The sequence below is a fragment of the Aeromonas bestiarum genome (assembly GCF_028751155.1).
Lineage (GTDB): Bacteria > Pseudomonadota > Gammaproteobacteria > Enterobacterales > Aeromonadaceae > Aeromonas > Aeromonas bestiarum.
In genome coordinates this window covers 3,723,822-3,781,492 of the sequence record NZ_CP064746.1, presented here as the reverse complement: position 1 = coordinate 3,781,492, position 57,671 = coordinate 3,723,822, and the positions used below count along the sequence as shown (strand labels likewise).

At 62.4% G+C, this 57,671-nt stretch carries 32 protein-coding genes, 2 tRNA genes and 4 pseudogenes (2 of these 38 cut by a window edge); 23 read left to right on the top strand and 15 right to left on the bottom strand.

The window, feature by feature from the left end:
- The 7 genes and pseudogenes from IU367_RS17390 to IU367_RS17365 form a co-directional block, all read left to right on the top strand.
- On the top strand, positions 1–7,943 hold the 3' portion of the coding sequence (locus IU367_RS17390) for a Calx-beta domain-containing protein (RefSeq protein WP_274452564.1). Its footprint begins 2,905 nt before the window's first position; 7,943 of the gene's 10,848 nt are visible here — the last part of the coding sequence; its start codon lies beyond the left edge, outside the window; its stop codon occupies positions 7,941–7,943.
- A 449-nt stretch (positions 7,944–8,392) separates the two neighbouring features.
- Complete coding sequence (locus IU367_RS17385) at positions 8,393–10,852, top strand: Calx-beta domain-containing protein (RefSeq protein ID WP_274452563.1); 2,460 nt, start codon at positions 8,393–8,395, stop codon at positions 10,850–10,852.
- On the top strand, positions 10,849–11,103 hold the full coding sequence (locus tag IU367_RS17380) for a hypothetical protein (RefSeq protein WP_274452562.1): 255 nt from the start codon (positions 10,849–10,851) through the stop codon (positions 11,101–11,103). The genes IU367_RS17385 and IU367_RS17380 overlap by 4 nt, the downstream gene beginning before the upstream one ends.
- Complete coding sequence (locus IU367_RS17375; protein ID WP_274452561.1) at positions 11,087–11,797, top strand: hypothetical protein; 711 nt, start codon at positions 11,087–11,089, stop codon at positions 11,795–11,797. Before IU367_RS17380 ends, IU367_RS17375 begins: the two co-directional genes overlap by 17 nt.
- 1,186 nt (positions 11,798–12,983) lie before the next feature.
- Positions 12,984–15,152 (top strand): annotated as a pseudogene (locus tag IU367_RS22115) (vWA domain-containing protein); the annotation flags it as partial.
- 189 nt (positions 15,153–15,341) lie between these two features.
- Positions 15,342–15,908: pseudogene (locus tag IU367_RS22110) on the top strand (calcium-binding protein); the annotation flags it as partial.
- Between the two features lie 306 nt (positions 15,909–16,214).
- Positions 16,215–17,159 carry a chemotaxis protein CheV gene (locus IU367_RS17365; protein WP_042870959.1) on the top strand — a complete coding sequence of 315 codons (945 nt, stop codon included), beginning with the start codon at positions 16,215–16,217 and terminating at the stop codon, positions 17,157–17,159.
- A gap of 84 nt (positions 17,160–17,243) precedes the next feature.
- Here the strand turns inward: IU367_RS17365 and IU367_RS17360 are convergent, their stop codons facing one another.
- Positions 17,244–17,843, bottom strand: coding sequence for an arylesterase (locus IU367_RS17360; RefSeq protein WP_043138031.1), 600 nt, complete (start codon positions 17,841–17,843; stop codon positions 17,244–17,246).
- Between the two features lie 163 nt (positions 17,844–18,006).
- On the opposite strand from IU367_RS17360, the gene IU367_RS17355 reads away from it, so the two are divergent.
- Positions 18,007–18,726 (top strand): ABC transporter ATP-binding protein, encoded by a 720-nt coding sequence (locus IU367_RS17355; protein ID WP_274452559.1) that lies wholly within the window; start codon positions 18,007–18,009, stop codon positions 18,724–18,726.
- Positions 18,723–21,170 (top strand): ABC transporter permease, encoded by a 2,448-nt coding sequence (locus IU367_RS17350; RefSeq protein ID WP_274452558.1) that lies wholly within the window; start codon positions 18,723–18,725, stop codon positions 21,168–21,170. The genes IU367_RS17355 and IU367_RS17350 overlap by 4 nt, the downstream gene beginning before the upstream one ends.
- Before the next feature lie 99 nt (positions 21,171–21,269).
- On the opposite strand, the gene IU367_RS17345 is transcribed toward IU367_RS17350, so the two are convergent.
- Positions 21,270–22,175, bottom strand: coding sequence for a TIGR01777 family oxidoreductase (locus IU367_RS17345; RefSeq protein WP_241326763.1), 906 nt, complete (start codon positions 22,173–22,175; stop codon positions 21,270–21,272).
- A gap of 301 nt (positions 22,176–22,476) precedes the next feature.
- On the opposite strand from IU367_RS17345, the gene IU367_RS17340 reads away from it, so the two are divergent.
- Positions 22,477–24,006: an EAL domain-containing protein gene (locus tag IU367_RS17340; protein ID WP_241278647.1), complete on the top strand. Its 1,530-nt coding sequence runs from the start codon at positions 22,477–22,479 to the stop codon at positions 24,004–24,006.
- Between the two features lie 77 nt (positions 24,007–24,083).
- Here IU367_RS17340 and IU367_RS17335 read toward each other — a convergent pair whose 3' ends face one another.
- Together IU367_RS17335 and IU367_RS17330 are read right to left on the bottom strand one after the other, a co-directional pair.
- Positions 24,084–25,265, bottom strand: a complete 1,182-nt coding sequence (locus IU367_RS17335) for an aminotransferase-like domain-containing protein (protein ID WP_274452557.1) — start codon at positions 25,263–25,265, stop codon at positions 24,084–24,086.
- A gap of 216 nt (positions 25,266–25,481) precedes the next feature.
- Positions 25,482–26,549 (bottom strand): M28 family metallopeptidase, encoded by a 1,068-nt coding sequence (locus IU367_RS17330; protein ID WP_241326760.1) that lies wholly within the window; start codon positions 26,547–26,549, stop codon positions 25,482–25,484.
- 350 nt (positions 26,550–26,899) lie between these two features.
- On the opposite strand from IU367_RS17330, the gene trmB reads away from it, so the two are divergent.
- The 6 genes from trmB to IU367_RS17300 all read left to right on the top strand — a co-directional run bounded on the left by trmB (position 26,900) and on the right by IU367_RS17300 (position 31,956).
- Entirely contained in the window at positions 26,900–27,613 is a 714-nt protein-coding gene (gene trmB / locus IU367_RS17325) for a tRNA (guanosine(46)-N7)-methyltransferase TrmB (protein WP_241326759.1), read from the top strand.
- 31 nt (positions 27,614–27,644) lie between these two features.
- The gene (locus tag IU367_RS17320) at positions 27,645–27,977 is read left to right on the top strand and encodes a YggL family protein (protein WP_042037566.1); all 333 of its coding nucleotides are present in this window, start codon (positions 27,645–27,647) and stop codon (positions 27,975–27,977) included.
- 117 nt (positions 27,978–28,094) lie between these two features.
- A complete protein-coding gene (glsB, locus tag IU367_RS17315) occupies positions 28,095–29,015 on the top strand; it encodes a glutaminase B (RefSeq protein ID WP_172955285.1) in 921 nt (306 codons plus the stop codon).
- 29 nt (positions 29,016–29,044) lie between these two features.
- Complete coding sequence (locus tag IU367_RS17310) at positions 29,045–30,340, top strand: sulfurtransferase (protein WP_274452556.1); 1,296 nt, start codon at positions 29,045–29,047, stop codon at positions 30,338–30,340.
- 116 nt (positions 30,341–30,456) lie between these two features.
- A complete protein-coding gene (locus tag IU367_RS17305) occupies positions 30,457–31,632 on the top strand; it encodes a S8 family peptidase (RefSeq protein WP_274452555.1) in 1,176 nt (391 codons plus the stop codon).
- A 114-nt stretch (positions 31,633–31,746) separates the two neighbouring features.
- The gene (locus IU367_RS17300) at positions 31,747–31,956 is read left to right on the top strand and encodes a YgdI/YgdR family lipoprotein (RefSeq protein ID WP_042870938.1); all 210 of its coding nucleotides are present in this window, start codon (positions 31,747–31,749) and stop codon (positions 31,954–31,956) included.
- Between the two features lie 53 nt (positions 31,957–32,009).
- Here the strand turns inward: IU367_RS17300 and IU367_RS17295 are convergent, their stop codons facing one another.
- The 5 genes from IU367_RS17295 to IU367_RS17275 form a co-directional block, all read right to left on the bottom strand.
- Complete coding sequence (locus tag IU367_RS17295) at positions 32,010–35,570, bottom strand: ATP-binding cassette domain-containing protein (RefSeq protein WP_274452554.1); 3,561 nt, start codon at positions 35,568–35,570, stop codon at positions 32,010–32,012.
- A 101-nt stretch (positions 35,571–35,671) separates the two neighbouring features.
- Positions 35,672–36,949: an alpha/beta hydrolase gene (locus tag IU367_RS17290; protein WP_274452553.1), complete on the bottom strand. Its 1,278-nt coding sequence runs from the start codon at positions 36,947–36,949 to the stop codon at positions 35,672–35,674.
- 409 nt (positions 36,950–37,358) lie between these two features.
- Positions 37,359–37,434, bottom strand: a tRNA-Asn gene (locus IU367_RS17285).
- A 5-nt stretch (positions 37,435–37,439) separates the two neighbouring features.
- Positions 37,440–37,515: transfer RNA gene (locus tag IU367_RS17280), tRNA-Phe, on the bottom strand.
- A gap of 196 nt (positions 37,516–37,711) precedes the next feature.
- Positions 37,712–39,958, bottom strand: coding sequence for an immune inhibitor A domain-containing protein (locus IU367_RS17275; RefSeq protein ID WP_274452552.1), 2,247 nt, complete (start codon positions 39,956–39,958; stop codon positions 37,712–37,714).
- A 452-nt stretch (positions 39,959–40,410) separates the two neighbouring features.
- Here IU367_RS17275 and rraB point away from each other — a divergent pair, with 452 nt between their 5' ends.
- The gene (gene rraB / locus IU367_RS17270; RefSeq protein ID WP_080741122.1) at positions 40,411–40,758 is read left to right on the top strand and encodes a ribonuclease E inhibitor RraB; all 348 of its coding nucleotides are present in this window, start codon (positions 40,411–40,413) and stop codon (positions 40,756–40,758) included.
- 70 nt (positions 40,759–40,828) lie between these two features.
- Here rraB and IU367_RS17265 read toward each other — a convergent pair.
- From IU367_RS17265 to IU367_RS17255, 3 genes and pseudogenes are all read right to left on the bottom strand, one after another.
- Positions 40,829–41,640 (bottom strand): annotated as a pseudogene (locus IU367_RS17265) (transposase); the annotation flags it as partial.
- A gap of 27 nt (positions 41,641–41,667) precedes the next feature.
- Positions 41,668–42,597: pseudogene (locus tag IU367_RS17260) on the bottom strand (IS1595 family transposase).
- Positions 42,598–42,776: 179 nt separating this feature from the next.
- Entirely contained in the window at positions 42,777–43,775 is a 999-nt protein-coding gene (locus tag IU367_RS17255; RefSeq protein WP_274452551.1) for a DUF2860 family protein, read from the bottom strand.
- 207 nt (positions 43,776–43,982) lie between these two features.
- Here IU367_RS17255 and arcB point away from each other — a divergent pair, with 207 nt between their 5' ends.
- From arcB to IU367_RS17225, 6 genes are all read left to right on the top strand, one after another.
- Positions 43,983–46,295, top strand: coding sequence for an aerobic respiration two-component sensor histidine kinase ArcB (gene arcB / locus IU367_RS17250; RefSeq protein WP_043554868.1), 2,313 nt, complete (start codon positions 43,983–43,985; stop codon positions 46,293–46,295).
- 27 nt (positions 46,296–46,322) lie between these two features.
- Positions 46,323–47,678 (top strand): dGTPase, encoded by a 1,356-nt coding sequence (dgt, locus tag IU367_RS17245; protein WP_274452550.1) that lies wholly within the window; start codon positions 46,323–46,325, stop codon positions 47,676–47,678.
- A gap of 368 nt (positions 47,679–48,046) precedes the next feature.
- Positions 48,047–48,250, top strand: a complete 204-nt coding sequence (locus IU367_RS17240; RefSeq protein ID WP_042039391.1) for a hypothetical protein — start codon at positions 48,047–48,049, stop codon at positions 48,248–48,250.
- Positions 48,251–48,398: 148 nt separating this feature from the next.
- Positions 48,399–52,679: an ATP-binding protein gene (locus IU367_RS17235; protein ID WP_274452549.1), complete on the top strand. Its 4,281-nt coding sequence runs from the start codon at positions 48,399–48,401 to the stop codon at positions 52,677–52,679.
- The gene (locus tag IU367_RS17230; RefSeq protein WP_043141807.1) at positions 52,660–53,871 is read left to right on the top strand and encodes an EAL domain-containing response regulator; all 1,212 of its coding nucleotides are present in this window, start codon (positions 52,660–52,662) and stop codon (positions 53,869–53,871) included. Before IU367_RS17235 ends, IU367_RS17230 begins: the two co-directional genes overlap by 20 nt.
- A gap of 38 nt (positions 53,872–53,909) precedes the next feature.
- Positions 53,910–55,886, top strand: coding sequence for a methyl-accepting chemotaxis protein (locus IU367_RS17225; protein WP_274452548.1), 1,977 nt, complete (start codon positions 53,910–53,912; stop codon positions 55,884–55,886).
- 163 nt (positions 55,887–56,049) lie between these two features.
- On the opposite strand, the gene rfaH is transcribed toward IU367_RS17225, so the two are convergent.
- From rfaH to IU367_RS17205, 3 genes are all read right to left on the bottom strand, one after another.
- On the bottom strand, positions 56,050–56,550 hold the full coding sequence (rfaH, locus tag IU367_RS17215) for a transcription/translation regulatory transformer protein RfaH (RefSeq protein ID WP_043141811.1): 501 nt from the start codon (positions 56,548–56,550) through the stop codon (positions 56,050–56,052).
- A gap of 95 nt (positions 56,551–56,645) precedes the next feature.
- A complete protein-coding gene (gene metQ / locus IU367_RS17210) occupies positions 56,646–57,446 on the bottom strand; it encodes a methionine ABC transporter substrate-binding lipoprotein MetQ (protein WP_043141813.1) in 801 nt (266 codons plus the stop codon).
- A gap of 26 nt (positions 57,447–57,472) precedes the next feature.
- Positions 57,473–57,671, bottom strand: the 3' portion of a protein-coding gene (locus IU367_RS17205; RefSeq protein WP_042865698.1) for a methionine ABC transporter permease. 455 nt of this gene lie beyond the right edge of the window; only the last 199 of its 654 coding nucleotides appear in the window; its start codon lies off the right edge, out of view — the gene reads right to left on this strand; it ends in the stop codon at positions 57,473–57,475.

The following is a 57,671-nucleotide window of genomic DNA, read 5'->3' as shown; positions in this document are numbered from 1 at the left end:
GTCAGGACCTGACCTTCCAGGTGACCTTGAGCAACGGCAGCGACCGCGCGACCAGCTACGACTTCAAACTGGAGGGCATCAGCGCGGCTGAGGGTGACTTCAACCGTGCGGGCGTGACCTTCAGCGACGGGGTGACCTACGACGCGGCCACCGGCAAGATCACCGTGCCGGCGGGCGTTACCGGCTTCACCGTGACCGTGCCGACCGTGAACGACACCGTTGACGAGCTGGACGAGACCCTGAAAGTGACCGTGGGTGGCAAAGATGCCACCGGCACCATCGTCGACAATGACGCGGTGCCGACCATCAAGGATGTGGCGGTGAGCAACGCCGACGCGAAAGCCGACGAGGGTCAGGACCTGACCTTCCAGGTGACCTTGAGCAACGGCAGCGACCGCGCGACCAGCTACGACTTCAAACTGGAGGGCATCAGCGCGGCTGAGGGTGACTTCAACCGTGCGGGCGTGACCTTCAGCGACGGGGTGACCTACGACGCGGCCACCGGCAAGATCACCGTGCCGGCGGGCGTCACCGGCTTCACCGTGACCGTGCCGACTGTGAACGACACCGTTGACGAGCTGGACGAGACCCTGAAAGTGACCGTGGGTGGCAAAGATGCCACCGGCACCATCGTCGACAATGACGCGGTGCCGACCATCAAGGATGTGGCGGTGAGCAACGCCGACGCGAAAGCCGACGAGGGTCAGGACCTGACCTTCCAGGTGACCTTGAGCAACGGCAGCGACCGCGCGACCAGCTACGACTTCAAACTGGAGGGCATCAGCGCGGCTGAGGGTGACTTCAACCGTGCGGGCGTGACCTTCAGCGACGGGGTGACCTACGACGCGGCCACCGGCAAGATCACCGTGCCGGCGGGCGTCACCGGCTTCACCGTGACCGTGCCGACCGTGAACGACACCGTTGACGAGCTGGACGAGACCCTGAAAGTGACCGTGGGTGGCAAAGATGCCACCGGCACCATCGTCGACAATGACGCGGTGCCGACCATCAAGGATGTGGCGGTGAGCAACGCCGACGCGAAAGCCGACGAGGGTCAGGACCTGACCTTCCAGGTGACCTTGAGCAACGGCAGCGACCGCGCGACCAGCTACGACTTCAAACTGGAGGGCATCAGCGCGGCTGAGGGTGACTTCAACCGTGCGGGCGTGACCTTCAGCGACGGGGTGACCTACGACGCGGCCACCGGCAAGATCACCGTGCCGGCGGGCGTCACCGGCTTCACCGTGACCGTGCCGACCGTGAACGACACCGTTGACGAGCTGGACGAGACCCTGAAAGTGACCGTGGGTGGCAAAGATGCCACCGGCACCATCGTCGACAATGACGCGGTGCCGACCATCAAGGATGTGGCGGTGAGCAACGCCGACGCGAAAGCCGACGAGGGTCAGGACCTGACCTTCCAGGTGACCTTGAGCAACGGCAGCGACCGCGCGACCAGCTACGACTTCAAACTGGAGGGCATCAGCGCGGCTGAGGGTGACTTCAACCGTGCGGGCGTGACCTTCAGCGACGGGGTGACCTACGACGCGGCCACCGGCAAGATCACCGTGCCGGCGGGCGTCACCGGCTTCACCGTGACCGTGCCGACCGTGAACGACACCGTTGACGAGCTGGACGAGACCCTGAAAGTGACCGTGGGTGGCAAAGATGCCACCGGCACCATCGTCGACAATGACGCGGTGCCGACCATCAAGGATGTGGCGGTGAGCAACGCCGACGCGAAAGCCGACGAGGGTCAGGACCTGACCTTCCAGGTGACCTTGAGCAACGGCAGCGACCGCGCGACCAGCTACGACTTCAAACTGGAGGGCATCAGCGCGGCTGAGGGTGACTTCAACCGTGCGGGCGTGACCTTCAGCGACGGGGTGACCTACGACGCGGCCACCGGCAAGATCACCGTGCCGGCGGGCGTCACCGGCTTCACCGTGACCGTGCCGACCGTGAACGACACCGTTGACGAGCTGGACGAGACCCTGAAAGTGACCGTGGGTGGCAAAGATGCCACCGGCACCATCGTCGACAATGACGCGGTGCCGACCATCAAGGATGTGGCGGTGAGCAACGCCGACGCGAAAGCCGACGAGGGTCAGGACCTGACCTTCCAGGTGACCTTGAGCAACGGCAGCGACCGCGCGACCAGCTACGACTTCAAACTGGAGGGCATCAGCGCGGCTGAGGGTGACTTCAACCGTGCGGGCGTGACCTTCAGCGACGGGGTGACCTACGACGCGGCCACCGGCAAGATCACCGTGCCGGCGGGCGTTACCGGCTTCACCGTGACCGTGCCGACCGTGAACGACACCGTTGACGAGCTGGACGAGACCCTGAAAGTGACCGTGGGTGGCAAAGATGCCACCGGCACCATCGTCGACAATGACGCGGTGCCGACCATCAAGGATGTGGCGGTGAGCAACGCCGACGCGAAAGCCGACGAGGGTCAGGACCTGACCTTCCAGGTGACCTTGAGCAACGGCAGCGACCGCGCGACCAGCTACGACTTCAAACTGGAGGGCATCAGCGCGGCTGAGGGTGACTTCAACCGTGCGGGCGTGACCTTCAGCGACGGGGTGACCTACGACGCGGCCACCGGCAAGATCACCGTGCCGGCGGGCGTCACCGGCTTCACCGTGACCGTGCCGACCGTGAACGACACCGTTGACGAGCTGGACGAGACCCTGAAAGTGACCGTGGGTGGCAAAGATGCCACCGGCACCATCGTCGACAATGACGCGGTGCCGACCATCAAGGATGTGGCGGTGAGCAACGCCGACGCGAAAGCCGACGAGGGTCAGGACCTGACCTTCCAGGTGACCTTGAGCAACGGCAGCGACCGCGCGACCAGCTACGACTTCAAACTGGAGGGCATCAGCGCGGCTGAGGGTGACTTCAACCGTGCGGGCGTGACCTTCAGCGACGGGGTGACCTACGACGCGGCCACCGGCAAGATCACCGTGCCGGCGGGCGTTACCGGCTTCACCGTGACCGTGCCGACCGTGAACGACACCGTTGACGAGCTGGACGAGACCCTGAAAGTGACCGTGGGTGGCAAAGATGCCACCGGCACCATCGTCGACAATGACGCGGTGCCGACCATCAAGGATGTGGCGGTGAGCAACGCCGACGCGAAAGCCGACGAGGGTCAGGACCTGACCTTCCAGGTGACCTTGAGCAACGGCAGCGACCGCGCGACCAGCTACGACTTCAAACTGGAGGGCATCAGCGCGGCTGAGGGTGACTTCAACCGTGCGGGCGTGACCTTCAGCGACGGGGTGACCTACGACGCGGCCACCGGCAAGATCACCGTGCCGGCGGGCGTTACCGGCTTCACCGTGACCGTGCCGACTGTGAACGACACCGTTGACGAGCTGGACGAGACCCTGAAAGTGACCGTGGGTGGCAAAGATGCCACCGGCACCATCGTCGACAATGACGCGGTGCCGACCATCAAGGATGTGGCGGTGAGCAACGCCGACGCGAAAGCCGACGAGGGTCAGGACCTGACCTTCCAGGTGACCTTGAGCAACGGCAGCGACCGCGCGACCAGCTACGACTTCAAACTGGAGGGCATCAGCGCGGCTGAGGGTGACTTCAACCGTGCGGGCGTGACCTTCAGCGACGGGGTGACCTACGACGCGGCCACCGGCAAGATCACCGTGCCGGCGGGCGTCACCGGCTTCACCGTGACCGTGCCGACTGTGAACGACACCGTTGACGAGCTGGACGAGACCCTGAAAGTGACCGTGGGTGGCAAAGATGCCACCGGCACCATCGTCGACAATGACGCGGTGCCGACCATCAAGGATGTGGCGGTGAGCAACGCCGACGCGAAAGCCGACGAGGGTCAGGACCTGACCTTCCAGGTGACCTTGAGCAACGGCAGCGACCGCGCGACCAGCTACGACTTCAAACTGGAGGGCATCAGCGCGGCTGAGGGTGACTTCAACCGTGCGGGCGTGACCTTCAGCGACGGGGTGACCTACGACGCGGCCACCGGCAAGATCACCGTGCCGGCGGGCGTCACCGGCTTCACCGTGACCGTGCCGACCGTGAACGACACCGTTGACGAGCTGGACGAGACCCTGAAAGTGACCGTGGGTGGCAAAGATGCCACCGGCACCATCGTCGACAATGACGCGGTGCCGACCATCAAGGATGTGGCGGTGAGCAACGCCGACGCGAAAGCCGACGAGGGTCAGGACCTGACCTTCCAGGTGACCTTGAGCAACGGCAGCGACCGCGCGACCAGCTACGACTTCAAACTGGAGGGCATCAGCGCGGCTGAGGGTGACTTCAACCGTGCGGGCGTGACCTTCAGCGACGGGGTGACCTACGACGCGGCCACCGGCAAGATCACCGTGCCGGCGGGCGTCACCGGCTTCACCGTGACCGTGCCGACCGTGAACGACACCGTTGACGAGCTGGACGAGACCCTGAAAGTGACCGTGGGTGGCAAAGATGCCACCGGCACCATCGTCGACAATGACGCGGTGCCGACCATCAAGGATGTGGCGGTGAGCAACGCCGACGCGAAAGCCGACGAGGGTCAGGACCTGACCTTCCAGGTGACCTTGAGCAACGGCAGCGACCGCGCGACCAGCTACGACTTCAAACTGGAGGGCATCAGCGCGGCTGAGGGTGACTTCAACCGTGCGGGCGTGACCTTCAGCGACGGGGTGACCTACGACGCGGCCACCGGCAAGATCACCGTGCCGGCGGGCGTCACCGGCTTCACCGTGACCGTGCCGACCGTGAACGACACCGTTGACGAGCTGGACGAGACCCTGAAAGTGACCGTGGGTGGCAAAGATGCCACCGGCACCATCGTCGACAATGACGCGGTGCCGACCATCAAGGATGTGGCGGTGAGCAACGCCGACGCGAAAGCCGACGAGGGTCAGGACCTGACCTTCCAGGTGACCTTGAGCAACGGCAGCGACCGCGCGACCAGCTACGACTTCAAACTGGAGGGCATCAGCGCGGCTGAGGGTGACTTCAACCGTGCGGGCGTGACCTTCAGCGACGGGGTGACCTACGACGCGGCCACCGGCAAGATCACCGTGCCGGCGGGCGTCACCGGCTTCACCGTGACCGTGCCGACCGTGAACGACACCGTTGACGAGCTGGACGAGACCCTGAAAGTGACCGTGGGTGGCAAAGATGCCACCGGCACCATCGTCGACAATGACGCGGTGCCGACCATCAAGGATGTGGCGGTGAGCAACGCCGACGCGAAAGCCGACGAGGGTCAGGACCTGACCTTCCAGGTGACCTTGAGCAACGGCAGCGACCGCGCGACCAGCTACGACTTCAAACTGGAGGGCATCAGCGCGGCTGAGGGTGACTTCAACCGTGCGGGCGTGACCTTCAGCGACGGGGTGACCTACGACGCGGCCACCGGCAAGATCACCGTGCCGGCGGGCGTTACCGGCTTCACCGTGACCGTGCCGACCGTGAACGACACCGTTGACGAGCTGGACGAGACCCTGAAAGTGACCGTGGGTGGCAAAGATGCCACCGGCACCATCGTCGACAATGACGCGGTGCCGACCATCAAGGATGTGGCGGTGAGCAACGCCGACGCGAAAGCCGACGAGGGTCAGGACCTGACCTTCCAGGTGACCTTGAGCAACGGCAGCGACCGCGCGACCAGCTACGACTTCAAACTGGAGGGCATCAGCGCGGCTGAGGGTGACTTCAACCGTGCGGGCGTGACCTTCAGCGACGGGGTGACCTACGACGCGGCCACCGGCAAGATCACCGTGCCGGCGGGCGTCACCGGCTTCACCGTGACCGTGCCGACCGTGAACGACACCGTTGACGAGCTGGACGAGACCCTGAAAGTGACCGTGGGTGGCAAAGATGCCACCGGCACCATCGTCGACAATGACGCGGTGCCGACCATCAAGGATGTGGCGGTGAGCAACGCCGACGCGAAAGCCGACGAGGGTCAGGACCTGACCTTCCAGGTGACCTTGAGCAACGGCAGCGACCGCGCGACCAGCTACGACTTCAAACTGGAGGGCATCAGCGCGGCTGAGGGTGACTTCAACCGTGCGGGCGTGACCTTCAGCGACGGGGTGACCTACGACGCGGCCACCGGCAAGATCACCGTGCCGGCGGGCGTTACCGGCTTCACCGTGACCGTGCCGACCGTGAACGACACCGTTGACGAGCTGGACGAGACCCTGAAAGTGACCGTGGGTGGCAAAGATGCCACCGGCACCATCGTCGACAATGACGCGGTGCCGACCATCAAGGATGTGGCGGTGAGCAACGCCGACGCGAAAGCCGACGAGGGTCAGGACCTGACCTTCCAGGTGACCTTGAGCAACGGCAGCGACCGCGCGACCAGCTACGACTTCAAACTGGAGGGCATCAGCGCGGCTGAGGGTGACTTCAACCGTGCGGGCGTGACCTTCAGCGACGGGGTGACCTACGACGCGGCCACCGGCAAGATCACCGTGCCGGCGGGCGTTACCGGCTTCACCGTGACCGTGCCGACCGTGAACGACACCGTTGACGAGCTGGACGAGACCCTGAAAGTGACCGTGGGTGGCAAAGATGCCACCGGCACCATCGTCGACAATGACGCGGTGCCGACCATCAAGGATGTGGCGGTGAGCAACGCCGACGCGAAAGCCGACGAGGGTCAGGACCTGACCTTCCAGGTGACCTTGAGCAACGGCAGCGACCGCGCGACCAGCTACGACTTCAAACTGGAGGGCATCAGCGCGGCTGAGGGTGACTTCAACCGTGCGGGCGTGACCTTCAGCGACGGGGTGACCTACGACGCGGCCACCGGCAAGATCACCGTGCCGGCGGGCGTCACCGGCTTCACCGTGACCGTGCCGACCGTGAACGACACCGTTGACGAGCTGGACGAGACCCTGAAAGTGACCGTGGGTGGCAAAGATGCCACCGGCACCATCGTCGACAATGACGCGGTGCCGACCATCAAGGATGTGGCGGTGAGCAACGCCGACGCGAAAGCCGACGAGGGTCAGGACCTGACCTTCCAGGTGACCTTGAGCAACGGCAGCGACCGCGCGACCAGCTACGACTTCAAACTGGAGGGCATCAGCGCGGCTGAGGGTGACTTCAACCGTGCGGGCGTGACCTTCAGCGACGGGGTGACCTACGACGCGGCCACCGGCAAGATCACCGTGCCGGCGGGCGTCACCGGCTTCACCGTGACCGTGCCGACCGTGAACGACACCGTTGACGAGCTGGACGAGACCCTGAAAGTGACCGTGGGTGGCAAAGATGCCACCGGCACCATCGTCGACAATGACGCGGTGCCGACCATCAAGGATGTGGCGGTGAGCAACGCCGACGCGAAAGCCGACGAGGGTCAGGACCTGACCTTCCAGGTGACCTTGAGCAACGGCAGCGACCGCGCGACCAGCTACGACTTCAAACTGGAGGGCATCAGCGCGGCTGAGGGTGACTTCAACCGTGCGGGCGTGACCTTCAGCGACGGGGTGACCTACGACGCGGCCACCGGCAAGATCACCGTGCCGGCGGGCGTCACCGGCTTCACCGTGACCGTGCCGACCGTGAACGACACCGTTGACGAGCTGGACGAGACCCTGAAAGTGACCGTGGGTGGCAAAGATGCCACCGGCACACATCGACGACACGCGGTGCCGACCATCAAGGATGTGGCGGTGAGCAACGCCGACGCGAAAGCCGACGAGGGTCAGGACCTGACCTTCCAGGTGACCTTGAGCAACGGCAGCGACCGCGCGACCAGCTACGACTTCAAACTGGAGGGCATCAGCGCGGCTGAGGGTGACTTCAACCGTGCGGGCGTGACCTTCAGCGACGGGGTGACCTACGACGCGGCCACCGGCAAGATCACCGTGCCGGCGGGGCGTTACCGGCTTCACCGTGACCGTGCCGACCGTGAACGACACCGTTGACGAGCTGGACGAGACCCTGAAAGTGACCGTGGGTGGCAAAGATGCCACCGGCACCATCGTCGACAATGACGCGGTGCCGACCATCAAGGATGTGGCGGTGAGCAACGCCGACGCGAAAGCCGACGAGGGTCAGGACCTGACCTTCCAGGTGACCTTGAGCAACGGCAGCGACCGCGCGACCAGCTACGACTTCAAACTGGAGGGCATCAGCGCGGCTGAGGGTGACTTCAACCGTGCGGGCGTGACCTTCAGCGACGGGGTGACCTACGACGCGGCCACCGGCAAGATCACCGTGCCGGCGGGCGTTACCGGCTTCACCGTGACCGTGCCGACCGTGAACGACACCGTTGACGAGCTGGACGAGACCCTGAAAGTGACCGTGGGTGGCAAAGATGCCACCGGCACCATCGTCGACAATGACGCGGTGCCGACCATCAAGGATGGTGGCGGTGAGCAACGCCGACGCGAAAGCCGACGAGGGTCAGGACCTGACCTTCCAGGTGACCTTGAGCAACGGCAGCGACCGCGCGACCAGCTACGACTTCAAACTGGAGGGCATCAGCGCGGCTGAGGGTGACTTCAACCGTGCGGGCGTGACCTTCAGCGACGGGGTGACCTACGACGCGGCCACCGGCAAGATCACCGTGCCGGCGGGCGTTACCGGCTTCACCGTGACCGTGCCGACTGTGAACGACACCGTTGACGAGCTGGACGAGACCCTGAAAGTGACCGTGGGTGGCAAAGATGCCACCGGCACCATCGTCGACAATGACGCGGTGCCGACCATCAAGGATGTGGCGGTGAGCAACGCCGACGCGAAAGCCGACGAGGGTCAGGACCTGACCTTCCAGGTGACCTTGAGCAACGGCAGCGACCGCGCGACCAGCTACGACTTCAAACTGGAGGGCATCAGCGCGGCTGAGGGTGACTTCAACCGTGCGGGCGTGACCTTCAGCGACGGGGTGACCTACGACGCGGCCACCGGCAAGATCACCGTGCCGGCGGGCGTCACCGGCTTCACCGTGACCGTGCCGACCGTGAACGACACCGTTGACGAGCTGGACGAGACCCTGAAAGTGACCGTGGGTGGCAAAGATGCCACCGGCACCATCGTCGACAATGACGCGGTGCCGACCATCAAGGATGTGGCGGTGAGCAACGCCGACGCGAAAGCCGACGAGGGTCAGGACCTGACCTTCCAGGTGACCTTGAGCAACGGCAGCGACCGCGCGACCAGCTACGACTTCAAACTGGAGGGCATCAGCGCGGCTGAGGGTGACTTCAACCGTGCGGGCGTGACCTTCAGCGACGGGGTGACCTACGACGCGGCCACCGGCAAGATCACCGTGCCGGCGGGCGTCACCGGCTTCACCGTGACCGTGCCGACCGTGAACGACACCGTTGACGAGCTGGACGAGACCCTGAAAGTGACCGTGGGTGGCAAAGATGCCACCGGCACCATCGTCGACAATGACGCGGTGCCGACCATCAAGGATGTGGCGGTGAGCAACGCCGACGCGAAAGCCGACGAGGGTCAGGACCTGACCTTCCAGGTGACCTTGAGCAACGGCAGCGACCGCGCGACCAGCTACGACTTCAAACTGGAGGGCATCAGCGCGGCTGAGGGTGACTTCAACCGTGCGGGCGTGACCTTCAGCGACGGGGTGACCTACGACGCGGCCACCGGCAAGATCACCGTGCCGGCGGGCGTTACCGGCTTCACCGTGACCGTGCCGACCGTGAACGACACCGTTGACGAGCTGGACGAGACCCTGAAAGTGACCGTGGGTGGCAAAGATGCCACCGGCACCATCGTCGACAATGACGCGGTGCCGACCATCAAGGATGTGGCGGTGAGCAACGCCGACGCGAAAGCCGACGAGGGTCAGGACCTGACCTTCCAGGTGACCTTGAGCAACGGCAGCGACCGCGCGACCAGCTACGACTTCAAACTGGAGGGCATCAGCGCGGCTGAGGGTGACTTCAACCGTGCGGGCGTGACCTTCAGCGACGGGGTGACCTACGACGCGGCCACCGGCAAGATCACCGTGCCGGCGGGCGTCACCGGCTTCACCGTGACCGTGCCGACCGTGAACGACACCGTTGACGAGCTGGACGAGACCCTGAAAGTGACCGTGGGTGGCAAAGATGCCACCGGCACCATCGTCGACAATGACGCGGTGCCGACCATCAAGGATGTGGCGGTGAGCAACGCCGACGCGAAAGCCGACGAGGGTCAGGACCTGACCTTCCAGGTGACCTTGAGCAACGGCAGCGACCGCGCGACCAGCTACGACTTCAAACTGGAGGGCATCAGCGCGGCTGAGGGTGACTTCAACCGTGCGGGCGTGACCTTCAGCGACGGGGTGACCTACGACGCGGCCACCGGCAAGATCACCGTGCCGGCGGGCGTTACCGGCTTCACCGTGACCGTGCCGACCGTGAACGACACCGTTGACGAGCTGGACGAGACCCTGAAAGTGACCGTGGGTGGCAAAGATGCCACCGGCACCATCGTCGACAATGACGCGGTGCCGACCATCAAGGATGTGGCGGTGAGCAACGCCGACGCGAAAGCCGACGAGGGTCAGGACCTGACCTTCCAGGTGACCTTGAGCAACGGCAGCGACCGCGCGACCAGCTACGACTTCAAACTGGAGGGCATCAGCGCGGCTGAGGGTGACTTCAACCGTGCGGGCGTGACCTTCAGCGACGGGGTGACCTACGACGCGGCCACCGGCAAGATCACCGTGCCGGCGGGCGTCACCGGCTTCACCGTGACCGTGCCGACCGTGAACGACACCGTTGACGAGCTGGACGAGACCCTGAAAGTGACCGTGGTGGCAAAGATGCCACCGGCACCATCGTCGACAATGACGCGGTGCCGACCATCAAGGATGTGGCGGTGAGCAACGCCGACGCGAAAGCCGACGAGGGTCAGGACCTGACCTTCCAGGTGACCTTGAGCAACGGCAGCGACCGCGCGACCAGCTACGACTTCAAACTGGAGGGCATCAGCGCGGCTGAGGGTGACTTCAACCGTGCGGGCGTGACCTTCAGCGACGGGGTGACCTACGACGCGGCCCACCGGCAAGATCACCGTGCCGGCGGGCGTTACCGGCTTCACCGTGACCGTGCCGACCGTGAACGACACCGTTGACGAGCTGGACGAGACCCTGAAAGTGACCGTGGGTGGCAAAGATGCCACCGGCACCATCGTCGACAATGACGCGGTGCCGACCATCAAGGATGTGGCGGTGAGCAACGCCGACGCGAAAGCCGACGAGGGTCAGGACCTGACCTTCCAGGTGACCTTGAGCAACGGCAGCGACCGCGCGACCAGCTACGACTTCAAACTGGAGGGCATCAGCGCGGCTGAGGGTGACTTCAACCGTGCGGGCGTGACCTTCAGCGACGGGGTGACCTACGACGCGGCCACCGGCAAGATCACCGTGCCGGCGGGCGTTACCGGCTTCACCGTGACCGTGCCGACTGTGAACGACACCGTTGACGAGCTGGACGAGACCCTGAAAGTGACCCGTGGGTGGCAAAGATGCCACCGGCCACCATCGTCGACAATGACGCGGTGCCGACCATCAAGGATGTGGCGCGTGAAGCAACGCCGACGCGAAAGCCGACGGAGAGGTCAGGACCTGACCTTCCAGGTGACCTTGAGCAACGGCAGCGACCGCGCGACCAGCTACGACTTCAAACTGGAGGGCTCAGCGCGGCGGCTCTCTCGCGGGCGTGACCTTCAGCGACGGGGTGACCTACGACGCGGCCACCGGCAAGATCACCGTGCCGGCGGGCGTTACCGCTTCACCGTGACGTGCGACCGTGAACGACACCGTTGACGAGCTGGACGAGACCCTGAAAGTGACCGTGGGTGGCAAAGATGCCACCGGCACCATCGTCGACATGACGCGGTGCCGACCATCAAGGATGTGGCGGTGAGCAACAACCCGCGACGCGAAAGCCGACGAGGGTCAGGACCTGACCTTCCAGGTGACCTTGAGCAACGGCAGCGACCGCGCGACCAGCTACGACTTCAAACTGGAGGGCATCAGCGCGGCTGAGGGTGACTTCAACCGTGCGGGCGTGACCTTCAGCGACGGGGTGACCTACGACGCGGCCACCGGCAAGATCACCGTGCCGGCGGGCGTCACCGGCTTCACCGTGACCGTGCCGACCGTGAACGACACCGTTGACGAGCTGGACGAGACCCTGAAAGTGACCGTGGGTGGCAAAGATGCCACCGGCACCATCGTCGACAATGACGCGGTGCCGACCATCAAGGATGTGGCGGTGAGCAACGCCGACGCGAAAGCCGACGAGGGTCAGGACCTGACCTTCCAGGTGACCTTGAGCAACGGCAGCGACCGCGCGACCAGCTACGACTTCAAACTGGAGGGCATCAGCGCGGCTGAGGGTGACTTCAACCGTGCGGGCGTGACCTTCAGCGACGGGGTGACCTACGACGCGGCCACCGGCAAGATCACCGTGCCGGCGGGCGTCACCGGCTTCACCGTGACCGTGCCGACCGTGAACGACACCGTTGACGAGCTGGACGAGACCCTGAAAGTGACCGTGGGTGGCAAAGATGCCACCGGCACCATCGTCGACAACGATGATGCTCCTATCACCTCTGGTGGTTATACCTATGGTGAAGAAGACACGCCGTTTACCCTAAAGTGGAGCGACTTCAACGCCAGTGATGCTGATACACCTGCGGCTCAGTTGTCGATCAAGATCACCTTGTTGCCGGCTGATGGGGTGCTGCAGTACAAGGATGCCAACGGTAACTGGCAGTCAGTGGTGAAAGATCAGGTATTTAGCAAGGTCGATATTGATGCCGGTCGTTTGCAGTTCCTGCCTGATCTGCATGAAGCCAGCGGTTCTGCTGGCAGTGGTGTGAACGCCGGTGCTGATGGCAACAAGCTGGGGGATTATGCGTCGTTCGGCTATCAGATCAGCGATGGGGTAAACAGTAGTGGCAATGCCACCTTCGTGGTTGATATCAAACCGGTTGTTGACGGTGTGATGCTGAAGGTCGAGTTGATCAGTGGCGGCTTTATACCGGGAGAAATGAAGGTTGAGCAGATTATTGCCGCGTTGCAAGGCAAGACGCCTGCTAGGTTGCCGACTGGCGGAGATGATTATCTGGTTTCCAGTAATGGTAACTGGGTTCAAGGCGGTGGCGGCAATGACACTATCAAATATGGTAGTGGCGGTAGCTTCTTAGCTGATGGTGGGGTTGATAATGACATTTTGATTGGTGGGGCGAGTGATGTTGATTATCTGATTGGTGGTGATGGAAATGACATCTTGATCGGCGGTAAGAATGCTGTTTCATCGGTCACACTACATGGCGATGCGGGTAACGATACGCTGATATCCCAAAGCCTGAAGGCCACAACCTCTTATTATGGTGGTGATGGTCTGGATGTGGCTTATATGCCGGGTTCGATGAAGGAGCTGAAGCTGGTGATGATTGGCTTACCACAGGGCTGTAATTACCGACTGGTGTATCAAGATCCGAGTAGCGGTGCTTTGACAAACCACGATTTTTACAGTGTCGAGACCCTATATCTGCAAGATGGCAAGTATGAGTTCAAGGATGGCAACTTGGCTAAAGTGGCTGATCTGGCGACCTTGAAGGTTGATGTCGATCTGATCGATACCGATAGCAGCGAACATTTTACCGATTTGACTATCAAGGGATTGCCTCAGAGCGCGGTGCTTTCAGGTGGTACTCTGCAGGCCGACGGCAGTTGGACGGTGCCAGCCAGCATGCTGGATCAGGATGGCAAGTTGTCACTGCAGATTGAGCTGCCGGTTGGTAGCCAGAATATCAAGGTTACCGTGGTTGCAGGTTCGCAAGAGTATGACATGAATGGTCAGCCGATAACGGGTGAAGCTAAATATGCCGAAGCGGATACCGGTTTTATGGTCAAGCCCACCAACCCGAATGGAGATAATACCGTTGAGGGGGGCCGCGGTGATGATGTATTGCTGGGGGATATCGGTGGCATCAAGACCTCGGTTGAACCGGGTAAAAACTACAATATCGCGCTGATCGTTGATACGTCGGGTAGCATGCAATGGGGATTGGATGGCAGCCAATCCCCTGCTACGGGTAAAGACAGAATGACGTTGACGATTGCAGCGCTGAAAGTGCTTGCCAATCAGCTTGCAGATCATGATGGTGTCGTTAACGTGACGCTAATAGGCTTTCATGAGTGGGCAAGTTCACTGTTGACGATTAACGATCTGTCCAAGAGTAATGTGCAGTCATTTATCGACAAGGTCAGCTCGTTGTCTGCTGGCGGTGCGACTAACTATGAGGATGCCTTTATCAAGGCGACAGCATGGTTTAACAGCAAGCCCGGTAGCAGTTCTGGATTGACGTTTGAGAATCTAACCTATTTCCTGACCGATGGTGATCCGACAGCTTATAACGGGAACAGAAATGCATCTGAATCAGATGCGATGCAAAAGGCTATCGATGCATTTTGGCCTTTGTCTGGACAGAGCGAGGTCAAGGCGATTGGCATCGGCAATGGTGTGACGAAGGAGAATCTGGAGTATTTTGACAATACCAAGGTGATTGGCTCAGGCAGTCAATATGAGGCCCTTCAGTTGCTAAATGATTTTTCCGACAATACGGGGCCGCTGAGTGCAAAATGGAGTAAGTCTGGCGATCAACTTGGTTCTGTTGTTATTGACAGTGGCTGGCTGAGGCTGATGGATATTGATGGTAGTGTTGCATCGGTATTTACAAGCGAAACGCTTAAGATGGCGGCGGGTACCGGCCTTCGCTTCGACTTGGTTAAGGGGAATGATCTCGATAGGGGTGACACCTTCTCGGTGCAACTGCAACGTTTGAACGGCACAACCTGGGTGAATGTCGGTACTGCGGTGAACTCGGCGGGCATCGTCAACAGCGGTTCGCTGGCGGAAGGGGATTATCGCTACGTATTCACCATCACTGATGTAGACCAAGGAAGGTGGGATGACTCGACCGCTACGCTGTGGATCGACAATCTGAGCGAGGTGACCTATCCGCCAGTTGGCCAGCCAGACATTATCACGACGGCAGATCAGTTGAAGGCCGTGCTGGTTGGCGGTTCGACCACCAATACACCTGCTGAAGTGGGGGCCGACGTACTTCATGGCGGAGCGGGTAACGATATCCTGTTCGGTGATGCCATCAACACCGATCATCTGCCTTGGGGGAGTGTGGGTAATCCTGCCAAACCGGCAGATTGGGTCGATGGTAAGGGACTTGATGGTCTGACCCAGTTCCTGACCTTGAAAAACGGTTATGCACCCAGCTCGCTTGAGCTTTACGAATACATCAAGGGGAATGCCAAGTCATTTGATGTGGCGAGCGATATCCGAGGGGGGAACGACAAGCTGCACGGTGGTCTTGGGGACGACATCTTGTTCGGCCAAGGTGGTAACGATGAGCTCTATGGTGATGACGGCAAAGATATCCTTTATGGCGGAACTGGCAGCGACAAGCTGGATGGCGGTGCCGGCAACGACACCCTGAGCGGCGGTCTGGGCAACGACATCCTGGTCGGTGGTCTGGGCAACGACATCCTCAAGGGGGATGCGGGGGCCGATACCTTCACCTGGCTGCAGGGGGATACAGCTACGGGCAGCGTCGCCAAGGATTACGTGGTCGACTTCTCCAAGGCGGAGGGTGACAAGCTGGATCTGAGCGATCTGCTGGATCACGATGGTTCTCGCAACCAGACCGATCTGAAGAGCCTGCTCTCTGTGTTCCAGGACAGCGAGGGTGTGCACCTGCAGGTCAAGGAGACCAGCACGGCCCCTGTGACTCAGGAGATAGTGCTGATGAACCACACGTTCGACAGCCTCACCGGCAGCGCGGCGTCCACCTCTTCCCAGGTGATCGACTACATGCTGAGCAACAATCTGCTGGATATCGACAAGTAATCCCGTCAGGGCAGCGCAACAAGCGGCAGAGCAATCTGCCGCTTTTTTTATGTCTGGTCATGGGGGAATGGTTGCTGATGGCCACGGATATCAAGGATGTGCCCCACACAGGCCGCCCTGGGCTCGATCGAGCGGCCAGTTTGCTATTGATAAGTGTGAAGAGAGTCCGGCCTTGAGCCGAATCTCGCTTTTTTTCATCAAGTTCCGTCATCATCTTGCCGACATAGGATAAGAATACGGGTCGTGTTGGGATTCTGACCCTTCTATACTATGGCGAGACTCGGGAAACGGACGTAAGGGCTTTATATGGCGAGCATATTGGATTCAGTGGATCAACGTACCCAGCTGGTAGGGGAGAACCGTCTGGAGTTGTTGATGTTCCGTTTGGGATCCCGACAGCTGTTTGCTATCAACGTGTTCAAGGTGCGGGAAGTGGTCAAGCTGCCCCATCTCAACAAGATGCCGGGGGCGCACCACAACATCAGCGGGGTGGCCAACATCCGTGGCACCTCGATCCCGGTGATCAATCTGCGCAGCGCCATCGGCATGCGCGCCATGCCCATCGACAGCGAGTCCAACCTCATCATCACCGAGTACAACCGCACCATTCAGGGCTTCCTGGTGGGGCAGGTGGCCCATATCGTCAACATGACCTGGAAGGACATACTGCCGCCGCCGCGCTCCGCCGGGCGGGCCAACTACCTGACCGCCATCACCCGCATTCCCGAGGACGGCGTCGACCAGATCGTCGAGATTATCGACGTGGAGAAGGTGCTGGCCGAGATCATCACCTACGACATCCGCATCTCGGAAGAGGTGCTGGATCGGGAGATACTGCCCGAGATGCATGGCCGCAAGGTGCTCATCGTCGATGACTCCAGCACGGCCCGCAATCTGGTGCGGGAAACTCTGGGTCAGCTGGGTCTGGAAGTGATCGAGTGCCAGGATGGCCTGCAGGCGCTCAATCTGCTCAAAGGCTGGTGCGATGCGGGCAAGAAGGTGACCGACGAGATCCTGCTGATGATCACGGATGCGGAGATGCCGGAGATGGACGGTTACCGGCTGACCCACGAGATCCGCAGCGATGCCCGCATGTCCGATCTCTTCATCACCCTCAATACCTCCCTGAGCGGCAACTTCAACGAGGCCATGGTCAAGAAGGTGGGGTGTGACCGCTTCATCTCCAAATTCCAGCCAGACCTGCTGGTCGGGGTGGCCCAGGAGCGGTTGCGCCAGATACTGGAACGCTGATGCTCATGCAAACAAAGATCCCGCCTCGGCGGGATCTTTGTTTTGGGCCGACAGGGCCTTTTCCTGCGTATGGTTATTGGGGTGTTATTGGGTCAGCAGGGGCTCGATAAAGCTGGCCACCCGGTCGCGGATCTGCGGCTGGGCCGCGGCCGTGGGGTGGATACCATCGTTCATCATGAGTTCAGGGCGCAGCGCAATATCATCCATGAAGAAGGGCATCAGCGGCAGCTGGTTGGCGGCCGCCAGCTCGGGGAAGATCTGCTCGAACTGGCGCAGGTAGCGGGCCCCGTAATTGCGGGGCAGCTGGATCTGGGTCAGCACGGTTTTCACCTGCTGCGCCTTGGTCAAGGCCACCATCTTGGTCAGATTGTCACGGGTGATGGCGGGTGCGAACCCGCGCAGCCCGTCGTTGCCACCCAGTTCGATCAGCACCCAGTCCGGTTGATGCTCCTTGAGCAGGGCAGGCAGGCGGGCCAGGGCTCCCTGCGTGGTCTCACCGCTGATGCTGGCGTTGACCAGCTGATGCTCGCCGCCCTGCTGCTGCCATTTCTGATTGAGCAGGGCAGGCCAGCTCTGCTCCGCCGGCATCTGATAGCCAGCGCTCAGGCTGTCGCCCAGCACCAGCAGGGTCTGGGCCTGCACCGATGAAACCAGGCAACACAAGGCGAACAGGAAACGTGTCATGCATTCAACTCCCATCATTCATTGTCATCAAGGATCCGGGCAAAGGGGATACGTGTGATGATGCCAACACCCGGCATGCATTGTCATTCAATGCCGGGGTGAGCAGGATAGACATCACGGGTTCACTCCCCACTTTTTGGCCCGGGCAAACAGGAAACGCATCATGAGTTCAACTCCCATCATTGTCGTCAAGGGTCTGGGCAAAACCGTTCGCCTGGGCCAGGAAAGTCTCACCATCCTTGAAGGGATCGACCTGCAAGTCAATACCGGCGAGACCCTGGCGCTGGTCGGTGCCTCCGGCTCCGGCAAATCCACCCTGCTGGGGCTGCTGGCCGGGCTGGATCTGCCGAGCCAGGGGGATATAGAGATCCTCGGTCAGTCGCTGGTGCAGCTGGACGAGGAGGGCCGTGCCCGCCTGCGTGCCGAGCAGGTGGGCTTCATCTTCCAGTCCTTCCTGCTGCTGCCCACCCTGAGCGCACTGGAGAACGTCATGCTGCCCGCCGAGCTGCGTGGCGAGACCCGTTGCGAGCCGAGGGCGCGCGAGTTGCTGGCGGCTGTGGGGCTCAGCGAGCGGCTGCACCATCTGCCGCCGCGCCTCTCCGGCGGCGAGCAGCAGCGGGTCGCCATCGCCCGCGCCTTCATGACAAGGCCCAGCCTGCTGCTGGCCGATGAGCCGACCGGCAACCTGGACAGCAAGACGGGGGAGACGGTGATCGAGCTCTTGTTCCAGCTCAATCGCGAGCACGGCACCACGCTCGTGGTGGTCACCCATGACCACGAGCTGGCCCAGCGTTGCCAGCGGCAACTGGTGATGGCGGCGGGGCGACTGGAGGCGGATGCGACAGCACCCGGTGCGGCCTCCCGAGTCAGGGAGCAGCTATGAGTCGGTGGCGATTGGGTGTGAAGCTGCTGCGGCGGGAAGGCTTCAGCGGCGAGCTGCGCTGGTTCGTGCTGGCGCTGGCATTGAGTGTGGCCTGCGTGCTGAGCGTGGCCCTGGTGGCGGACCGGCTGGATGCGGGGCTCAAGGCCTCGGGGCGTGACTTTATCGGCGCCGATCGGGCGCTGCGTTCAGCCACGCCGGCCCCGGCTGCCTGGCTCAAGCAGGCGGAAAAAGCGGGCCTGTCGGTGCAGACCACGGTCAGCTTCAACAGCATGCTGTTTCATGGCGATGCGTTGCAACTGGCCTCCATCCGGGCCGTGCCGAGCGATTTCCCCTTCTACGGCAAGCTGGAACTTAGCCCCCAGCGCGCGCCGGCGCCCGGCGAGATCTGGCTCTCGGCCCGGGTGATGCAGCTGCTGGAGGCGAAAATTGGCGATGAACTGGAGGTGGGCAACACCCTCCTCAAGGTGGCGGGTGAGCTGGGGCAGGAGCCGGATCAGGGCTTCAGCCCCTTCCTGCTGGCGCCCAGGGCCCTGATCCACAGCGCTGACATAGAGGCGACAGGTGCCCTGCTGCCGGGCAGTCGCCAGCAGTGGCGCTACCTGTTCAAGGGGGCCCGCGAGGACGTTGCCGGCTATGAGCGCTGGCTCAGGCCCAAGCTCAAAGCGGGGCAGAAGCTGATCAAGCCGGACGATCAGGGCTCCCAGGTGGGGCGTTCGCTGGCCAATGCCGAGCGCTTCTTCCGGCTAGCCTCCCTGGCCGGGGTGCTGCTGGGGGCGCTGGCCATGGGCATAGCGGTGCGCCACTTCGCCGAGCGCCAGACCAACATGGTTGCTCTGCTCAAGACGCTGGGGGCCTCCCGTCGCACGCTCTGGCAACTGATGGGCACCCTGCTGTTTTCCCTGACGTTGGCAGGGGCGCTCATCGGTCTGGTGGCGGGCAGCGCCATGCAGTGGCTGACCCTGCATCTGCTGGGCAACCTGCTGCCGGCGGATCTGCCACCGCCGTCGTGGCGACCCTTTGCTCTCGGTCTGGCGGTCGCCTTCTTCATCACCCTGCTGCTGGCCTTCGTGCCCTTCCTGCGGCTGCTCAAGGTGCCGCCGCTGCGGGTGCTGCGCCGCGAGCTGGAGGCGGGGATCCCGCCCTGGCTGGCGCTGCCGGTCGCCCTGCTCGGCCTGTTTGGTCTGGTGTGGGGCTTTACCGCCGATGTGACCCTGGCGTTGGGGCTGATCGGCGGCATGGGCCTGCTGATGGGTCTGCTGGCGCTGATCGCTTCCCTGCTGCTGCGGTTTGGTCGCCGGGTCAAGGGCCCCCATGCGCTGCGTCTGGCCATCAGTCACCTCTCCCGCGAGCGCGGCAGCGGCCTGTTCCAGCTGGCGGGCTTTGCGCTGGCGCTCATGCTGTTCGGTCTGCTGTGGGCGGTGCGGGTCGACCTGCTCGACGACTTCTCCGCCCGCCTGCCGGCGGATGCCCCCAACCGCTTCCTGGTCAACATAGCCGACCACGAGCGGGAGGGGATCCTGGCCGATCTGCACAGTGCTGGCGCCCTGACCTCGGATTTCTATCCTATGGTGCGGGGCCGGCTGGTCAGCATCGCCAGCGAGGCGGTGCGAGACAGCGACGAGGATGGCCGTGAAGGGGTGAACCGCGAGCTCAACTTCACCACCACCACCGGCTTGCCGCCGGACAATACCCTGACCGCGGGGCGCTGGCTGGATGGCCCCGGCCAGGTGTCGGTGGACAAGGATCTGGCCAAGCGGCTCGACATAGCGCTCGGCGACACCCTGGGCTTCACCATAGAGGGGCGCAGCTTCAAGGCGCAGGTGACCAGCCTGCGGGCCATCAAGTGGGACAACATGCGGCCCAACTTCTACATGATCTTCTCGCCGGACGTGCTGGCCCCCTTCTCCCAGACCTGGCTCGGCAGCTATCGGCTGCCGGAGCAGGGACGGGTGGCGGAGGTGGATCTGATCCGCAGACACCCTACGGTGAGCCTCATCGATGTGGACGATCTGATAGTGCGGCTGACGGCTGTGTCTGAGCAGGTGAGCCGGGCGCTGGGGCTGATGCTGGGGCTGGTGACTGTGGCGGCGCTGCTGGTGCTGCTGACCCAGACCCAGGCTAGCATGGCCCACCGCCGTCGCGAGTTGTTGCTGATGCGCACCCTGGGGGCCAGCAGCGAGCTGCTCAAGAAGATGCTGCGCTGGGAGCTGGTCGCCAGCGGTCTGCTGGCGGGGCTGTGCGCCGCCATTGTGGTCGAGCTCTGCTCCTTCGGTCTGCAATGGTGGTGGTTCGAGGGGCAGTGGCAGTTCCACTGGGCCATCTGGGCTGGCCTGCCCTTGCTGGGCGCCCTGCTGGTGACGCTGGCGGGGCAGGGCATGCAGCGCCAGTTACTGGCGGGCACCTTGAGCGATCGGCTGCGTGGTCTGGGTCAGGGCCTGCTGTAATCACAGCATCCTGCGCGGATGCCACCAGGCGCAATAACGGATCAGCCCGGCCAATGGCCGGGCTGATTGCTATCCGGTTGCCTGATTTGCAGGATCCAGTCAGCGGGGCGTGCTCAACAGATTGGCGAGGGCCTGGGGCAGCTCCGGGTAGGTGAAGTGAAAGCCGGCCTCTTGCAGACGAGCGGGCAGCACCTTCTGGCCGGTGAGTAGCAGGTCGGCCGCCTCGCCCATCAGCAGTTGCAGCAGGGGGGCCGGCACCAAGAAGAGGTGTGGTCGATGCAGGGCGCTGGCCAGGCTCTGGCTGAACTCGCGATTGCTGACCGGCAGTGGCGCCGTGCCGTTGAAGATGCCGTCGCACTCCTCGTGCTCCAGCAGGAACAGCATGGCGCGCACCAGATCCTGAATGTGGATCCAGCTCATGATCTGCTGGCCCGATCCCATGGGGCCGCCGAGACCGAGGCGATAGGGGGTCAGCATCCTGGGCAGGGCACCGCCATCTGTGCCGAGCACCAGCCCGATGCGCACTATGCAGACCCGGGTGCGGTTGCTGCGGGCCTCGCGGGCCAGGGTTTCCCATTGCTGGCAGAGTTGGTGGGTGAACTCGTCGTGGGGCGTCCGGCACTGCTCGTCCAGCGCCACATCCCCCTGCCTGCCATACCAGCCGATGGCGGAGGCATTGATCAGCACCCTGGGCGGCGTGCTGGAGAGCTTGATGAGATCGACCAGCTGTTCGGTCAGCAGCCAGCGGCTGTCACACAGCAGCTGCTTGCGTTGCTCGCTCCAGCGTCCGGCGGCGATGGGCTCTCCCGCCAGGTTGATGACGGCATCCACGTCGTTGAGGTCGTCGAGCCGATCCAGATTGTCGAGCAGTTTGACGTCGTGGCCGAGCAGCTCATAGGCGCGGCTGCCCTGACGGGTCAGTACCACCACCTCGTGGTTGACCTTGAGATGGGCCACCAGACGGCGGCCGATAAAACCGGTTCCTCCCGTGATCAGTATTTTCATGTCCAGACTCCCTGACGCTGTTGGCTCTACTCTAGTGGGCTGGCGCAAGATGAACAAGCAACTGTTTTTGCAAAGATTATAATCTTCACTGCGCAGAGGGGAGCCAGGCTTGGACCCTGTCAGGGGAGGCAAGGCTATCAGGCCCCAGAGCCGTTGAAGATGTGGCTGAAAGCCCTGTTTCGACGAGGTTCGGTGCCAATCAGGCCAAACTTTCTTGCTGTTGTTTGTATCAGAATGACTTGTCAGGGGGGCGGATAGTAGTAGACTTGCCCGCTTTTTCGCCGTTGCCGTGAGGATGACCATGCCATTTCGTCGTTTAAGGTTACGCCAGTTCTACACCCGGCTGGGGGCCTCCCTGCTGGCGAGTCTGCTCCCCGTGCTGCTGGGGGTGCTGATCATCTCATGGCAGACCTTCTCTGGTATGAAGCAGGATGCCGAGGATAGGTTGCTGCATGCCAGACGCATGTTTGACCGTACCCTGGACAATGCCCATCGAGCTGCGTCCATGGTGCAGGGCGGTGTGGGGCGACCTTGCGCCGAAGTGGTACAGGGGCTGCGGGATCAGGTGGCGACAGTGCCGGATGTGCGCACCGTCAACCTGGCCAGGGGAGAGACCATCTATTGCTCCTCCCTCTATGGCGCCTATAGCGGCCCCTTTGCGCTGGCCGACTATGCCGGTGGTCAGCTCGACCTGATGCGGGGCAACCCGGTGACGCCGGATCGGCCGCTGGTTGTCTATCGGCAGGCGGTGGGGGATTACAGCGTGCTGGTCGGGGTGGATGGCTACTATCTGCACAATATTCTCGACATGCTGAGCCGCAATTCGCCGCTGGCGCTGGTGGTGGGGTCGCAGGCCATGCTGGCCAGCGGCATGGTCAGCGAGGAGATCCCGCCTAAAACACGCGGCTATCTGGAACAGGTATCGGAGAAGTATCAATACCGGGTGGTTACTGACCTGTCCCACGACGAGTACGGCAGCCACATCTGGCACTACTCCAAGGCCAGCATCATCATCTATCCCCTGCTGGGCATACTGGTGGGATTTGGCGTGTTCTGGCTGACCGGCCGCTCGACGTCCCCCTCGCAAGAGCTGCGACGGGCGCTGGATCAGCGGGAGTTCATCCCCTATCTGCAGCCGGTGGTGACGGGCGACGACGCCCACTGGTGCGGCTGCGAGGTGCTGATGCGCTGGCAGCACCCCCGTCAGGGACTGATCTCGCCGGATCGCTTCATTCCGCTGGCGGAAGACAGCGGCCTGATAGTGCCCATGACCCGGCTGCTGATGGAGCAGGTGCGCGATCAGTTTGCCGGTGCTGTGCATACCCTGCCCAGGGGATTCCACTTTGGCTTCAACATCAGCGCCAGCCACTGCAAGGATCTGAGCCTGGTGGCGGATTGCCGCGACTTCATCAACGCCTTCAGGGAGAACCCCATCAAGCTGGTGCTGGAGCTGACGGAGCGGGAGCTGATAGTGGCGGATGAGGTGACGGACCGGCTCTTCGCCGAGCTGCACCAGCTGGGGGTCTTCATCGCCATCGATGACTTTGGTACCGGCCACTCCAGCCTCACCTATCTGCAGCAGTTCCAGGTCGACTTTCTCAAGATCGATCAGAGCTTCGTCGGCATGATAGGCTCGGATGCGCTCTCCAGCCACATAGTGGAGAACGTCATCGACCTGGCGACCCGGCTCGGTCTGCTGCTGGTCGCCGAAGGGGTGGAGAACGAGGTGCAGGCCGCTTACCTGAGAGCGCGTCAGGTGACCTTCCTGCAGGGCTATCTCTATGGCCGCCCCATGCCGATGAAGGAATTCGCCAGCGCGCTGAGCGCCTGAGTTGTCCGGCTCCGCAGAGGGTGGGACATAAAAAAACCAGCGACCGAGGTCGCTGGTTTTTTTCATGCCGTGGCTCGTCAGAGCATGCGGGCGAGGGCGCGGGTCAGTCGCTTGACCCCCTCCTCTATGGTGGCCTCGTCCACGCAGGAGAAGCTCAGCCGCAGGGTGTTCTGGATCTCGGGGCGCACATAGAAGGGGGCGCCGGGCACGAAGGCCACCTTCTCCTTGATCGCCTCGTCAAACAGCGCCATGGCGCTGACACTCGAAGGCAGGGTCAGCCAGAGGAACATGCCCCCTTCCGGTCGGGTGTAGCTCACGCCGGGCGGGCAGTGACGGGCCAGGGCGGCCTCCATGGCGGCACGCTGGCGGCCATAGACCTCCTTGATCTTCTCCAGATGGGCATCCAGCGAGTTGTCGATCAGGAAGCGGTGCAGCACCTGCTGGCTGAAGGCGTTGCTGTGCAGGTCGGTGGCCTGCTTGGCGATGGTGACCTTCTTGCGCAGCCAGTCCGGTACCAGCATCCAGCCGAGGCGGAAGGCAGGCACCACCGTCTTGGAGAAGGAGCCGAGCAGCACAGTATTGTTCGGCGCCAGCTTGGCGATGGGGGGCAGGTGTTCACCCTCGAAGCGCAGCTCGCCATAGGGGTCGTCTTCCACCATCAGCAGCTCGTGGCTGACCAGTCGCTCGGCCAGCGCCTCGCGGTTGGCACGGCTGTAGGAGACGCCGCTCGGGTTCTGGAAGTTGGGCACGCCGTAGAGCAGCTTGGCATTGGAGCCGCTGGCCAGCAGCGTATCCAGCGCCGCCAGATCCAGTCCCTCTTCCCCCAGCGTGATGGGCTTGAAGGCGGGCTGATAGACGGAGAAGGCCTGGATGGCGCCGAGGTAACCCGGCTCTTCGATGATGAGATCCTGACCCTCGTCGATCAGCACCTTGCCCAGCAGATCCAGCGCCTGCTGGGAGCCGCTGGTGATGAGGATGTTGTCCGGGTTGACGCGCATGCCGTGGCGGGCCAGATAGCGGTCGGCTATGTACTGACGCAGTGGGGCGAAGCCCTCGGTAGCGGCATACTGCAGGGCGGCGGCCCCTTGCTCGCGCAGCACGTCCTGGCAGGCCTGATCGATGGCCTTGACCGGGAACAGGTGCGGATTGGGCAGGCCACCGGCAAAGGAGATGATCTCCGGATTGGCGGCGACCTTGAGGATCTCGCGGATAAAGGAAGGCTCTACCTTCTCGAAGCGCTGGGCAAAAAACGGCTGCATAGGACTCTCTCTGGCATGGTGAGCGGTCGCTCCATTCGACCGCCAGGTTATCCGTTTGTATCAGATTTAAAAAATGAGGCAATGGCTGTAACAAAAATCGATAAAAAAGGGCAGGTTTGGCACCTGCCCGAATTTTATCGGCCGGGGGCGGCCGTGGAGCGCAAAAAGCCCTGAATTGATCCCGGGCCAGCGCGCGCCATTGACGAGTCGCCGGCGTTACAGACCCGGCTCCTTGAGGAAGCGGATCATCAGATCCGTATTGGCGCTGAGCTGTTGCTCCACCCGGCCCGGGAACAGCTCGGCCATCTTGTCGAGGCGGTCGTACTGGGTATGCCAGATCTTGCCCCACTGGGTCTCGCTGTCCCGGTCGCAGGCGCTCTTGGTGGCGTCGTCGTAGCAGTCCCACAGCGCCGGATTGGTGGTCTGGGAGTAGCCGTCATAGCCATCCGCTCCGTTGATGGTGAAGTTGGTGGCCTCCACGTAGGCGATGGGCACCCCCAGGCAGGCGAACGGCGCATGATCCGACCAACTGCCTGTCTCCCCTTCCGGATAGCCGGCGTAGCTGGGGTGGATGGCAAACGGGGTGGCGGTCAGCTTGGAGACGGCCAGCAGGCGATCCCGCACCTTGGGATCGAAGCTGTAGCGGCTCGGATCGGCGCAGTTGTACTCGGCCACGTCGGAGTGGGCCGAGTGAACGTAGACGATGTCGCCCCCGGCTATGGTGTCGTAGTTCACCATGGCCAGCAGGCGGGCAATGGCGGTGCTGTCGAGGCTGGCGGCATAGGCCTTGGAGCCGTTGAGGCCGTTCTCCTCCGCGCCGAAGAAGGCGAAGCGCACCGTGTAGGGCAGGGTCTGCCCCTTGAGCGCCTCGGCCACCGCCAGCAGGGCCGCGACGCCGGCACCGTTGTCGGTTGCCCCTTCAGAACCCTTCTTGTCGCCCGTGCTGTCGTAGTGGGCGCCGATCAGGATCACCTTGTCGCTCTGGCCCTTGAGCTCGGCGACGAGGTTCTGGGAGGTCTTGCTGGCCCCGCTCTTGGTGTAGGTGAAGGGCTGGTTTTGCACCTCGTAACCCCAGCCAGCCAGGTGATCCTGGATCCAGGCGGCGGCGCGGGTCTCGGCCTCTGAGCCCGTGGGTCTGGCCCCGATCCCTTCGGCGGTCGAGCTCAACTGCACCAGATACTCATAGGCCTGCTCGGCGGCGGTGGGGGCCTGCGAATCATTGGTGGAGGTGTTGCACCCTGCCAGCAGGGCTGTGATGGCAAACGCCAATGCTGTGTGTTTCATACTGCAATCCTTTGTTGTGTATGGTTTTATTTGCGCAGGCCAGCATGCGCCCGGCGCCTGGCAGATTCTGTGAACGGGGTGGCATTTGTCAATCCTTGTGGCGGAATTGGTCAGGGACGGGGGATTTGTTTCGCGAAACACTTGCGCCTTGGGCCTATCTTGGGATAATTCGCTACCCAGTTTCGTGCATTGATGAAATAACGCGCCATTCATCCACGAGATCCGTGACTCAGGGTGATGAAGCAACGAGCAATTCATTCATGTCGTCAGTGACCCTGGGTGATGAAATAACGAACAATTCATTCCTGTCGTCTGTGACCCAGACCGATGCAATAACGAGCAATTTGATTATGCCTGTGACCCAAGATGTATTTAACGAAGACGGCAAGTTCATGCGCAAGATCCGCAGCTTTGTCCGTCGCGAAGGCCGCCTGACCAAAGGGCAGGAGAAGGCTCTGGAAGAGCTCTGGCCGGTCATGGGTATCGATTTCGCGCCAGCGCCCCTCGATCTGGTCGCCCTGTTTGGCCGTGAGGCCCCTGTGGTGCTGGAAATAGGCTTCGGCATGGGCGCCTCCCTGGTGGAGATGGCCAAGAATGCCCCCGAGAAAAACTTCATCGGCATCGAGGTGCACTCGCCGGGTGTGGGTGCCTGCCTCGGCACAGCCCAGGAAGCGGGCGTCACCAATCTCAAGGTCATCTGCCACGACGCGGTGGAAGTGCTGGAGCACATGATCCCGAACGGCTCGCTGGCCTGCCTGCAGCTGTTCTTCCCGGATCCCTGGCACAAGAGCCGTCACCACAAGCGCCGCATAGTGCAGCCGGCATTTGCCCAGGATATCCGCCAGAAGCTGGCCATAGGTGGCGTGTTCCACATGGCCACCGACTGGGAAAACTATGCCGAACACATGCTGGAAGTGATGAGCGTCGCCGAGGGCTACGAAAACACCTCCGCCACCGGCAACTGGGTGGCTCGTCCCGACTGGCGTCCGCTGACCAAATTCGAACAACGGGGCCATCGTCTGGGCCACGGGGTTTGGGATCTGATTTTCAAACGCGTTAACTAATTTAACGAGTCAACTAACCTAAGGAGCTATCATGGCCAATCGTAGCCGCCGTCTGCGTAAGAAACTGCGAGTCGACGAATTCCAGGAAATGGGATTCGACATCAGTTTCAACTTCCCGGTCGGCACTGCCGAAGCGACCATCGATACAGTAGTCGATGCGATGATCGATGAGGTTGTTGAACCCCGTAGACTGGCTTTCGCCGGTTCAGGCCACCTGGCCTGGGAAGGGATGATCTGCACTCAGCAACTGGGCAAATGTACCGAAGAAGACCGCGCCGTCGTCAAATCCTGGCTGGAAAGCAAGGGGATGGAAGCCGTGGTGGTCACCGAGCTGTTCGACCTCTGGTACGGTGAACCGGCCTGAGACTCGGTCGCCTGTTGCAGGCGCCTTGTTGTGGGTAGATAGACAAGTCCCGCCGCTGGCGGGATTTTTGTCGGTGGGGATGGGATCTCCACACCCGTTTTAGTCATGGAATCCTTTATGGTGTTGTCATCCGAATTACTGGCCAGCATTCTGGCAGAGGTGCGCCCGCTGCTCGGACAGGGCAAGGTGGCCGACTACATTCCCGCCCTGGCCCGGGTGCCGGCCGACCGGCTCGGCATTGCCGTCTGTACCGTGGAGGGGGAGCTGTTCACCGCAGGTGACGCCTTCGAGCCCTTCTCCATCCAGAGTATCTCCAAGGCCCTGAGCCTGACCCTGGCCCTCACCCTCTATCAGGAAGAGGAGATCTGGGCCCGGGTCGGCAAGGAGCCCTCCGGCCAGCCGTTCAACTCCCTGGTGCAGCTGGAGTTCGAGCACGGCATTCCCCGCAATCCCTTCATCAATGCCGGTGCCCTGGTGGTGAGCGATCTGCTGGAGACCCGGCTCACGGCCCCGCGCCAGCGCACCCTGGAGCTGGTGCGTCGCCTCTGTGGCAATCCGGCCATCATGGCGGATCAGGTGGTGGCGCGCTCCGAATACCAGCACTCTGCCCGCAATGCGGCCATCGCCTATCTGATGAAGGCCTATGGCAACTTCGAGAATGAAGTGGACAAGGTGTTGCAGAGCTACTTCAATGCCTGTGCCATTCGCATGAGCTGCGTCGATCTGGCGCGTACTTTCCTCTATCTGGCCAATCGCGGGCTGCCGCTTGGCGAGAGCACGCCGCTGTTGCCGGCTCGCACCACCAAGCAGGTCAATGCGCTGCTCGCCACCTGCGGCCTCTATGACGAGGCCGGTGATTTTGCCTATCGGGTCGGTATGCCGGGCAAATCCGGGGTCGGAGGGGGTATCATGGCGCTCATCCCCGGTGAGCTCTGCATCTGTGTCTGGTCGCCCGAGCTCAACAAGGCGGGCAACTCGCTGGCGGGAACGGCGGCGCTGGAGCTGCTGGCCGAGCGGCTGGGCCGCTCCATTTTTTAACCCTGTTCACTATGAATCGAGACATCACCATGAAACGACATCTTCGCTTCCTGCAGGCCGCGCTGGCGACCTTACTGCTCTGGTGCGCACTGCCCGCCTTTGCCGCCGAATTGCCGCCGCTCTCGCTGGCCGACGCCAAGAGCAAGCAGGCGGTCATGCTGGACACCCGTGCCAGCCACTTCTATCAGGGCTGGCCGATGGAAGGCGAGAAACAGGGCGGCCATGTGGCCGGCGCCGAGAACCTCTCCGCCGACTGGAAATACAGCGATGACGAGTGGCCCAAGGCGCTCGAGATCAAGGGCCTGAAAGCCGATCGTCCGGTCGCCCTCTATGGCGCGCCGCGGGAAGTGGCCGAAGTGGCCCGCATGCTGCGCAAGCAGGGCATCAAGCAGCTGTTCGAGCTGCAAGGCTGGCAAGCCGCGCCGCGCGAGCATCTGGTGCGCTGGCAGCAGCTGGTCTATCCGCGCTGGTTGGCGGATCTGCAGGAAGGCAAGCCGGTCGCGGCGGCGCCGAAAGGGGACTGGAAGCTGTTCGAGGTGGATTGGGGTTCACCCAAGGCCTACCTGCTGAGCCACATCCCGGGGGCCGGCTACATAGATACCAACCGTCTGGAAGAGGAGCCGCTGTGGAACAAGGTTTCTGACGAGGCGCTCAAGGCGCTGCTGCTGGAGAACGGCATCCGTCACGACACCACAGTCATCCTCTATGGTCGCAACACCATGGCCGCTGCCCGCGCGGCGCATCTGATGATGTATGCCGGCGTGCAGGACGTGCGCCTGCTGGACGGCGGTCTGGATGCCTGGTTCGTGCAGCACCTGCGCACCGAGACCGGCCTGCCCAACAAATATGAGCCGGTGAAGGAGTTTGGGGTCGCCATTCCGGCCCATCCCGAGTACTACACCACCCTGAGCCAGGCCAAGGCGCTGCTCAAGCAGCCCGATGGCGCCCTGGTCAGCGTGCGTACCTGGGACGAGTTTGTCGGCAACACCTCCGGCTACAGCTACATCAAGCCGAAGGGCGACATCCCGGGGGCCAAGTGGGGTCGCGGCGGCGTGGATGCCAACAGCATGAGCGATTTCCACAACCCGGATGGCACCATGAAGCCGGCCGGGGAGATCCTCACTATGTGGGACGAGTGGAATATCGAGCCTGCCCAGCAGGCCGCCTTCTACTGCGGTACCGGCTGGCGCGCCTCCGAGGCATTCTTCTACGCCTGGCTGATGGACTGGAAGCGGATCAGCGTCTACGACGGCGGCTGGTATGAGTGGAGCTCGGATCCCAAGAACCCCATCGTGACCGGCGAGCGTCAACCCGCCAAGCCATGAGCCAATAGTGATCACGAGGCCGGACAGATGTCCGGCCTTTTTGTATCCGCTCGGGCCTGCGCCAGCCGGGCACTACACTTTGCGAGTGACAATCAGGTCGATGCAAGGAGTGACCTATGAGACGGATATGGATAGGCCTGCTGGTGGCAGGCGTGCTGGGGCAGGGCGCCATGGCCGCCGAGCGGGCCCGCTATCTGGTGCAGCTGGCAGCGGGTGCCGAGACGGCTGTGCTGGCCCAGAGCAAGGGAATGGGCGGCGAACTGGCATTGCAGCTACCTGAACAGCATGCGCTGGCGCTCTGGTTGCCCCAGGTGGCGGCCGCGGCCCTGGCCCGCAACCCCAAGGTGTTGTGGGTCGAGCCGGATGCCAAACGCTACACCAGCGCCGAGACCCTGCCCTACGGCATTCCCATGGTGCAGGCTCCACTGCTCAGTGACGCGGCGGCGGGAGAGGTGCTGGTGTGCATCATAGATTCAGGCTACAGCGGCGCCCACCCGGATCTGCCCCACGGGGCTCAGGTGCAGGGCAGTGACAACGCAGGCACCGGCAGCTGGAGCAGTGACGAGAACGGGCACGGCACCCATGTGGCGGGTACCATAGCCGCCGTGGGGGGCAACGACATAGGCGTGGTCGGGGTATTGCCAAACCAGAGCGTGCCGCTGCACATCATCAAGGTGTTCGGCGCCAACGGCTGGGCCTATACCTCCAACCTGGTGGGGGCCCTCAACGCCTGCAAGCAGGGGATGACCAGTCGCGGCTTTACCCGCATGGTCATCAACATGAGCCTGGGGGGCAATGTGCCCAGCAAGACGGAGGAGCAGGCCTTCAATCAGGCCTATGGCCAGAACGTGCTGAGCGTGGCAGCGGCAGGCAACGCGGGCAATACCAGCAAATCCTACCCGGCCTCCTATGGCAGCGTGGTGAGCGTGGCCGCCATCGATGCCAACAAGCAGCTGGCGTACTTCTCCCAACGCAACGATCAGGTGGAGCTGGCGGCCCCCGGCGTCGCCGTGCTGTCGACCGTGCCGACCGGCTATGCCAACTACAGCGGCACCTCGATGGCGACGCCGCACGTGGTCGGGGTCGCCGCTTTGGCCTGGTCACAGCGGCTGGAGTGCAGTAACGATCAACTGCGCCAGACCCTGCGCAGCAGTGCCCAGGATCTGGGTGCGCCTGGGCGCGACAACAGCTATGGCTATGGCCTGGTACAGGCCAGGGCCGCGGCGGATCGGCTGGCGCTCGGCTGCGGCCCGGGCACCGGAGGCAGTGGCAAGCCGGGTGGTCGTAAGTAGCTGATTTTTGACATGGATCCCGTTCCGGCAATCTGTTTTTCCGGGGCAATGGGGTTGAGCTAGGCTTCAGTCACCATCCTCGTGGTGAGGGTGAAGAGGGAGACGAGACAGGCGATGAAGCAACTGATGATGATCCTGGTGTGTGCACTGGGACTCGTGGCGTGTAGCTCTCAATACATCATGAGTACCAAGGACGGGAAGATGATCACCACCGACAGCAAGCCCAAGCTGGATGAGAGCACCGGCATGTACCGCTATTACGATACCGAAGGGCGGGAGGTGATGATCAAGAAGGACGACGTCACCCAGATCATGGAGCGTTGAGGCTCCACCAAAGAACAAGGGCTGCCCGCGAGCAGCCCTTGTTATTTTCGGCCTCAGCTTATCTGGGCCACCTGCCGATTGACCTGGCCCACGAACAGCTGATGGAAGCGGGAGTGGGAGTTGGCCAGCAGGCTGACCGGCGAGCCCTGTTCCACCACGGTTCCCGCCTCCATCACCACCACCTTGTCCACCGACAGCAGCGGCTCCAGATGGTGGGCGATCACCAGATAGCTGGCCTCGGGCCGGTAGCGATAGAGCAGCTCCGCCATCTTGCGCATGCCGCCGTGATCGAGATCCGACGTCGCCTCGTCCAGCACTATGAGCGGACGGCGTGACAGCAGGATGCGGGCGATCACCAGCAGCTGGGTCTCGCCGGCCGACAGCTGCAGCTTGTCGAGATCCTCGTCCAGCCGGCCGGCGCAGCGCTCGGCCAGACCGACCCGGGCCAGCGCCTGCTCCAGCGCCTCGTCATCCTGCTTGGTCAGCGGCGCCAGATTGGCGCGCAGGGTGCCGAAGAAGGTGAGAGGCGTCTGGGAGACTGTGTCGTAGAGATCGCGCACCGCCTCCGGTGCAAGCCGGGACAGTGGCTGATCGCCGTAATGGATCTCTCCCTGGGAGGCCGGGTACATGGCCTGCAGCACCCCGAGCAGCGAGCTCTTGCCCGCGCCGGTGCGCCCGCACACGCCGACCTTCTCGCCGGGGGCCAGTTCGAAGTTCACCTTGTGCAGGGCCCATTGGCTGGCTTGTGGATAGCGCAGCCCCAGGTTGTCAAAGCGCACCCCGGGATGGGGCGTCGCCAGCGCTTCCCCATGCTGGCGTTCGCTCTCGATTTCGCTGTACTCGCGCACCCGCTCCACCGCATTCATCACCTGCTCCACCTCGGCGAAGGTGCGAATGAGGGAGTTGAGCATGGCCGAGGCGGTGAAGGCGTAGGTGATGGCCACGGCCCCCAGCAGCGAGCTGTTGCCAAAGGCCACCATCAGCGCCACGGCGCCCACCAGGGCGGCAGAGAGCAGGGTCTGGTGCATGCCGAGCCAGCGGTTGATGGAGGTGGTGGTGTACCAGCTGCGCAGGTTGTTGTCATAGTGCAGCAGCACCTGATCCAGCGCGAAGCGCTCGGCCCCGGCCAGACGCAGGGCGGGGGCGCCGCGAATGGTCTCGCTGATGCTGATGTAGAGCGGCGAGCGCAGCACGGATGCCTGCCGCCGCAGCTTGAGCTGCACCGCCCGGTAGCGTCGCTGCAGCACGTAGAGTGCCCAGCCCACCAGAGGGGCGATGAGCAGCAGCAGCGGCATGTTGACGCCGATCACCACCACCTGCAGCAGCACGGAGATGAGCATGCCGAACAGCCCCATCAGCATGGACAGCAGTATCTCCTGCGCCTCTCCGAGATCCCGATCGAAGCGGTTGAGGATGCGCCCCTGCGGCACCTTGTCGAAGAAGGCCATGGAGGCGCGGCTGATGCGGCTCAGCATGCCGTCGAACAGGGTCCAGGCCAGCTTGAGCCCCAGCTTGTAGTTGATGATCCGCACCACCATGATGCAGGTGAGAGAGCCTGCTCCCAGCAGCACATAGATGCCGAGCAGCTCGCTCACCTCGGTGAGGCCGGCCTTGCCGCCGAGCCAGAGATCCGAGGCGATGCGCAGCCCCTCCTGGCCCAGGGTAAGCAGCAGGGCGATCAGGATGGCGCCGGGGGCGGCGAGACGCTGCCACATGAAGCCGAACAGGCCCCAGTCCACCTTGCCTTCCACCACCTTCTCTTCGTTGAACTGTTCCGCTTCCTGGGGGGCCACCATGGGGGCGGGGAGCGGATGCTGGATGAGGTCCGCCAGCTGGTGGGCATCGAGCTCCACCAACTGGCCCTGCTCTATGCGGATCACCCGATCGCAGTGGGCCAGCACGTCAGGGTCGTGGCTCACCAGCAGCCGGGTCGGTCCCGGCTTGAAGGCGAGCCCCTGCTCCAGCACCTGGGCCGAGACGATGGGGTCCAGCGCCGAGAGGGGGTTGTCCAGCAGCAGGATATCGGCCTGGGCATAGAGGGCGCGGGCCAGGGCGACCCGCTGCTGCTGACCGCCGGAGAGGCGGGTACCGAGCTCCCCCACCAGGGTCTGATCGCCGTGGCTGAGCAGGCTGAGGTCGGCGCCGAGGGCGCAGGCCCCCAGCACCCAGCGATAGCGTTCGCCGTGCCAGGGCTGGCCGAACAAGATGTTGTTGCGGATGGTGTCGTTCATCAGCCAAGGCTTGTGACCCAGGTGGGCGACCCGGCCGTGACGGCGTATCTCCCCCTCGAAACTGTCGTCAAAGCCGGCGATGAGGTGCAGCAGGCAGCTCTTGCCGGCCCCGGTGGTGCCCGTGATCCCCACCAGTTCCCCCGGCTGTATGATGAGGCTGGCCCCCTGCAGCACAGTTTTTTGCTGGTGCAGGGCGGTGACGTCCTGGATCCGCAGGCTGCCGACGGGCAGGCTGGCATCGGTCAGATCCCTGTGCTGCTCCGGGCTGTTGAGGAACTCGCACAGCCGGTTGAAGCCGGTGTTGAAGTTGATCAGGGTGCGGATGAGATAGGGCAGCCGCATCATGGGGATCCGCAGCACGGCGAACAGGGCTATGGTGGTGAACACCTGGGGCAGGGTCAGGCTCTGTCCCGACATCAGATAGGTGGTGAAGGTGGCGAGCGTCACCAGCAGCGGCGTGCTCAGCATCAGGCTCTCGTTGATGGCGTCGAGCTTGAGCACCCGACCCAGCACCCCCAGCTCCTGCTGGCGCTTGTTGTTGGCCGCCCGGGTGAAGAAGGCGCCGAGCCCGTTCTGGCGCACCAGCCGCAGCTTCTTGATGTATTCCGCCAGTATGCCGTTGCGCTCGTCCTGCTGGCGCTTGAGTTGCTGCTCCTGCTGGTTCATCCGCCGCACCACCCGGGTGGAGATGAGCAGCAGCAGGGTGAGCACCGCAAAGCCTACCAGACCGGCGCTGCCCACCTGCCACACCAGCAGGGCTATGGTGCCGAGCAGCTGCAGTGCCATGGTGAGCGGCATGGCGGGGTCCGCAAGAATCCAAGTAATGTCCCACACGTCCCGGTTGATGAGGTTCTGCACCCGGCCACCGGCCCTGTCGTCGAAGCTCTTGCCGCCGAGCTTCATCACCTTGGCGAGCAGGGCTTCGGCCAGCAGACGGCGAATGGGAACGTGCATCTTGAGCGCCAGCTGCAGCGAGTGCTCCGCCAGCATGCCGGCGGCCAGCACCGAGGCAAACAGGGCGAAGGCAAGCAGCAATTTCTGCTCCGTGGGGGCGCCCGCGCCGAGCTGGGTCATGCTGTGGTTGAGCAGCCAGGGGCTGGCCAGGGTGGCCAGCATGCCGAGCAGTTGCAACAGGGTGAGCAGGCCAATCCTCCCCTTGTAATGGCGCCAGATGAAGGCGGTGATGGGCCAGGGACGCACAGGCGCGCGGGCTGTGAGTCGAAGGAAGGCATCGGCCCTGCCATCGCGTCTGTCTTCCGGCAGCAGGGGATAGAGGTCGTCGAGGCCGACCTGGGGCTCTTTCAGCCCCTTGCGTTGCAGCGGGCCCGTCCAGTGATAGAAGAGGCGGCTCAGCCAGCCGGCCGAGATTTCCGGGTGATCCAATTGGTGTCCTTATTATTGTGCTGCTTCCAGGGGGCGGGGCGACTCATGGGTCGCCCTCGATATTATGGTGTTATGGCTGCGGGCTCGTCGCCCGGTCGGGATCAGCGATCCCGGTTCAAGCGGATGAGTCGGTCCAGGATCTGCTCGCCATCGACCCGCAGGCCGTTGTGCTCGTATTCATTGGTGATCCAGGCGCGGCTGTTGCCGAGGCCCTTGAGGGTCTCGCGGCTGTAGTCGAACTCCACATACATGTCTTCGGCATAGACGGCGCAGGCCACAGGCACTGTGTTGCGGACCAGTTGCGCCGGGTCGTAGAGCGGCCCCCAATCGGCCTTCTTGGCCAGCAGGTGGGCGGCTTCCTTCAAGGGGATCAGCTCGCGGAACTGCTCGAACATCCAGGGGAAGATCATCTCGCCGGTGAAGGCGAAGTCCTTGTCCGGCGCCCAGGCCAGGGCCGGGTACTCGCCTCTGACCCGCTCGGCCGCCCAGTTGCTGGCGGCCCCTTCGGCGTAGATGGACTCATGCAATATGGCGAACACCGGATTGGTGTTGAACGGCTGCATGGCTTGTACCTGATAGAGGAAGGCGGGGTTGAGCCGCTCGCCGATGAAGGCGTCTTCCAGCAGGTAGTAGAGCTCCTCGAAGGCGCCGCTGGCGCCGAGATCCAGCCCCTGCTGCTGCAACTGCTCCACCGTCAGACGCTGGCCGTTGGGCAGGCGTACCTCGTGGCGGTGCAGGTGATTGGCCAGCCGGTTGGCGATGGCCTGGGCATGGGGGAAGCGGGCGAAGAAGGCGCGGTTCTTGTCCGCCACCCGTTGATAGGTGGCGCGGTAGACCTCATCTGCACTGCGGCCTATGGGGGCTACCCCGCCGGTAAGGTAGACCTCGTGCAGGCTGTCCGGGAACAGGGAGAGATAGGTGAGGCTGCAAAAACCGCCGAAGCTCTGGCCGAGCAGGCTCCAGGGGCGGTCCGGGCTCAAGATCTCGCGAATGCATTCCGCGTCGCGCACTATGCTGTCGGCGCGAAAGTGGCTGAGATAATCCGCCTGCTGCCGGGCCGTGAGCTGGGCCAGCGCATCGGCGCTGATGGGGGCCGAGTGACCCGTGCCGCGCTGATCGAGCAGCAATACCCGAAATTCCTGCAGGGCCCGCTTGAGCCAGCCGCTGTCGGCAGTCGGGCGCGGGGCGCCAAAGCCGGGGCCTCCCTGCAGGAACAGCAACCAGGGCAGCTCGTCGTCCAGTCTGTCCTGGCGGCAGAGGGTACGACCAAACAGGGTGAGCGTCTCCTCGTCGTCCGGCTGCTGGTGGTCGAGGGGCACGGTGAAGAAGTGTGGCTCGCAATGGATGCCGTCCAGCACGTAACGCAAGGGGCTGCTCATCTTGGGTCTCCCTGAGGGTAGGAAAATCGTCGGCCTCATCATAGCCCTGGCATGGGTATGGGTCACGCCGGTTTTCCAAATTGTTAACATTGTCATGAGTCGGGACGCGGGCGTCTGGCTGATGAATTTATTGTCGACAAGGGAGTTGACGCTGGCTGGTGCTTACACAAAGATGGCTCGCCTGCCGAGCTGGGCAGGGGATACGCGCCGCAACAGGTTGAGGTGGGCTCGATGAAGCCTAAGTGGATACGATTCAGGAAAAGAGAAAAAGAGGTGGATCCGGAGGGGGTGTTGCAAACGGGCCTGTGGCTGTTTAGCGCCACCTGTGGGGCAACGCTGCTATTGGCGGCCTGCAACGGCAGCTGACCGGAATGAAAAAAGCCCGCTCGATGAGCGGGCTTTTCAAATTTGGCTCCTCCTGCTGGACTTGAACCAGCGACATACGGATTAACAGTCCGCCGTTCTACCGACTGAACTAAGGAGGAATTATTGGTGCCCAGAGACGGAATCGAACCGCCGACACGGGGATTTTCAATCCCCTGCTCTACCGACTGAGCTATCTGGGCAACGGCGCGCATTAAACCCTTTCTGCGTTCGGGTGTCAACCGCAGGGCGCAGATTGCTGCACCGTTCGCTCGATAACCGAACAATTTGCCCGCTTGTCATCCGTTTTTTCCCTCATTCGTGCCCTGTTGTGCTGTCTTGCCTGTTTGCTGCCATGAAAAAGGGGGCCTGAGGCCCCCTGAACGCCAGTGCCATGACTCAATGACGGCTGACGATGATCCTGCCTGTGCTCATGTCACGGGCCTGGCCTGTGACGCTGATCTTGAGGCCATACTCGGGCAGCAGACGACCTGCATCCGGGATCTCCTTGCTCTGGTAGCTGCGGGAATCCTTGAACACCCGGTTCGGGGTGATCCAGAAGTCGCGCAGCAAGGAGCCGCTCGGGTGCTTGAGGTTGAGCGGTTGCTGGAAGCCCAGGCTGAAGGTGGCATCGTGGATCTGGTAGCGAGTACCGGCCACGGCCCCATCGCTCCACATAAGGGTGCGCTGATCCGCATCCACCACCCCGAGGAAGCCCTCACCCGGATGGGTTCCCACCCAGTTGTTGGCCTGGCTGTTGTCCACGTACCAGAGCAGCATGCCCGGCTCGTAGCGCATCAGCTGATCGGCCACATTGATGTGGGCCAGCCCCTTGTCGACCCCGGCGTGGTTGCGCCACTCGGCCAGGTAGTAGTGATCCTTGGCCTCGTTGCCGTTGCTCTTCACGAAGCCGGTCAGGGTAAAGGCAGAACTGCCCTCGGCCCCGTCGCTCAGCAGCACCTCACCATCGGCAGCCACCTGGAGCTCATCCACGAACAGGCCGTTTTCGGCCACGCCGCCATCGCTCTGGTATTGCAGGGTCAGGGTGATCTGCTGACCGGCCCAGGGGGTCAGGTCGAACTCGGCATCGGTCCAGCCATTGGAGTTGCCCGTGATGCCGACGCCGAAGCCGACGCCGTTCGGATCGTCGCTGGTGGTCAGGTTGCCCGCAATGGGTTGGCCGTTGACCAGCACCCTGGCGTAGTCATATCCCTCTTCAATCTGATACCAGGCCTTGAACGCCAGGCTGGCGCTCTGCCTGCCGCTCAGATCCAGCCTGAGGCTCATGCGGTTGTCCAGGTTGTTGGCCTTGCCGCCGTGGTACTGGTACTGGCCGGCGTAGGGCGGGTTGAGCGGTATCTGCTTGGCGGGCAGGTTGATGCGCACCACGTCGTCGTTGCGACCCTTGTCATTGGCCTGATCCAGCATGTAGACATTGCCGCGGGGGCTGAGGTCGGCGAGCTGCACATTGCTGCCATGCAGCCAGTTGCCGCCGAGGGAGGCCTGCAGGAACTCCTTGGCCCAGGCGGAGAACCCGGTCGGCTCTGTGCCGCCTATGACCCCGGCCCAGGAGCCGGAGGACATGATGGACCAGGTAGCCACCGGCTCCCCCTTGCCGGTGTACTTGGTGTCGTACTCGTCCGGCAGCCCCAGATCGTGGCCATATTCGTGGGCGCAGACCCCGGCCGCCGCATCGATGGGCTGGATAGTGTAGTCGTAGGCCGCAAACTGGCCGCCGAAGCTGCCGTGCGGGCTGCTGGTGCCGGGGATGGGGAAGGGGGCACCCAGGTTCCAGCGGTGTGCCCAGATGGCATCCTCGCCGAGATCGCCGCCGCCAGCCTCTTCACCGACGCTGGAGTGGAAGATCATCAGGTGGTCGATGAGGCCGTCTGGCTCGTCCCGGTTGCCGTTGCCGTTCAGATCGTAGCGATCCTCCTGGTCAAACTGGGCCAGATCGATGGCGGGGTCGTTCGCTACCTGGATCAGCGCCTCCTTCACCAGGTCCCGTATGGTGTTCGGGGTGGCATTGGCACCGTAGTAGGCGGCATTCTTGCTGGCGGTATACCAGCCCGCCACCTGACCGCGCACGCTGTAGCTCTTGCCGGATTGCTGCTCGTAGAACTGGCGCATGGAGATGAACTTCTCGCCGTTCGGGCCGGCATAGCCCTTGTCGGAGAACAGCAGGTCGTTGTAGTGCGCCTGGGTGTAATCCGGGTAGTACATCTTGGTGAGTTCGGGGCTGACGCTGTTCTTAGGGTAATCGGGGAAGTCCACCAGGATGGCGAGGATCTTGTCCTTGCGCATCTTGCCCTGGTAGTGCTCCTTCTCGATGGCCTTGAGCAGCAGGGTCGGTACCCGATCGCCGGGACGGGCCGTGCCGTTGAAGCGGATCTTCTTGAGGATGGTCTCCCGCACCTTGCCCTCTTTCACCGCCAGGGTGCCACTGCTGCCGTTGTAGGCTCGTGACTTTTCGCGGTAGAAGCTGGCGAGGGCAGCCTGTTCCATCTCGGGAGAGGCCAGGGTCGGGATGCGGCCGCTCTTTTTGAGCATCTCCAGCACCTTTACCTCGTCCGCCAGAGGGGCATCGAACGGGCCATGCACCGGGGCGGCCATGGCGTGATTTCCAATCATAAGGGTTGAGCCCATGAGCAGGCTCATTATTGTTTTTTTAGGCATTATCTATGTGCTCCTTCACATGATAAAAAGGGAGCCCTGCTGGCTCCTCTTTCCGTACGGGCAGTGCTCCGCCCGCGTCCCTTGATACACCCCGGGCCTGGCCTTGTCACCGTGTTCAGGCTGGTTGATAGTACTGATATTAAAGTGCTTTTCGATTGCGTTATGCCGCTGACAACCTCTCTGATGAAGTTCCGTATGGGGCATGTTGTGGGCGGTGGCAGATTACACTTTATTAACCTTTTGTGATGGCACCCCATTTGGGGTGGCCGTGGCGGACCCGCTATCTTGGTTTGCCGCATTGAGCCGGATGCGCTCTGCGGGTATGCTTTGCCGCAACTATGCCGCCCGGGGTGCAGCGAGTCTGAACAGGCACCCTGTGGCCGACGGCATTTGACACCAACCAAGTACCATCTGGGGTTAATATGAGTCTTGATATGCAAGAGTGGCGTGCAGAGACCACCGCCATCGTCAACGAGTTGCTGGCCGATGGCAGCAACCCGGATCTGGAATACGAGATTGAGCACCACTTCGCCTGCCAGGATTTCGATCAGCTGGAGAAGGCCGCCGTCGACCTGTTCAAGGCCGGTTTTGAAGTGACAGATGCCGAAGAGATGGAGCTGGATGACGGCGCCCCCATCTTCTGCTTCGACGCCACCGTCGAGTGCAAGCTGGAGATCGAGACCATAGTCGCCGACATCGAAAAAATGCTGCCTATCCTTCAGAAATACGGCGTGGACTACGACGGCTGGGGCACCTACTTCCAGGAGTAAGCGCGCTTGAAGCCCAGCTGACTATCTGCCTGACAAGCAAAAGGCCACCCTCTGGGTGGCAACGCTGTTCACGAAGCGGAGCTGCATTGCGATCCACCGGAAAACGGGCCTTGGATATCTTCATCTCCCCGGGTCTTGATGGCCTGGGGTGTTTTTCGATGAACATACTACCAATGCTGCTCAGTAACTTCTCCAGTCGCCGTGGCGTATGGGATGGCGACAGCGCCCCTGCCATCACCGCCAGTTGGTTAGCTATAAATTGGCATGCACATTTGGCGGTTAACTCTTCCATATTGGATGCGCAGCAACAGGTTGGCACTGAAGAACCCTTTATCCAGTAGGGTCACCGAATCGTCAGCCCGCGATGTGATGAAATCGCTGGCCAGAGCGATTCCCCCTGAGGTACGGGTTGATGGCCGCATTGGCGAGCACATGCGAGCGGATATTCATCAACGTGATCAGCGCCGCATCGGATCGGGGGTCTGCTGGTCAGTTACGGTGTTACCCGAGCCGAAATGGGCTCTGAGCTCAGAAATATCCTGCGTTCTGAGCAGAGCACCATTGATGACGAAAACTTGCAAACCTTGCCACTGGTTCTGGAGATAGCGCTCTCGTCACCAGGCACCGGCGGTTTACTTGAATAACAACTCAACCGGCTGTTTGCCGAGTCACTGGCGGGCCTGAGACAGTTCACAGTCAGCGAGCATCGACCACAAGCCACAAGACCAGATAATGGCAGCGGCGCTGACGGGTAGTGGCCTTGGCAGATAATGTGGCGGCGGAGACCCGTTCATTGGGGATGCTTTCGGCAAAGATCGCCAACCGAGTGAGGGTTTCACCCAATGCCCTCATGACATAGTTCAAGTCGTTTGCAATTGACATAAAAAATGGCTATATCCCAATTACGTGTTACATGGGGCGCCCCAGCACCTCATACAGACAATCCCTGATACCCACTCCCTTATCGTAGCGCTCCAGCATCCTGCGCCAACCCAGATAATTCCTCAGGTAATGGGTTGCCACACCATGAAACCCTTCCATCTACTCTTTCAGCCGATGGTGATAGTCGTTCACGTGCTGGATATGGTGTGCTCCGACCACACGTTCACCTTGACGGTTACGCACTACCTGGTGAGTTACACCCTGTAATGTGCTGAAACTGGTATACACCCTGGCTCCATCGCTACAGCGCACCGCGGCGGGGGTGATGAGGGGGCCAATACCGCCCTGACCGTTTGGGCGTCCCTCTTATCCAGTTGGAAGTCTGCCAGATGGCCTGCACGGCCTTGCACCACTATCACAGGGATGTCTCCGGCCCGGTCCCACTGGTTCACCCTTTACCACCACGATGCCTTGGCTGGCGAGGTAAACCTCGCTGTCCCTTGAACGATTCGAGGAAGAAGGTTTCATCTCCTTCCACAATTCCCTCCTCTCGTGTTGCCTGATGGGTGGGCATGGTCTTCAAGAAGCGGTGACGCCACAAGAAGGCGGTGTTCTTGCACACGCCACTGCGGATGGCTGCTTGACGGACGGTGAGCCCGTTGATGAGAGCCTGGGCATAGTCTTCCCAGCACTCGGCCCTGCGCAATCTGGCCAAGGGGGGTGGTGAGGGCAGAACTGGTGCGCTAACACTGTTTGCCGCGGTAGCGACGCAGTCCTCGGCTCCAGTCCTTGGAGGCTAAGTGGGCAGCGTCAGCCTGACAGTGGGTGCAGCAGTTGGAAGCGGGTAGCTGATTGACCAGGGAGGTGATGGGGTGTGGTACGGTGAGTTCATGCTGAGTCACACGTCGCTGACGCAAGGTAGATAGACAACAGGTGTTGAAAGGCTTGGGTATTCATGATGGTGGCCCTCAAAGTGATGACCTACTTCAATATTAGCCTTCCAACACATAATTGTGATAGCACCTAAAAAAATCCGGAGCCGGGTTTTCCTACAATGGGAGGGTAGGTCAATAGACCCTTAACTGACTTACGCAACGTCTCATGTGTGGCCTTGTTGTTTGTTGCCGGGGAAGGGCTTAGAAGTTGTAGAGCAGGCCGGTACTGACGCGGCTGGACTGGCTGTCGTAGAAGCCGATGTCGGAGTTGGCCCTGGAATAGGCCGCAGTGAAGGTGGCGGCGAGGGCATCGACACCGAACAGCTTGTGCCAGAAGAAGGTGCCGTTGATGGCAAACTCGTCCGCATCGGCACTTTGGCCGAAGAGAGGGTTTGCCTCGTCATACTTGCGCTTGCCGGCATAGAGGTTGCTGACGATGGACCACTGGGGACCGCGTTGGGCGTAGGTTAGCTTCAGACCCGTGTTCTTGAAGCTCTCGGCGCTGCCGTCGAGGCGGGCTTCCTTGTAGACGATGGCGGGCTCCAGCAACTGGTTGCCGCCAAAGTGCCACTGGTAGGAGAGCTCCATGTCGTGCATCTTGCCGTTGCGATCCAGCATATCGGCGTAGTGGGTGCCGTGGCTCTGGTCATACTGCTGGCCGCTGCGCTCCTCATCCATGTCCACTTCCCGGGTGGTCAGGGTGCCGTAGAAGTTGCTGCCCCAGATCTTGTCCCAGGCAAAACGCACCCCTTTTGACTTTACATCGGTGGCGCTGCGATCCACCCCGGTGGCGAAGGGATCGCTCCACAGTTCGACCGGCATGACGTTGAACACCAACGAGGTGGCGACTATGCCCTTGTCACCCATCTCCTGACGCAGGCCGAGCTGCTGGGTGAAGTCGAAGCGCACCGCATCCTGGATCAGGTTGCCGAGGAAGATCTGGGTACGGGTATCGGCGAAGGTGTAGCGGATGTCGGCATTGAGCAGCGGCGTCAGGCCGCTCTCGCTGTCGGGGGCGCCGAGGTCATCGATGCGACTGTGGTTGTCATCGCCGGCATAGAAGTTGGACTTGTAGCTGACGGCGTTGACCCCGCCCAGCAGAAAGCCGGACCAGCCGGACTGCTTGGGGATCTCGCCCAGATCGGCGTGGGCGGCATTGGCTGCCAGCAGACCAAGACTCAGCAGGGTGAGATTGCGCATTGATGAGACTCCTGAAATATCAGATGGTTGAATTGAACAGCCGGACATTATAGCCACCCAGGCTTAACTCGGGCTGACCGAATGGACTCCGGCATGCTACCCCAGTGCAAGGAGGAGGTTAATCGATAATTTATCGTGCGACGGCACAAGAGTTCGGCGCGCCGTGCTGGTATTCTGTTCGGCGAATATGGGGGAGAAAACAACAAGATGAAACAAATCAAATCCTGGGCGCAATATTACGTCGACCTGATGACCAAGCTGGGGCTGGTGCGCTTCAGCATGTTCCTGGCCACCGCCATCATAGTGCTGGCCGTCTCCATCCAGATGGGTGTCACCCTGTTTTTGCGCGGCACAGTGGACGTTGTCGATCTGGTGCGCTCTGTCTTCTTCGGCCTGCTGGTCACCCCCTGGGCCGTCTATTTTCTCTCCATCGTGGTGGATCAGCTGGAGGATTCCCGCCAGCGGCTGACCCGCATGGTGCGCAAGCTGCAAGACATGCGCGAGCGGGATCTGGAGCTCAACAGCCAGTTGCAGGAGAACATCAGCCGCCTCAATGCCCAGATCGCCGAGACCAACCGGGCCGAGACCCTGCGCCAGCAGGCGATCGAGGATCTGGAGAACGAGGTGTTCCAGCGCGAGAAGGCCCAGCTGCATCTGGGTGAGCGCACCGCCCTGCTGCGCTCCTTCATCGACTGCTCCCCCGATCTGGTTTACTACCGCAACGAAGACGAACAGTTCTCCGGCTGCAACCGCGCCATGGAGGAGCTCACCGGCAAGGTGGAGGCCGAACTCATCGGGCTGACCCCGTTCGACGTCTACAAGCAGGAGATAGCCAACAAGGTGGTGGAGACCGACAAGCAGGTCTTCGCCAGCAACGAGCCGCTCACCTATGAACAGTGGCTGGAGTACCCCGACGGTCGCAAGGCCTACTTTGAGCTGCGCAAGGTGCCCTTCTTCGATCGCTTCGGCAAGCGGCTCGGCCTGCTCGGCTTTGGCCGCGACATCACCGAGCGCAAGCAGTATCAGGACAAGCTGGAGAAGGCGAGCCGCGACAAGACCACCTTTATTTCCACCATCAGCCATGAGCTGCGCACCCCGCTCAACGGTATAGTGGGGCTGAGCCGAATGCTGATGGATACGCCTCTCGATCCCAAGCAGCATCAGCAGCTCAAGACCATCCACCTGAGCGCGGTGACGCTCGGCAACATCTTCAACGACATCATAGATCTGGACAAACTCGACCGGCGCCGGCTGGAAATTGCACCGACCCCCATCGACCTGCCCGCCTTCCTCGACGAGCTGGAGACACTGTCGCGCATCCAGGCGGAGCAGAAGGGGCTCTATCTGCATTTCGACCGGGACGGCGACATGCCGCAATTCGTGATGGCCGATGGCACCCGGTTGCGCCAGGTGTTGTGGAACCTGGTGGGCAATGCGGTCAAGTTTACCGATGAGGGCGGGGTGACGGTACGTTGCCTCTCCCACGCGGCCGATGAGCCGGGCAAGCTGGCCCTGCACTTCGAGGTGGAGGATACCGGCGTCGGCATTCCTCGCGCCCAGCAGGAGAAGATCTTCGCCATGTACTATCAGGTGCAGGGCAAGAAGCACGCCACCGGCACCGGCATAGGGCTGGCGGTCTCCCGTCAGCTGGTACAGGCCATGGGCGGCCAGCTTTACGTGGACAGCGATCCGGGTGAGGGCTCCTGCTTCACCGCCGAGCTGGAGGTGGACTGCGTCGAGCCTCAGGCCGCCGACGCCGAGCCCGAGATGCCCTCCCTGGATATCCTGCTGGTGGAGGACGTGGAGCTGAACGTAACGGTAGCTTGCGCCCTGCTCAACAAGCTCGGTCATCAGGTGCAGGTGGCGCGGGACGGTGCCCAGGCGCTGGCCATGGCCAATCCCGATGACTTTGACCTGATCCTGCTGGATATCCAGCTGCCGGACATGACCGGCTTCGACGTGGCGGCCCAGCTGCTTGAGCGCTACGGCGACAGTTTGCCGCCCATGGTGGCGCTCACCGCCAACGCCACCGGCGATCGCCAGTACTATCGGGATCACGGCATGCAGGATGTGATCAACAAGCCGCTGGGCTCCAGGGCTGTGCGGGAGGTGATTGGCCACCTGTTTGCGGATCTCGCCGACGATGAGGCGGACGAGCAGGCCGATGCGGGCAGCCAGGATGAGCTGCTGGACTTGCCCTTCCTCACCGACTACGCCGATACGGTGGGCAAGCCGGTGCTGCTCTCCAGCGTCGATCTGTTCGAGAAGATGATGCCGGACTACATGGCGGTGCTCGACTCCAACATGATCGCCCGCGATCAGGCCGGCGTGGTGGAGGAGGCACACAAGATCAAGGGGGCGGCCGGCTCCATCGGTCTGCGCCGGCTGCAGCAGCTGGCCCAGCTGATCCAGAGCCCGGATCACCCCGCCTGGTGGGAGAACGTGGAGGACTGGATAGAGTCGCTGCGCCGCGAGTGTCCGGGTGATATCGCCAGGTTGAAACGCTGGCTGCTCTCATAGACGCGAGTCGCAGGCAAGGAGCCGCACATGTATAGCCGTTTGATTACCCCCGAGCGCATCCATCGCTGGGGCGACGAAGATCTGCTGGAGGCGACCGAGCTGGATCGTGCCCGCATAGTGCAGGCCGCGCCGGTGCGCCGCTTGCAGCAGAAGACCCAGGTCTTCCCGCTCGATGTGAAGGCCTCGGTGCGCAGCCGTCTCACTCACTCGCTGGAGGTGCAGGAGACCGGCCGCCAGATCAGCCGCCGCGTTCTGGCGGCGCTGCCGGCGGGCTCGGTGTGCGAGGGGGCCTTCATCAATCTGGTGGAGATGTCCTGCCTGCTGCACGATGTCGGCAACCCGCCGTTCGGCCACTTTGGCGAGCAGGTGATGAGCCAGTGGCTGGCACAGGCGCTGGATGATCTGTTTGCCGCTGCCCTTGGCCAGGCGCCCAGCCCCCAGTGGGCCGAACTGCGCCAGGATCTGCTGGTGTTCGACGGCAACGCCCAGAGCCTGCGGCTGGTGCACAGCCTGCACGAGTTGAATCTGACCCTGGGGCAGCTGGCCGCCCTGTGCAAGTATCCGCAGCAGCCCCTGCACGACGGTCAGCATCATGGCTGGGCCAGCAAGCGCGGCATCTTCTTCAGTGAACAACCCCTCTACCGTTCCCTGAGCCAGAGCCTGGGACTGGCGCCCGGTTGCCGCCACCCGCTGGTCTACATCATGGAGGCGGCCGACGACATCTCCTACTGCATCGCCGATCTCGAAGATGCGGTGGACAGGCGCATTCTCAGCCTGAGCGAGCTGCAACAGGCGCTGCGTCTGGCCGATGAGGGCGCCTACATGGCGGGCTTGCTGGCGGATGCCACCGCCTCTGACAGAGGCTTCTTCCCCCATTTTCGCCAGCATCTTACCCGTGATCTGATCGCGCTGGCCGCCCACACCTATGTGAGCGAGCACGACATCATACTGAGTGGCGCCTATCCCCAGGCGTTGCTGCACGGTCAGGCGCCGGCGGCGCAGGTGCTCGACACCCTCAAGCAGGTGGCCCGCGAGCAGGTGTTCATGCGGCCCGAGGTGGAGGCGCTGGAGCTGGAAGGCTATGCCGCCCTGCGTGGCGTGCTCTCCACCTATGCCTGCCTGCTGGCGCTGCCCGCCAGCCAGTTCGAGCGACTGCTGGCCGGGCAGGGGGGCAGCGAGCTGTTCTTCGCCCGCCGCCTGTTTCACCGCCTGTCGGCCCGTCATCTCAAGGCATACCGGCTGGCGGTGGCCAACCGGGATCCCCGTTTTGACAAGGGTGCCGAACAGGAGTGGTACTACCGGGTGCGGCTGCTGCTCGACTATGTGAGCGGCATGACGGATACCTATGCGCTGGAAGAGTTCCGCCTCTTGTCCGGGATCTGACTCGCGCCAGGCAAATCCTGTGCGTGCCGTCCGGGAGCGGATGTGTGCGGCTGACGGGCGAGAGACCTGTGTCTCGTCTGGATATTGATAGATGGCTCACTCCCCATATGGGGGGTGAGGTTCTTGTATAAAATTCGGTCTTTTTTTAGACTGTGGCAACTTGTTCAACTTTCACTCGGTAAGGAGACGGATATGCAACATTCAATGCTAAACGTTGCGTTCGACCGCTGCATCAGCAGCGCGAAGATTCGTGCTCTTTTTCTGCCGCGTGGAGGAAACAGGTAACACCTGCTTTTTCATCACCCGCGGTTGTCCCGCAGGGTGATGCCCCCTCTCCGGGAGAACCGCACGTTCAACTGGAGAGTATTATGTCTATCGAACTGACCCTGCTGCGCACCGTCGAATCCTTGGTTCAAAAACGGATCACCCGGCTGGAACGCCGCACCAGTTACCTGCACCTCTCGCCTGCCTTGCTGAAAGACATAGGTCTGGAAGGGCAAAATGTGCAGATCGCCCACGTCCGTGAGCAGGAATATCAAACCGGCTTCCGGCTTGGGAATCGAATAACCTGATGATGTGGGGCTTGGCCCCCTTCTTGCAGGAAAATGGCAGGCTCAGGCCTGCCATTTTTCGTATCCGGTTGAGTTTGGTTACGAATTTTCATTCGCACATTTTGCCAAAATCTCTATCATCGCTCTCCGATCTGTTCAGGAGTTGTCCATGTTGCGTCTTTGCTATCGCGCCTTCCTGTTGTGCTGGCTTGCCTGCTGGAGCCTTGCTGCCGTGGCAGAAACCGGCCTGGACAAGGATCGACTGGGGTTGTCCGAGCGGCTGTGGCTCGCCTCGCGCAGCGACCTGGTGGTCGGCATGCCCTCGGTAGCCTGGCCCCCCTATGTCTATGCCAATAGCCGGGGTGGATTCAGCGGCCCGCTCGACGATTTTGCCTCCCTGGTCGCGAGCCGGCTGGGACTGACCCTGCGCTACAAGACCTATCCCTACTATGCCGGAGCCCAGCAGGCCTTGCTCGATGGCGAGGTCGACATGCTGATCGGCGTGACCCCCAGCCACTCCCGGCAGCAACAGATGCGTTTTACCTCGGACCTCATGGGGCTGCCCCGTGGCATTCTGCTGGCGAAGGGAGATGACCAGCTGACCCTGCCGGCGGCCCGTCAACTGCGCTGGGTGTGTGAACACGGTTTCAGCTCCTGTGAGGAACTGGAGCAGCTTGGCATGGCGCACCTGGTGGAGGCCGACAGCAGCGACGAGGCTGTCTTCATGGTGAAGAAAGGTCTGGCGGATGCCTATCTGGCGGATCTGCCCGCCCTGGTTCGCTTGCAGCGCCTGCAACAGCAGGCCGGGTTCAAGGTGATCACCCCGGAGTGGGTGACCGATACCTCGCTGGCCATGGCGGTAGGCCCAAACAATCAGGGTCTGCTGGGCCTGCTGGAGCTGGCTCTCAACGATATCCCTCTCGATGAACGACGCCGCATTCTGGAGACTGGCGGCATAGTCGACTACGAACTGGCCAACGGCCCCCGTCAGATAGTGTTCAACCAGAGCGAGCTGGAGTGGCTGGCGCAGCACCCGACCCTGAGATTTGGCGTCGCCCCCGACTGGCCGGCGGTGAGCGAGATCGACGGCAATGGTCAGCTCAAGGGATTCCTCGCCGATCTGCTCAAGCTGCTCAGCATGCGCTCCGGTCTCAAATTCACCCTGGTGCCGACCAGCAGCTGGGCCGAGACTCAAGCGCTGTTCAAGGCGCGCAAGCTGGATCTCATTCCGGCCATTACCCCCACAGCCGAGCGGCGCCAGTACACACTGTTTACCCCGGATTACGCCTTCATTCACAGGGTGATCGCCGCCAGGCAGGGGGGCAAGGAGCTGGAAAACCTCAACGCACTCCAGGGCCACAAGGTGGGCATAGTCGGTGGTTCGGTCGAGGAGCTGATACTTCAGGAGGTGGGGGCCTATCCGGTGACGGTCAGCAGCGACACCAGGCTGTTGCCCCTGCTCGATCAGCATGAGGTCGACTATGTGCTGATGAGCATGACGACCCTGGAGCAGGCGCTGCAGAAGGGGTTCAACAATCGCTATCAGGTGGTCTTCTCCGGCAACGAGCTGCGGGTGCCTGTCGCCATGGCGGTGCACCAGCAAGATCCCATGCTGCAACAGATCCTGACCAAGGTGCTGATCTCCATCCGGCCGGAGGAACTGGCCAAACTGGAGCACAAATGGCTCTCCTTGAGCATACAGACCGGCATCAATCCGGCGACTGTACTGCTCTGGTCCTCCTTCGGGATCGGCGCCTTCCTGCTCAGCGTCTTGCTGTTCATCGGCTGGAACCGCACGCTGCGCCGCCAGATCGTCCAGCGCCAGCTGGCCGAGCACAAGTTGAACGAGCAGCTGACCTTCGTGCAGACCCTGCTCAACTCCCTGCCCAACATGGTGGCGCTGCGGGATCGCGAGCAGCGTATCACCCTCTGCAATCAGGCCTATCGGGATGCCTTCATCGGGGCCAAGGTCGGCGATGATTGCGACGATCTCGACGGCATGCCGCCCCAGGAGCGGGAGCGGGTGCTCAGGGAGGAGCTGGCGGTGTGGCAGCGCGGTGAGCAGCTGGAAGGGGCGGGTTACAGCCGCCGCCAGGATGGTGCCATGTTCCACGTCATCTATGCCAAGCGCCCCTATCGCTCCCCGAACGGCGAGATGCTGGGCGTACTGACGGTGCTCACCGATGTGACCCGCATCAAGGAGGCCGAGGAGCGGGCCCGCAAAGCGGAGACCCGGCTCACCCAGATCACCGACAGCATGCCGGGCATAGTCTATCAATACCTGTGGCAGGGGCCTGGCAAGGGCCGCTTCCTCTATGCCTCCCAGGGGGCGAGCGAGATCCTGGGCGCCAGTCAGCAAGATATTATGTCGGCCGAGTCGGGTGGCGAGGTGTTCGGCTTTACCGAAGAGGCGCTGCAGGACTTTGTCAGCAAGGTGGCCAATCATGCCGAGACGCTGGCGCCGCTCGATCTGGAGGTCAGGGTCGCGCGCCCCGAAGGGGATCGCTATTTGCAGGTACGCGGCAGTTTCGTGCCGCAAGAGGAGGGGGATCTGATCCTCAACGGGGTGATCCAGGACATCACGGCACTCAAGCGCCAGGAGCACGAGCTGCGAGAGGCGCGCGCCTATGCGGAGCAGGCGATGCAGGTGCGCAGCCGCTTCCTCGCCACCATGAGCCACGAGCTCAGGACCCCCATCTCCGGCATGCACGGCATGCTGGAATTGCTGCAGATGAGCGAGCTGAACGAAGATCAGCGCTACATGCTGCGCAACGTCATCACCTCCACCAACAACCTGCTCTATCTGGTCAACGATGTGCTCGACTTCTCCAAGATAGAGGCGGGCCAGCTGCAGCTGCATTATCAGGATGGTCGCCTCGCCTCCGTGATCTGCGACGTGATCCGCGGTCATGCCACCCTGGCCCATGGCAAGGGGCTGAAGGTGACGCTGGAGTGGGCGCCCGAGGTGCCGGATCAGGCCCGCATCGACGTCGTGCGGGTGGGGCAGGTGCTCTCCAATCTGCTCAACAATGCGGTCAAGTTCACCGAGCGGGGCGAGATCCGCATCCAGGTCAGCTATCGCGCCGAGCAACTGTTCATCGCCGTCAGCGATACCGGCATCGGCATCGCCGAAGAGAAGCAGGATCGCCTGTTTACCCCGTTCGAGCAGGTGGAGTCCGACATAACCCGACGCTTCGGTGGCACCGGGCTGGGGCTGGCCATCTGTCATCAGCTGGCCCAGAAAATGGGGGGCAGCCTGGCCCTTGAGAGCAAACCGGGTCAGGGAACCCGGCTGACGTTCGGTTTCCCGCTGACGGAGTGCCAATGGGATGCGCCGCCGCTGGCAGGCCAGCAATGGTGGCTGTTTGGCGAGGATGCGGCCCTGCAGTCTGCCATGCAGCGGCTGGGGGCCAGCTTGAATCGTCTGGACCCGCAGCAGTGGCAGCAGCCGGTGAGTGGTTTGTTATTGGCGGAAGAGGGCTGGCTCGAACAGGCGCTGGGCAGCGAGTGGTCGACGCGTTTGCAGCAATCCGCCCTCAAGGGCATAGTGCTCTCCCCGCTGGAAGCGCTGCGTGGTCGCATGGGTTCGGATGCCTGGTGGCGCCTGGGTCAATCCCCGCTTTACCCTGATCTGTTGCTGGAGACCTGCCACCAGTTGCTGGGGGAAAAAGCGATCCATCCGGTGCAGGCCCATGCCGCTCAGTTGCAGGGACGCGTGCTGGTGGCCGACGATCATCCCATCAATCGCGCCCTGCTGGCGCGCCAGCTTGCCATTCTCGGGGTGGATGCCGAGGTGGTGGACGATGGCGAGAAGGCGCTGCGCACCTGGCAGGGGCAGGACTTTTCCCTGCTGCTGACCGACTGTCACATGCCGGTGATGGATGGCTACAGCTTGGCCCGGACCCTGCGGGCGCAGGGGGAGCTGGCTCCCATCATAGGGGTCACGGCCGATACGTCGGAAGGGGCCGGCCTGCAGATGCAGCAGGCCGGCATGAACGACATGCTGTTCAAGCCCTACACCCTGGATACCCTGCGCCAGATGCTGGCCCGCTGGCTGCCGGTGGTCGTGCCGGTGGACGAGGCGGCGGCACAGCCGACTGAACCGGCCAAAGAGCAGGGGGAGTGCTGGATCTCGCTGTTCGGGGATGAGGAGGTGGCCCGCAGCATGGCGCGGGAGTACCTGGATTCCAACCGCCAGGATGGCGATGACATGATGCAGGCGGTGGCCCGCCAGGATACCCATGCTCTGGTGGAGACGGCGCACCGCATCAAGGGCGCTGCCCGCATGGTGGGGCAGTTGGCATTGGCAGAGGAAGCGGCTCGACTCGAAGCGGCGGCCCGTCTGAAGCAGCTGGAAGAACTCACCGAGTTGAGCCAGACAGTACAGGCGCTGATGAACTCTATTACACGCGAAATTGGACTATGGCTCGATGAACAAGACACAGCATGAGTTGGTGATCATGGTGGTGGAAGACCACGCGTTCCAGCGCAAGGCACTGATGCACCAGATCCGTGGGCTCGGTTATCCCTCCCTGCTGGAGGCTCAGGACGGGCTGGAGGCGCTGGCCATGTGTCAGCGTCATCAGGTCGACATCCTGTTTTGCGATCTGCGCATGCCCGGCATGGATGGCATGGCGTTGCTGCGCCGCCTCTCCCTCGGCGGCTTTCGTGGCGGCATCATTCTCTCCAGCGCGCTGGAAGATGACGTGGTCGAAGCCGTGCTGCGGATGAGCGCCGCCTATGGTCTGCAAGTGCTGGGGCGCATCGAGAAGCCCTCCAGCCAGCAGCAGATCAGCCAGCTGATCGGCGCCTGGCGGCCGCAACAGGAGCGAGCCCAGGAGGAGGACGGCCACAGCCTGACTCTGGATGAGTTGAGTCAGGCATTGGAACAGGATCAGTTGCTGCCCTGGTATCAGCCCAAGGTGAGCTTTGGCTCCGGCCAGTGGGTCGGCATGGAGGCACTGGCCCGCTGGCAGCACCCGGACTACGGCCTCATCTCGCCGGCTCGCTTCATTCCGCTGGCGGAGCATAACGGTCTCATCGACCAGCTGACCGAGGTGATCATCAGCAAGTCCCTGCGCGATGGCCACCTGTGGGAGCAGACCGGGCTCTCCCTCAACCTGTCGATGAACCTCTCCACCACCTCCCTCATCGAGGGGGATCTCTGCAACACCCTGATCAACCAGTGCCAGCGCTGGAGCATCAACCCCGAGCTCATCACCCTGGAGGTGACGGAGAGCTCGTTCGTGAAGGATCTGGGCAAGTCGCTGGAGGTGCTGACCCGGCTGCGCATGCACGGCTTCGGGCTCTCCATAGACGACTTCGGGACCGGCTACTCCTCCATGCAGCAGCTGGCCCTGCTGCCCTTCACTGAGCTCAAGCTGGACAGATCCTTCGTCGATCGCTGCTATGAGGACCCCTCACGTTTGGCCATAATAGAGTCAAGTATCGAACTGGCCCGCAAACTGGGGCTCAAGTCGGTCGCCGAGGGAGTTGAGGATGAACTGACCTGGCGACTGCTGGCCAGATTGGGGTGCGACGTGTGTCAGGGCTTCTTCTCCGCCCGGCCCATGCCGCGCGATGAATTGATGGGGTGGCATGACACCTGGCGCGAACGGTTACCGGGTCTGATCGGGGACTGAGTGCCGGGCAGCATGCCCGCAGTTGAACAAGGACGTTCATGAAAATTTCAAGCAAGTTATTGCTCAGCTTCTGTTTTATCAACCTGTTGGTGTTCCTCTCCTCCGCCCTGGTCTATCACCAGCTCGGCCGGATCGGGCAAGCCGAAACCAATCTGCTGGAGCAGGCGCTGCCCGCCCTGCAGCGGGATGAGGCGAGCCAGAAGGCGCTGGTGGCGACCGTCTCCTCCTTGCGCGGTTACCTCATCCTCGGCAAGGATCCGGCCCAGGCCGCCCGCCTCAAGCAGGAGTGGGAAGGGGCCTGGCAGGCCATCGAACGGCAGCCGTTCACACCGGCCCTCGCCCAGTCCCTCAAGGCGTTCAAGGGCAATCAGGAGAAGGTGTGGGCCATCGCCCATACCGAGGAGAACCTGCCCGCCCACACACTCATGCTGCTGGAGGCGGGCCCGCTGGCGGAATCGGCCCTCGATCAGCTGCAATCCTTTGCCAATGAAGAGGTGGCCACCCCGCAGGATCAGCTGCCGGGGGATCGTAGGCTGCTGCTCAAGCAGGTGGGGGATGCCTACAACGGCCTCTCCAATGCGCTCTCCGCCCTGCGCGACTTCCTCATCTCGGGTGATCCCGAATATCGCACCAAATATCAGGACTACTACCAGTTCCACCAGCAGCGCGTCGCCGAGGTGAAACAGCAGCAGGCCAACTTTACCGAGGCCGAGAAGGGCCTCTGGTCGCTGTTTGAAGATATGTCCGCCCCCTTCGCCGAGCTGGTGGGTCAGGTGATCAGCAAGCGTCAGGCGCCGGACTGGGATCAGGCCAACTACCTGATGGCGACCGATATTGAGCCTGCACTGACCCAGCTTGCCGGCCAGCTGGCGGCCCAGGTCACCCAGACCCGCGCCGAGGTGGACAGCATGGGCCACAAGATGGCCAGCGCCGGACAAACCATCAACCGTACCCTGCTGCTGGCCACCCTGACCGTCATAGTGCTGGGCACCCTGGTGGCCCTGCTGTTCAGCCGCCGCTTGACCCGGGACATCGCCAGCCTGGTGGTGCGGGCCGATCTGGTGGCCAACGGCCGTCTGCCGTCCCGCCCTCTGCCGGTGCAGAGCCAGGATGAACTGGGCGGGCTGACGGGCTCCATCAACCAGATGTCCCTGCAGCTGCGCCAGCTGGTCGGCGAGATCCAGGGGGCCGTGGGGCAGGTGGAGGGGGCGTGCGTTGAGGTCGGCGATACCACCCGGGCCATAGTCGCCGATCTGGCGAGCCAGAATCAGCGGGTGGATACGGTGGCGGCGGCGATCGAACAGATGTCGGTCAGTACCCGGGATGTGGCGGGCAACATAGCCGACGCGGCCCGGGCCGCCCAGCAGGCCGAGGTGCAGACACGGCAAGGGGGCAATGCCCTCGGCCGCATGACCGCCACCATGCAGGAGATAGCGACCATGATTGCCCAGGCCAATCAGGCCATGGGGCTGCTCAGCACCCAGAGCGAGCAGGTGGGGCGCGTCACCGAGGTGATCGCCACCATAGCCGAGCAGACCAATCTGCTGGCGCTCAACGCCGCCATCGAGGCGGCGCGAGCGGGGGAGCAGGGGCGCGGTTTTGCCGTGGTGGCCGATGAGGTGCGTCTGCTCGCCAGCCGTACCAGCCAGTCGACGGCCGAGATCAGCCAGACCATCGCCAGCATTCAGCAACAGACTCGCCAGACGGTGAGCACGGTCGGCAGCGGGACCCAGCTGGTGGAACAGGGCCGGGATGCGGTTGCGTCTGTGACGGAGACCCTCAGTGCCATGCTGCAGCTGGTGCAGGATCTGTCCGGTCAGCTGGGGGCGATCGCCACCGCCACCGAGCAGCAGTCCCGGGTTGCCCAGGAGGTGGCGGGCACTGTGGAGGAGATCGCCGGGCTCAGCCGGCAGTCGAGTCAGCGCAGCCGGCAGGGGGAGGAGATAGTGGCCAGACTGGCGCAGGATACGGGGCGGCTGACCTCCGTCATCAGCCGCTTCGAGCTGGATGCCTGAGGCGGAGCAAGACGGCAAAAAAACGGGGCAGGCCGATGGGCCTGCCCCGTTTTTTCAATCCAGCCGGCGGAAAGACTGGTTGTCAAAGCTGCTGGAGGTCTCCTGGTTCAGCAGGCTGACCAGCAGGCGTGAGGCCTTGCTCGCCATGGATGCCTGATGAGGCTTAGTCTAGCCGGCGGAAAGACTGGTTGTCGAAGCTGCTGGAGGTCTCCTGGTTCAGCAGGCTGACCAGCAGGATGGCGCGTTTCTCCCCATCCGGTTCCAGATAGATGGCCTCGAATCCGGCCAAAGGGCCAGATTCGATCAACACCTTGTCGCCCTGGGTCGGCAGGTTGGCGTAGCTGGCTCTCGCCTCGTCGCTGTCATCGCGGCTCATCAACTGATAGACCAGCTGGCTGCTGATGGAGGTCCACTCCTTGCCGAAGTGGATGATGCGGCTGATGCCACGGGTCGACTTCAGGGTGACGGGGGTGACCTCTTCCAGATCCACATAGATGAACAGATAGTTGGGAAACATGGGTTCCCGCACCGGGACACGCTTGCCCCGCCGCAGCTTCTCGATTTCGACCATGGGGTAATAGGATTCAATCCCCTGGGCTTCGAGATGGGCGCGGGCGCGGGCCTCTTCCTTTGGCTTGCAGTAGGCCAGATACCATTTTTTCATGTTCTGTTACGTTCGTGTTGCCGTGCTCCCGGTTATGATAACCGCGGCAATAAAAAAGGCCACGCTTGGCGTGGCCTTTTTTGCAGAGTGAGTGATTACCAACCTTTGACTATGCCGCCTTTGAACAGTTCGTCAGCAGTTTTGTACACTTCGTCGCTCTGGAAGGCCTGGACGAACTCCTTCACCTTGGCGTCATCCTTGTTGTTGCCACGGGAGACGATCAGGTTGACATAGGGGGAGTCCTTGTCTTCCACGAACAGACCGTCACGGCTTGGCAGCAGGTCGATCTGGGAGGCGTAGACTGTGTTGATGATGGCCAGATCCACGTCTTCCAGGGAACGGGGCAGCTGGGCCGCTTCCAGTTCAACAATCTTCAGCTTCTTCGGGTTGCTGGCGATGTCGAGCACGGTCGCTTCCAGGCCGGTACCCTCTTTCAGGGTCAGCAGGCCCTGCTTTTGCAACAGGATCAGGGAGCGACCCAGGTTGGTCGGATCGTTCGGCACCGCGATCTGCGCGCCCTCTTTCAGATCGGCCAGGGCCTTGATCTTCTTGGAGTAGCCGGCGATGGGGTAGACGAAGGTGTTGCCGACCGGCACCAGATCGAAGCCGCGATCCTTGACCTGGCTATCCAGATACGGTTTGTGCTGGAAGGCGTTCAGATCGATGCTGCCATCGTTCAGGGCCACGTTCGGGGTGGCGAAGTCGGAGAAGGTAACGACTTCGACGGTCAGACCGTACTTGTCCTTGGCGACCTTGGCCGCGGCTTCCACCAGCTGGGATTCCGCCCCGGCGATGGCGCCCACTTTCAGGGTCTTGTTCTCTTCTTTCTGACCACAACCGGCCAGAACCAGGCCAGCCAGCAGGGCAGCCGCAACGGATTTAATGCCAAATTTCATAAAAACCTCCTGTCAGAAATCGACGATTAACGATGATCACATGTGTTGACCAGGCGCTCACCTGCGCTCTGGATGAGTTGAACCAGTAAAACCAGAATGACGACGGTTGCCAGCATGACGGTGGGATCAAAGCGCTGGTAGCCGTAGCGAATACCCACATCACCCAGACCACCGCCTCCGATGGCACCGGCCATGGCGGAGTAGTTCACCAGCGTGACCAGGGTA

What these genes read in the sequence shown, in the direction of transcription:
- IU367_RS17310 (WP_274452556.1), top strand. Translation starts at nt 29,045, where the DNA reads ATGAAACGACATCTTCGCTTCCTGCAGGCCGCGCTGGCGACCTTACTG.
- glsB (WP_172955285.1), top strand. Translation starts at nt 28,095, where the DNA reads ATGGTGTTGTCATCCGAATTACTGGCCAGCATTCTGGCAGAGGTGCGC.
- dgt (WP_274452550.1), top strand. Translation starts at nt 46,323, where the DNA reads ATGTATAGCCGTTTGATTACCCCCGAGCGCATCCATCGCTGGGGCGAC.
- IU367_RS17345 (WP_241326763.1), bottom strand. Translation starts at nt 22,175, where the DNA reads ATGAAAATACTGATCACGGGAGGAACCGGTTTTATCGGCCGCCGTCTG.
- IU367_RS17235 (WP_274452549.1), top strand. Translation starts at nt 48,399, where the DNA reads ATGTTGCGTCTTTGCTATCGCGCCTTCCTGTTGTGCTGGCTTGCCTGC.
- IU367_RS17360 (WP_043138031.1), bottom strand. Translation starts at nt 17,843, where the DNA reads ATGACACGTTTCCTGTTCGCCTTGTGTTGCCTGGTTTCATCGGTGCAG.
- trmB (WP_241326759.1), top strand. Translation starts at nt 26,900, where the DNA reads ATGCCTGTGACCCAAGATGTATTTAACGAAGACGGCAAGTTCATGCGC.
- IU367_RS17365 (WP_042870959.1), top strand. Translation starts at nt 16,215, where the DNA reads ATGGCGAGCATATTGGATTCAGTGGATCAACGTACCCAGCTGGTAGGG.
- IU367_RS17255 (WP_274452551.1), bottom strand. Translation starts at nt 43,775, where the DNA reads ATGCGCAATCTCACCCTGCTGAGTCTTGGTCTGCTGGCAGCCAATGCC.
- rraB (WP_080741122.1), top strand. Translation starts at nt 40,411, where the DNA reads ATGAGTCTTGATATGCAAGAGTGGCGTGCAGAGACCACCGCCATCGTC.
- IU367_RS17340 (WP_241278647.1), top strand. Translation starts at nt 22,477, where the DNA reads ATGCCATTTCGTCGTTTAAGGTTACGCCAGTTCTACACCCGGCTGGGG.
- IU367_RS17290 (WP_274452553.1), bottom strand. Translation starts at nt 36,949, where the DNA reads ATGAGCAGCCCCTTGCGTTACGTGCTGGACGGCATCCATTGCGAGCCA.
- IU367_RS17330 (WP_241326760.1), bottom strand. Translation starts at nt 26,549, where the DNA reads ATGAAACACACAGCATTGGCGTTTGCCATCACAGCCCTGCTGGCAGGG.
- IU367_RS17230 (WP_043141807.1), top strand. Translation starts at nt 52,660, where the DNA reads ATGAACAAGACACAGCATGAGTTGGTGATCATGGTGGTGGAAGACCAC.
- IU367_RS17320 (WP_042037566.1), top strand. Translation starts at nt 27,645, where the DNA reads ATGGCCAATCGTAGCCGCCGTCTGCGTAAGAAACTGCGAGTCGACGAA.
- IU367_RS17225 (WP_274452548.1), top strand. Translation starts at nt 53,910, where the DNA reads ATGAAAATTTCAAGCAAGTTATTGCTCAGCTTCTGTTTTATCAACCTG.
- IU367_RS17305 (WP_274452555.1), top strand. Translation starts at nt 30,457, where the DNA reads ATGAGACGGATATGGATAGGCCTGCTGGTGGCAGGCGTGCTGGGGCAG.
- arcB (WP_043554868.1), top strand. Translation starts at nt 43,983, where the DNA reads ATGAAACAAATCAAATCCTGGGCGCAATATTACGTCGACCTGATGACC.
- IU367_RS17355 (WP_274452559.1), top strand. Translation starts at nt 18,007, where the DNA reads ATGAGTTCAACTCCCATCATTGTCGTCAAGGGTCTGGGCAAAACCGTT.
- IU367_RS17335 (WP_274452557.1), bottom strand. Translation starts at nt 25,265, where the DNA reads ATGCAGCCGTTTTTTGCCCAGCGCTTCGAGAAGGTAGAGCCTTCCTTT.
- IU367_RS17240 (WP_042039391.1), top strand. Translation starts at nt 48,047, where the DNA reads ATGTCTATCGAACTGACCCTGCTGCGCACCGTCGAATCCTTGGTTCAA.
- IU367_RS17300 (WP_042870938.1), top strand. Translation starts at nt 31,747, where the DNA reads ATGAAGCAACTGATGATGATCCTGGTGTGTGCACTGGGACTCGTGGCG.
- rfaH (WP_043141811.1), bottom strand. Translation starts at nt 56,550, where the DNA reads ATGAAAAAATGGTATCTGGCCTACTGCAAGCCAAAGGAAGAGGCCCGC.
- metQ (WP_043141813.1), bottom strand. Translation starts at nt 57,446, where the DNA reads ATGAAATTTGGCATTAAATCCGTTGCGGCTGCCCTGCTGGCTGGCCTG.
- IU367_RS17275 (WP_274452552.1), bottom strand. Translation starts at nt 39,958, where the DNA reads ATGGGCTCAACCCTTATGATTGGAAATCACGCCATGGCCGCCCCGGTG.
- IU367_RS17350 (WP_274452558.1), top strand. Translation starts at nt 18,723, where the DNA reads ATGAGTCGGTGGCGATTGGGTGTGAAGCTGCTGCGGCGGGAAGGCTTC.